This is a genomic window from uncultured Stenotrophomonas sp. (assembly GCF_963519125.1).
Lineage (GTDB): Bacteria > Pseudomonadota > Gammaproteobacteria > Xanthomonadales > Xanthomonadaceae > Stenotrophomonas.
On the sequence record NZ_CAUQLJ010000002.1, the window covers coordinates 1 to 57,671 of the forward strand.

The window sequence follows — 57,671 nt, forward strand, 5'->3', positions numbered from 1 at the left end:
CCCCGGCCGGCATCGAGAAGGGCGCCTTCCTGGCGATGTACTTCGCCGACCGCGCGGTGGTGGTGGTGAACCCGGAAGTGTCCTCGGTGCGCGACTCGGACCGCATCATCGGCCTGCTCGATTCGAAGACCCACAAGGCCGAGTCCGGCCAGAACGTGCCGGCCTTCCTGCTGCTGACCCGTTACAGCCCGGCCCGGGTGGAAACCGGCGAGATGCTCAGCATCACCGACGTGGAAGAAGTGCTTGGGCTGAAGGCGATCGGCGTGATCCCGGAATCGGGCGACGTGCTGAACGCCTCCAACAAGGGCGAGCCGGTGATCCTGGATCCGGAATCGGCCGCTGGCCAGGCCTACGGTGATGCGGTCGCCCGCATCCTCGGCGAAGAGCGCCCGATGCGCTTCACCTCGGTGGAGAAGAAGGGCTTCTTCAGCAAGCTGTTCGGAGGGTAAGCATGGGCCTGTTCGATTTCCTCAAGACCAAGAAGACCACCGCCGAAACGGCCAAGAACCGCCTGCAGATCATCATCGCGCAGGAACGCAGCCACCGTGGCGGCCCGGATTACCTGCCGCTGCTGCAGCGCGAGCTGCTGGAAGTGATCAAGAAGTACGTGAACATCGACGCCGACGCGGTCAAGGTCGACCTGGTCAAGGACGGTGAGCACGACGTGCTGGACATTTCCGTGGCCCTGCCGGAAGGCCCGCAGCAGTAATTCATCCCAGGGCCCCTTCCCTGCCGGGAAGGGGCGCACGACGCCCACGCCATGACCGCCACCGCCGAAGCAGAACCGCAGGTCACCCGCGTGGGCGACATCGATTTCAACGACGCCGTGGCGTTGCTGGGCCGGCATGCGCTGCAGCTGCACCGCGTGGCCGACGGCGCGCCGATTCCGGGCAGTTACTGGGGCGAGCCCGAGGCGGGCATCATCGCCAGCGATGTGTACGTGCGCAACGACACCCCCGTGCACTCGATGCTGCACGAAGCCTGCCACCTGATCGTATTGCCGCCGGAGCGGCGTGCGCTGGTCCACACCGACGCCACCGATTCGGTGCCGGAAGAAGACGCCACCTGTTACCTGCAGATCGTGCTGGCCGGGCAGCTGCCAGGCGTGGGCAGCGCACAGTTGATGGCCGACATGGATGCGTGGGGGTACACGTATCGGTTGGGGTCGACCCAGGCGTGGTTTGAGCAGGACGCTGAAGATGCCAAGGCGTGGCTGGTTGAACGTGGGCTGTTGGACGCCTAGAACGATCAGGCACCGCGCGGGACACGCATGGCGTGTCGCTACGCTTCGGCGAATCACCCCGCTCCGGCCAACGCCCGCAACGTGATGCCCACGATGTACGCCAGGTACGTCCCGGTCGCATAGCCCATGGTCCCCAGCAGCACCCCCACCGGCGCCAGCGACGGATGGAACGCCGCCGCCACCACCGGTGCCGACGCGGGTCCACCAATGTTCGACTGCGACCCGATCGCGAAATAGAAGAACGGCACCTTCAACGCCATCGCCAATGCCAGCAGCAGCGCGATGTGCACCGCGATCCAGATCAGGCCCAGCGCGAACAGCCACGGACGTTCCAGCAGCGCCAGCAGGTCCATCTGCATGCCGATGCAGGCGATCAGGAAATACAGCAGCAGCGAGCCCAGCTTGGAGGCGCCCGCCCCTTCCAGGTTGCGCGCCCGGGTGAAACTCAACGCCAGGCCACAGGTCGTGGAGATCACCACCACCCACACAAACGGCGCGTCCAGGCTGAACTGCGACGCCCAGGCCACGTGCCCCTTGAACCAGGCCGAAACCGGCCCTGCAATCGCATGCGACAGACCCACGGTGCCGAACGCCACCGCAATGATCAGCATCAGGTCGGTCAGGCTGGCCACGCGCTCGTGTTCGGCCTGGAACTTCTCGATACGCAACTTCAGCTCGTCGATGGCCGACGTATCGGCCCCGGTGCGCGCGTCGATCTTCGCCGCGCGCCCGGCCATGAAGATCAGCACCGCCATCCATACATAGCCCACGCCCACGTCGACCACCGCGAACTGGCCGAAGGTGGTCGCGTTGACGTCGAACACTTCGCGCATCGCCAGCATGTTGGCGCCGCCGCCGATCCAGCTGCCGGCCAGCGCCGCCATGCCCGACCAGGTATCGCCGGCCACGGTCTCCGGGTGCACCCACTTCATCAGCATGAAGGCCACCACCGCACCGATCATGATGCTGAGCGAGGCGCCCAGATACATCACGATCAGCTTGGGCCCGAGTCGCAGGATGCCTTTGATGTCCACCGCCAGGGTCAACAGGACCAGTGCGGCGGGCAGCAGGATGTCACGCGCGATGGGGTTGTACAGGCGGGTGTTCTGCCCGTCGATGAGCCCGATCGTGTTGTAGACGCCGGGAATCATGTAGCACAGCAGCAGCGCCGGCACGAAGGTGTAGAAACGCTTCCACAGCCCCTGCTCACGCGAGGCGGTCCAGAACACGGCGCCGAGGGTGGCGGCGATCAAACCGAAGACGACGATGTCGTTCTGGATCAGGGGCATGCGGAGGTCCTTATTCGCCGATGTGCTGCTTCAGCCAGCCGTTCACCGTGTCATGCCACTGCACGCTGTTCTGCGGCTTCAGCACCCAGTGGTTTTCGTCCGGGAAATACAGGAACTTGGACTCGATGCCCTGGCGCTGCGCGGCGGTGAACGCGCCCAGGCCCTGTTCGACCGGAATGCGGAAGTCGAGCTGGCCGTGGATGATCAGGATCGGCTTCTTCCAGTCGGCGACGTGGTTGACCGGGTTGAAGCGCTCGTAGTTCTCCGGCTTGGCGAACGGCGTGCCGCCCTGCTCCCACTCGGTGAACCACAGCTCTTCGGTGGCGTAACCCATCATGCGCTGGTCGAACACGCCGTCATGGTTGACCAGGCACTTCCACGGCTCGTTCCAGTTGCCGGCGATCCAGTTGACCATGAAGCCGCCGTAGCTCGCGCCCAGCGCACAGGCCTTGTCGCCGTTGAGGAACGGGTACTGCTTCTGCGCGGCTGCCCAGCCCTTCTGCAGGTCTTCCAGCGGGCGGTCGCCCCAGTGCTGGCTGATCGCATCGGTGAAGGCCTGGCCATAGCCGGTGGAACCGTGGAAATCGATCATCACCACCGCGTAGCCCTGGCCCGCGTAGGTCTGCGGGTTCCAGCGGTAGCTCCAGCCGTTGCCGAAGCTGCCCTGCGGGCCACCGTGGATCAGGAACGCCACCGGGTAGCTCTTGCCTTCCTGGTAGTTGTACGGCTTGACCACGTAACCGTGCACGGTTTCGTTGTTCCAGCCCTTGAACTGGAACTGCTCGTAGTCGCCGAAGGCCACGTCCGGGAGCATCTGGCCGGCGCTCGGGGTGATCTCGCGCGGGCTGCTGCCGTCGACGCCGGCCACCACGATCTGGTCGCCGCTCTTGAGGCTGTTCTTCGTGTACGCCAGCGTGCCTCCAGCGATCACCGGCGAACCAATGCTGCCGCCCTCGGCCACCACGGTGGCCTTGCCGGAAGCGATGTCGATGTTGAACAGGCGGTGTTCGCCCAGGTCATCGGCCGCGGTGTAGAAGCTCTTGCCATCTTCGGACAGCACCACCTCACCGGCCGAACGGTCCCAGCCCGGCGCGATCTCGCGGGTCTTGCCCGAGGCCAGGTCCATCGCCATCACGCCGAAGCGGTCGGCTTCGAAGCCCGGGCGCTTCATGGCGCGGTAGTACAGGGTGTTGCCGTCTGCACTGAACACCGGGCCGGCGTCCCACGCCGGGTTGGCGGCGGTCAGGTTGACCGGCGCCTGCTTGCCGTCGGCGTCCAGGCGGTACAGGTCGAAGTTGGTCGACCAGGCCTCTTCGCGGCCGGCCACGCGGATGCTGGCCACGACGGACTTGCCGTCCGGCGCCCAGGTGAAATCGTCATTGCCGCCGAACGGCTTGGACGGCGCATCGCCGGCCAGGGTGGCGCTGATCGCAGAGGCGCCCTTCACCGCGGCCGCCTTGCCGGTCGGCAGCGGGGCCACGAACAGGGTGTTGCGGCGGCCGTCGTTCCAGGTGTCCCAATGGCGCACGAACAGGCTGTCGAACACCTCGCCGGAATTCTTGCGCGCCTTGTGCGCGTCGAGCTTCTTGCTGGTGCAGGCCAGGTCCGAACCGCAGTCCTGGAACACGCCGGCGCTGAACGCCACGCGGTCGCCCTGCGGCGCGATCTGGAAGCTGTCCACGTCCACCGCGAAGTCGGTCAGCTGGCGCGGGGCGCCACCGGCCAGCGGCATGGCGTACAGCTGCTGGCTGCCGCCCTTGGCGCTGAGGAAGTACACGGTCTGGCCGTCGGCCGAGAGGGCGGCCGAATTGACGTTCCAGCCGGCCGGGGTCAGCGGCTTCGGCGGCGCCGCATCGCGGGTGCGCAGGTTGCGGATGAACAGGCCGGTGCTGGCCTTGCTGTCGCTGCCCATCACGCGCTTGGCGAACACCACGTTGCCGCCATCGGCGGTCAGCAGCGGGGCCGAAACCCGATCCAGCGCGATCATGTCGCGCACATCCAGGCCACGCGTAGCGGCCAGCGACGGCAGCGCGGTCAGCAGGCACAACGGCAACAGGGCGTAACGAAGCTTCATCGGGTTCTCCGCGGAACGGCAAAACGCCGATGGTAATGGCGCAAATGCCCGGGGTGCAAAGGCCACAGGTAATGGGCAAAACAAACCCCGCCGGAGCGGGGTTTGTGGGGTTCAATCGGGGGTCAGATCAGACCGAATGGGCTTTTTTGCCGGTCCGGTAGATCAGCCAACCCACCAGGAACAGCACGGCCAGGCCGATCCACTGCGCGGCCGGCAGGCTGAACGGCACTGCCAGCACGTCGGCGCGGCCACTGGCCACGATCGGAACCGCAATGGCGATCCCCATCAGCGCCTCGCCGGTGATCAGGCCGGCGGCGAACAGCACGCCCGGCTTGTGCACGCGGTCGCGGCCTTCTTCGTCGTCGGCACGGACCTTGTGGAAGCGCTCGACCAGGTAGGAGATCAGGCCGCCCAGGAAGATCGGCACCATCAGTTCCAGCGGCAGGTAGATACCGATGGCGGCGGCCAGCACCGGCACGCGGAAGCGTGCGTTGCGCGACTTCAACCAGCTGTCGAAGGCGATGATGGCGGCGCCGACCACGGCACCGATGCCGATGAAGGTCCACGGCAGTTCGCCACCGAACAGGCCCTTGGCCACCGAGGCCATCAGGTTGGCCTGCGGTGCAGCCAGCGCGTTCGGGTGCAGCTCGGACTTCACGCCGATGCCGTAGGCGGTAGCCAGCAGGTTCAGCACCGGGGCCATGATCAGTGCGCACGAGAACGCACCGATGCCCAGCATCAACTGCTGCTTCCACGGGGTGGCGCCGACGATGTAGCCGGCCTTGAGGTCCTGCAGGTTGTCACCGCCGACCGCCGCAGCACAGCACACCACCGCGCCGATCATGATCGCAGCCACCGCACCCAGCGGCGCACCGCCGGCACCGACCGGCTTGAGGCCATCGGCGCCCAGCAGCACGACCAGCACGGCCGAGGCGAACAGGATGGTGGAGATGGTGATGCCCGAGACCGGGTTGTTGGACGAACCGATCAGGCCGGCCAGGTAGGCCGAGACCGACACGAACAGGAAGCCGGCGACGATCATGATGAGGGTCATCGGGATCGACACGTGCCACTGGCCGACGATGGCCTGGTACAGGGCCAGCAGCGGCAGCACGAAGACCACCAGGGCCACCAGCATCCACTTCATCGGCAGGTCGCGCTCGGTGTGCGCCAGCACCGGGCCACCGCTCTTGCGGGCGGCGGCAAAGCCGCTCTTGACGCCGTTGAGCAGCGACTTGCGCAGCGAGATCAGGGTCCAGATGCCGCCGATCAGCATCGCGCCGACACCCAGGTAGCGCATCTTCGCGCCCCAGATGGCAAACGCGGCTTCGGTGGACGAAGCGGTGGCGACCGACGCGGCCAGTGCCGGATCGGTGTTCATGAAGAACGCCTGGTAGATCGGGATGGCGATGTGCCAGGTCAGGATCGAGCCGGACACCACCACGATGCCGACGTTGAGGCCGACGATGTAGCCCACGCCCAGCAGTGCCGGCGACAGGTTGGTGCCGATGAAGGCGGTAACCTTGGAGCTGCCGACGTAGGCCGAGGTGGCCCAGGCATCGGGAATCAGGCGCATGCCGCTTTCCGCGGCCAGCTTGACGAAGGCACCGATCACCGCCGACAGGCCGAGGATCTTCAGGCCCGGGCCCGGGTTCTCACCGGCCTTGAGCACTTCGGCCGCAGCCTTGCCTTCCGGGAACGGAAGCGGGTCTTCGACGATCATCGAACGGCGCAGCGGCACCGAGAACAGAACGCCCAGCAGGCCGCCAAGGCCGGCGATGCCCAGCACCCACCAGTACTTGAAGTCCGGCCAGTAGCCCATGATCACCAACGCCGGGATGGTGAAGATCACACCGGCGGCGATTGACGAGCCGGCCGAGGCGCCGGTCTGCACGATGTTGTTCTCGAGGATGGAGCCACCGCCCAGCAGGCGCAGCACGCCCATGGAAATCACCGCGGCGGGAATGGCGGTGGCGATGGTCAGGCCTGCGAACAGACCGAGGTAGGCGTTTGCGGCCGACAGCACCACCGCCAGCACGATGGCCAGGGCCACTGCGCGGAAGGTGAGCTGCTTGGGCGCAGCGTCGTGGTTCATGGAAGCCCCTGCTGGCAAAAAATCCCGATCACGCTAGCGTTCAGGGGGCGGCAAGTCCAGTGCGCATGGTCACCGCCGGACATGGCCCAACGCCCTCCCCGACCCGCTCGGCAACGCCAACCGACCGATCCGGCAAGGCCCGGCAACACCTGCCGCAAAAAGGGGACGGAGGGGATTAAGTCGCATTTGTCATAAGCGCCGTGATCCGGCCCATCCCCTTCTATAATCGCGCCCTTTCCGCTGTCCCCGCCGTCGATGACCGTTGCCGCTCCTGCTTCCGACGATTTCCTGGGCCATCCCAAGGGCGTCTATGTCTGCTTCTTCACCGAAATGTGGGAGCGCTTCTCCTTCTACGGCATGAAGGCGCTGCTGCTGTTGTACCTGACCAAGTACCACCTGTTCGGCGACAAGGCCGGGCTCGACCTGCTCGGCGCGTATGGCGGCCTGGTCTATTGCATCCCCGTGTTCGGTGGCCTGCTCGCCGACCGCTGGCTGGGCATGCGCAAGGCCGTGGTGTTCGGTGGCGTGCTGCTGGTACTGGGACACCTGGGCATGGCCTTCGAAGGCCACGCCGCCACGCGCGTCAACGGCGAAGTGGTGCGCGACACCGCAGCGCTGGGGGTGACCTACCTGTCGCTCGCGCTGATCATCATGGGCGTGGGCTTCCTCAAGCCGAACATCTCCACCATCGTCGGCAAGCTCTACCCTGAAAACGATCCCCGCCGCGATTCGGGCTTTTCGCTGTTCTACGCCGGCATCAACCTGGGCGCCCTGTTCGCTTCGCTGGTATGCGGCTTCCTTGGCGAAGCCTATGGCTGGAAGTATGGCTTCGGCGCCGCCGGCATCGGCATGGTGGTCGGCCTGGTGATGTTCCTGTGGGGCCAGAAGTACCTGCAGGGCCATGCCGAACCTACCGACCCGGTGGCGCTGCGCAAGCCGGTGTTCGGCCTGCGCCGCGAATGGCTGATCTACGTTGCCGCCGTGCTCGGCGTGGTGCCCGTGGCCGCCCTGATGTGGGCCGCGGCCAACGGCGCCTTCGCGCTCGGTGGCGAAATCAGCCTGGCACTGATGCTGATGATCGTCGTGCTCGGCGCGGTGCTGGTCTGGTTCGCCTGGTTCACCGGCACCCGCTGCACGCCGGTGCAGCGCCAGCAGATGATCGCGCTGATGGCCCTGATCTTCATGGCACTGGTGTTCTTCACCCTGTACGAGCAGACCTACGGCTCCTGGGTGACCTTCACCGACCGCATGCTGACCAAGGACCTGGTGCCCGCACTGGTGATCCAGGGCGGCACGCCGCTGCCGTGGTCGATCGCCTCGCTGCTGCTGGCCCCGCTCGGCTTCGTGGTGGCCGCGCGCCTGTCCGAGCGCAACCCCGGCTCGACCGCGCCGCGCAATCTGTTCATCGCCATCGTCGCGTTGATGTTGGTGATGCTGATCCGCGACTGCCTGGTGATTCCGCAGACCGCCGGTTCGCTGACCTACCTGGGCGGCCTGTTCCTGGTGGTGCTGGCACCGTTGTTCGCCACGCTGTGGGCGTGGCTGGACAAGCGCCGCCTGGATCCTTCCAAGCCGGTCAAATCGTCACTGGGCCTGGTGTTCGGTGCGCTTTCCTTCATTCCGTTGGCGTTGGCCGCGCAGCAGGTCGGTGCCACCGGGCAGATGGCCAGTGTGTGGTGGCTCGTGCTGGCGTACCTGGTGCTGGAGATCGGCGAGATGTGCCTGTCGCCGGTGGGTCTGTCAGCGGTCACCCAGCTGGCCGCACCGCGCGTGGTCAGCCTGATGATGGGCACCTGGTTCCTGGCCACCGCGTTCTCCGAAACGTTGGCCGCGTTGTTCGGCAAGCTCGCCGCGATCGAAGTGCCCGAAGGCGAAACCATGAACATCGCCAGCGCCGCCGCCAGCTACGAACACCTGTTCTGGCTGCTGATGTGGATCGGACTGGGGTGCGCCGCCGTGGCACTGGCGGGGTCGCCGGTGTTGAAGCGGATGATGCACGGGGTGAAGTGACACGGGTGACGCACCCCTGCACATAAACAGTTCTTAACACCATCCGACCCAGTCACAGTTCCTGGGCGTTGAAACAAGTTGTAGATACAGCCACACCGCGGCTGACCACCATGGCGCTCCCACGTGCAGACCTGCCCGACGCAGCTGCACGTCTTTCCCGATGCGTCCATGGAGTTTCCAATGTCCCCCGCTGTTCCCACCCGTCGGCCGTTGGCCGTCTTTGTCGCACTTGCCCTGTGCAGTTCCCTTGTCGCCCCCGCCTACGCCGACGAGGACGTCGACTGCGAGACCACGCCCGACCACCTTCAGTGCGACGACAGCGAGGACAGTGAAGGCGAATCGCGCGGCATGAGCGCGTGGTTGCTGGGAGGGCTGGCCCTGGCCGGCGGCGCTGCTGCGGCAGCCGGCGGTGGCGGTGGCGGGGGTAGCGATGGCGGCGGCGGTGGGGGCGGCGGTGGCGGCCTGCCACCCGGGAGCGAAGGCGGCCAGTACGGCGGCAACCAGCACCTGGCGGCACCCGGCAGCGACGTCACCTGGGACCGCAACGTGGAAACCCGCGTGGTCGGCAACGCACGCAACGAAGGCACCCTGCACATCAGCGCCGGCACCCTGGCGGTGCGCAACGACGGCGAGCTGCGCAACACCGGCACCCTGCGCATCGGCCAGGCCGCGCGCCTGCTGCTGGAGAACGACGGCGAGCTGGACAACCATGGACGGCTGGAACTGCAGGGGCAGCTGCACCTGCAGCGCGACGGCAGTCTGGAAAACCACGGTACGCTGATCGCGCAGGGCGCCAGCATCCGCGTCGATGGCGACTCGGATATCGAAAACCTGGGCAGCATGGAGCTGCGCGACACCGTGGTGACCCTGACCGGTGAAAGCGAATTCGACAACGGCGAGCGCCGCCGCAACGCCAGCCTGGTCGTCGACGGCGGCGGCTTCGCGCTGGGCGGCATGGCGGAGTTCGACAACCATGGCACCGTCACCGCGCGTGGCACGCTCAACCAGGGCGCATTGGTGCATGCGGTGACTGCGCGGGTGGGCAACGAGCGTGATCCGATCAAGGCCTTCGACAACCATGGCCAGATCACGCTGGACGGCAACGCCCGCGTGCTGTCCCTGGTCGCCGACAGCCACGCCAGCAGCGGCGTCAACCGCGTCGGTGGACGGATCACCAGCAACGCGCGCAACCAGTCGGCAATGCATGCCGAAGGCAGCCACGCCACCCTGCTCAACCAGGGCACCCTCACCGTCACCGGCGACGGCGCGGTGGCGATGTCCGGCGCGCGCGGCGCCACCCTGATCAACGACGGCGTGATCAACCTGGGCGTGGCCGGCGGCCAGAATGGCCAGAACATGGTCGCGATGCAGTCCGACGGCTCGGCCACGCTCAACAACCGCCGCGGCGGCGTGATCAACATCCATGCCGACCACTCGCACGCCTTCCGCATGGGCCCGAGCGGCGGCGGCCGCCTGATCAACAACGGCCAGGTCAACGTGTTCGGCGCTGGCAGCGGCGTCCACGCCGACCTGCCCACCCAGGACGCCGACCGCCCTGCTCCGGACCTGGGCTGGCAGGCGCCGCGCGGCATCAGCGGCTACACCGTGGGCACCAATGCGGATGGCAGCGCCGGGCAGATGGTGCTGCATGAAGGCGGCGAACTGTCCGACGTCCACGTCGATACCGGCTTCACCCGCGGTACCGATGCCTCACAGATCCGCCTGGACAAGGTGTTCGCGGGCGCCGACGGCGGCGAGCAGAACATCCGCAGCGCCACCGTGGTCTGGCAGGCCCAGGCCGAGCGCGACGCCGCCGGCAACGTCGACGTGGTAATGACCCGCAACGACTACCGCGAACTGGCCGATGCCAGCGGCCACGGCATTGCCGCTGCACTGGAAGCAGGCTACGCCAGCAACGCGCTGTACCACAGCCTGGAAGTGGCCAGCGGCGCCGAGTTCAACCACGCGCTCAAGCAGCTGTCCGGCGCCGGCCTGGCCATGGCCGGCCTGCGCCTGACCGCCAACGGCGATGCGTTCTGGTCGAGCCTGGCCCGCGCCACGCCGGCCAGCGGTTACCGCGTGGTGGCATTCGGCCCGGGTTCGGCCAGCGATTTCGGCGTGCAGGGCGTAGGCACCGGCATGCAGATGGCGATGTCGCTGGGCGGTGGCCGGCAGCTGCAGCTGAGCACCGGCCTGCTCGGCTCGGACTTCTCGACCGACGGCGGCCAGACCCGCTCGCAGTCGCGCTTTGCCGGGATCGGCATGGCCCAGTCGCTGGGTGCGTTCACCCTGCAGCACACGCTCGGCAACGAATGGCACCAGACCGACGGCCAGCGCCAGCTGCACTGGGGCAGCACGCGCATGCGCGCACACAGCCAGCGTGCCCTGTCGCGCGTGCGGCTGGGCAGCACGCTCAGCACCGAGGTGGTGGCTGCGGGGCTGCAGTGGCAGCCGCGGTTCGGCGCGTCGGCCTACCATGCGCGCGAAGGCGCGTTCCATGAAGTGGGTGCCGACGCACTGGGCCTGTCGGTAGGTGCCGGTACCCGCAGCGGCATGCAGCTGGAACTGGGCAGCGCGATGAGCGGCCGGCTGGGCCACCGCTGGACACTGCGTGGCGACGCAGCCCTGTACGGGTCCACGGCGCATCGCGCCAGCGCGCGCAGCGCCACGCTGCACGGCGCAGGCGACCATGCCTTCGCGGTACCCGGCCTGGCCCCCTCCGGCATCGACTACCGGGTGATGCTGGGCGCGGACTACCGCTACCGCCGCGCCAACCTGGGCGGCGCGGTCATGGCCGAGCGCCTGCTCGGGGTCCCCGATGTGCAGGCGCAGATGCAGCTGCAGATGGCGTTCTGATCGCTATCGCATGACCTGTAAAGCGCCCGCGCAGCCGGTCACGGTTGCGCGGGCGTTGCCGTTGTGGCGGTTTCCCCGCCCAGGCTGCGCGACAGGAACGCGAGCAGTTTCGTGTAGTACTCGCGCTGGTGCGCCGGCATGTAGAAGCCGTGCCCCTCGGTCTTGTAATACAGGCTTTCCACCGGCGTGCCCGCACGCCGAAGCGCGGCTTCCATCTTCTTTGTGTGCTGGATCGGCGCGCGCTTGTCTTCGCCACCGGCCGCCAGGAACACGGGAACCCGTACCTGTGCCGCCAGATTCACCGGCGACTGGGCTCCCAGCCCTTCCACCGGCCCCAACCACTCGCGCAGGTAATTCACGCCCGACCGATCGTCCTGGATGTCGCCGCGCTCGTACATCATCGGCAGGTCGTAGATGCCCACGTAACCGGCTGCGCACTGGTACAGCCCCGGTTCGCGCACCGTGCCCATCATCGCCGCGTACGCGCCGTAGCTGGCGCCGTAGATACAGATGCGCTTTTCGTCGGCAATGCCTTCGGCGATGGCCCAGCGCGTTGCGTCGGTCACATCGTCCTGCATCCGCAGCCCCCATTGCCGGGCGCCCGCTGCGGTATGTGCGCGCCCGTAGTTGGACGATCCCCTGAAATTGACCTGCAGCACCGCATAACCCGCTGCCGCCAGCAGTTGGGTTTCGTGCTCGTAGCCACCGTCATCGAACACGCCGATCGGTCCACCGTGCGGCATCACCACCAGCGGCAACCTGCTGGCCTGGCGGCCGTTGGGCACCGTCAGGAAGCCGTGCAGCTTCAGGCCGTCGCGTGCGGTCAAGGCAATGGGGCGCACCTGCGCGCTCCGCGACGGGTCTATCCAGCTGTTGCGGCTGGCGAGCAGCGACGCCTTCTTGTCCACCGTGTCATAGCGGTAGAAGTCGCCCGGGTTGCTGCCCGACCAGGTCTGGACCAGCACGGTGCGCCCGTCGCGGGTGCTGGAGGTAACGTAGACCGGGCTGCGCAGGGCGGCCTTCAGGCTGCGGTACAGGCGCGCGGTGCTTGTGGTGTCGTCGAAGAAGCGCGCGCGCGGCTCGTCGCCGAAGTACAGCGCGCCCACCGGCACGCGGGTGCCGGGCTGGTAGATCACCCGGCCCGGGTCCACGGTTTCATCGCGCAGCAGCATGCGCCGTTCGTTGGTCTGTGGATTCCAGCTCAGGATCGCATCCGGCCCTTCAGGCTGCTCCACCCACAGGTAGGCGAGGCTGCCGTCGGCGGAAAACCCCAGCGGAATTTCAAGCCGGTTGCTGAGCGATTCGTCGTTGATCAGCACCCAGTCGTCGCCCTTCTGCGCGCGGTAGTACAGTTTGCGCACGTTGTCGGAGCTGGCGCCGTGCGCGAAACGCACTTCACCGGTGTTGTCGGTAGTGAAGTTGGCGCGCTGCACCGGCGAGCGCGCGACGATCAGTCGGCGTCCGGTCACCGCATCCATGCGCTCGATCCGGGTGTAGGGGTTCTCGGCGAACGGCCACACTGCGATCAGCACATTGCGGTCGTCCGTTGCGAGCTCGTCGGTGAGAAACGCCGAGATCTGGCTTTCGTTGAACCCGCCGACCCGATAGCCCACCAGCAGATCGCCGCCCCTGCCGTCGGCATTGATGCCGTACAGCTCGCCGGTCGGCTGCGGACGGTCGAGCCGGCCCAGCTTCTGCGCCAGGCCGATCACCACGCGCTGGTCGCTCACCCAGTCGAAGGTGTCGGCATGGTTCTTCGGCGGTGGCCGGAACGAGCCGACCAGGCTCATGTCCGCGCTGCGCAGGATCGCCACGGCGGTAGCATCTTCCAGCGGCACGGTGGCGGCCACATAGGTGCCGTCCGGCGAAATCTTGAGCGTGGTGAACGCGTCCTCGCGCAGGAACCGGTCCAGATCCACTGCGCCGGCGCTGGCCGACAGCACTGCCGCAGCGACGCCCAGCAGCGTCGCCATCGTTGTCTTGCGCATCCCTTCCCCCCTTGGTCCGGCCCCCGGCCGGGTCATGCTCGAAAAGCGGCACCCGAAGGTGCCGCCCTGCCTACTGCCATGCCGCCCCGGTCAGGGCGACGCCGCCGCTGCGGCGGCGGTGCTGCCCCCCAGGCTGCGCGACAGGAATGCCAGCAGCTTGCCGTAGTACTCGCGGCGGTGCGGGTCGGTGTAGAAGCCGTGCCCTTCGGTGCTGTAGTAGAGCGACTCCACCGGCACGCCCGCCTTCTGCAGTGCCGCTTCCATGCGCCTGGTGTGCTGGATGGGGGCACGCTCGTCTTCGCCACCGGCGGCGAGGAACACCGGCACCTTGATGCGGTCTGCGATGTTCACCGGGGAGACCTCGACCAGGTCCTTCGGGTTGCCCAGCCATTCCTTCAGGTAGTTGCTGCCCGAAGCCCTGCGCTGGACATCTCCGCTGGTATGCATCATCGGCAGGTCGTATACGCCCACGTAACCGGCGGCGCAGCGGTACATCCCGGGTTCGCGTGCCGCTCCCATCATCGCTGCGTACGCGCCGTAGCTGGCGCCGTAGATGCAGACCTTGCCGGCATCGGCGTGACCCTGCGCGATGGCCCAGCGGGTGGCGTCGGTGACGTCGTCCTGCATCGCCGCGCCCCACTGCTTCGCGCCCCCCTGCTCATAGGCGCGGCCATAGTTGCCGGATCCACGGAAGTTGACCTGCAACACCGTGTACCCGGCGCCGGCCAGCATCTGCGCTTCGCTGTTGTAATTGCCATCGTCGAACACCCCGAACGGGCCACCGTGCGGCATCACCACCATCGGCGGCTTGGCACCCGCCGCGGAGGCCGGCAGGGTCAGATAGCCATGCAGCTGCATGCCGTCGCGCGCCTTGAAGGCGAACGGCTGGACCTTGGCACTCTTTTCCGGGTCGATCCAGTCGCTGCGACTGATCAGGTGCTCGGCCTTCTTCTCCACGGTGTCGAAGATGTAGAAGTCGCCCGGATTGCGCCCCGACCATGCCTCGACCAGCACGTGGCGACCGTCGCGGGTGCTGGAACTGATGAACACCGCATCGCCACCAAACGCGGCTTCCATGCTGCGGTACAGACGGGCATCGGCCGACGTTTCGTCGAAGAAGCGGGTACGCGGGGTATCGCCGAAGTACAGCGCGCCGACCGGCACGCGGGTGCCGGGCCGGTAGATCAGGCGGTCCGGGTCAACCACCGGGTCGCGAAGCAACGGCGTGCGGGTGCCGGTGGCCGGGTCCCAGCTGACGATGGCGTCGGGACCGTCGGCCTGCTGCACGCGCAGGTAGGCCGTCTTCGCATCTTCGGAGAAGCCCATTGCGGTTTCAATCCGCCCCGTGTCGGCCTCATCGTTGACCAGTTTCCAGCTGTCACCGATGGCATCGCGGTAGTACAGCTTGTTGACGTTGTCGGCGCCGGCCCCGTGCGCGAACCGGATCTGGCCGTTCGGGTCGCTGGTGAAATCCGCACGCCGCACCGGCGAGCGCGCAACGGTCTGGCGACGACCGGTGGCGACATCCAGCCGGTCCACGCGGGTGTAGGGGTCATCGGAGAACGGCCATACGGCCACCAGGACGTTGCGCTCGTCCTGCGGCATCGAGTCGATCAGGAACGCGGCCACCGCCTCGACCTTCTTGGGCTGGATCCGGGTGCCGGGGCCATTGCCTTCCACGCGGTAGCCGACCAGCAGTTCGCCGCCGCCCCCATTGGCGTTCATGGCGTAAAGCTCGCCGGTCAGGCGCGGCGTGTCCAGGCTGCCCGACTTCTCTGCCAGGCCGACCAGCACGCGCTTGTCGCTGACCCAGTAGAAGTCGGTGGCGTGGTTGTTGGCCGGGGGCACGAACGAGCCGGTGACCTTTCCGGTGGCGCGGCTCAGGATCGCCAGCGCGGTGCGGTCCTCCATCGGCACGGTGGCGGCGTAGTAGTCGCCCCCCGGCGACAGCTGGATGTCAGTGAACGTATCCCGCTTGAGATAGTGCTCCAGGTCCAGCCCGGCCGCGGCCACCTGGGTGACCGGTCCGCACAGCAGGGCCATGGCGGCCAGGGCCACCCACTTCGAGTACTTCATCCTTCCCCTCCCTCCGGACACCCTGTCCGTGAAGGGGGAGTGTAGACAAAAGAAAATGGCACCGCGAACGGTGCCATTTAGACGTGCATTGACGGAGAGAGAGAGAGATCAATGCACGCCGCGGAACGCCAGGCTCAGGGCCAGGATTGAGAGGATCACGGCGATGGTGCCGTCCAGGATCCGCCAGGTTTTCGGCTTGGTGAACAACGGCGCCAGCATGCGCGCGCCCAGGCCCTGTGCGGTCAGCCACAGGCAGCTGGCGGTGACCACGCCGGCGGCGAAGGCCATGCGCGCGTTGCCGAAGTTGTCGGCGATCGAGCCGATCACCATCATGTCCAGCCAGAAGTGCGGGTTGATCAGCGAGAAGCCGACCGCGGCCATCAGCACCGCGCGGCGGCTGCCGTCGTCACTGTCAGCCTCGCCCATGCCACCGCCACCGGCGATCGCACGGCGTGCCGACTTCATTGCGTACCAGGCCAGGAACGCGACGCCGGTCCACAGCACGGCGGTGGTCAGCCACGGCAGTGCCGACGTGAGCGTGCGCAGGCCGGCCACGCTGGCGAAGATGAAGATCGCATCGATGGCCGCACAGGTGGCAACCACCGGCACGATGTGCTTGCGCAGGATGCCCTGGCGCAGGATGAAGGCGCTCTGGGCCCCGACCACGGCGAACAGGCCGATGCCGGTAGCTGCACCAGAGAACCAGGCACCGAGGCCGGTGCTGGCGGAGATGACCGAGAACATGGGATTCACTGCCTTTACTTGCTTGGGGGGACGGTGCCTCGCGAAGGCGGACAGCACCGGAACGGGCGCCATTGTCGCGCCGCAACATGGAAAAGACGAGCTAAACTTCCTAAACCAACATTAGCGGAACTTAATTCGATGCGTATCGACCATGCCCAGCTGCGCGCCCTGGCCGCGGTGATCCGCGAAGGCAGCTTCGACCGCGCCGCACAGTCGTTGAATGTCACGCCCTCGGCCATCTCGCAGCGGGTCAAGGCGCTGGAGGACCGGGTCGGCCGCCTGCTGGTCATGCGCGGCACTCCGGCCACCGCCACCGCCGAGGGCCAGGTGCTGGTGCAGCTGGCCGAGCAGACCGCCCTGCTCGAACACGATGCCCTGCACCGTATGGGCCTGGCCGACGAGGACCTGCCCCAGGCAAGCATCCCGGTGGCGGTGAACCACGACAGCCTGGAGACCTGGTTCCCGCAGGCCGCCTCGCAGTTCGCGCAAAGCACCGGCACCACGCTGGACCTGCGCGTGGAAGACCAGGACCACACCGTCGAACTACTGCGCCAGGGCACCGTGCTGGGCGCGGTGACCACCCTGGATGAGCCGGTGCAGGGCTGCCAGATCCACGCGCTGGGCAGCATCCGCTACGCAGCGACCTGTACCCCCGAGTTCCGCGAGCGCCATTTCGCCAAGGGCGTAACCGCGCAGGCGCTGGCGCAGGCCCCGGTGCTGGTATTCAACCGCAAGGACGAAATGCAGTCGCGCTTCGCCCGGCGCATGGCCGGCGACGACCTGCCCAGCACCGCGCCGACCTGGTGGATTCCGTCCACCCGCGCCTTCGTGCAGGCCAACCTGGGCGGCATGGGCTGGACCATGAACCCCCTGCCGCTGGTGAAGCGCCATCTGGACGCCGGGCGCCTGGTCTACGTGCGCCAGCGCGCGTGGGAAGACGTGCCGCTGTACTGGCAGCACTGGAAGGGCGACGTGCAGACCATGGCGCTGCTGACCAGGGCGGTGCTGGCGGCGTCGGCGACGCTGGTGCGGCGCAAGCGGTGACGATGCCGTGACACGGCGTCGTGCAGGCTGACGCCATTCCCGGCGGGGGCGTGGCGATGGAATCGGATCCGGTCTATCTGCATATCCGGGTGGTGCTCAGCATCATCCTCGGGCTGTCCATCACCACGCTGGTCAAAGGTCTGGCCTCGGTCATCGAGCATCCGGCCCGACGCGGCGGCTGGTCGGGCATCCACCTGTGCTGGGTGCTGTGGACGCTGGTGTCGGTGGTGACCTTCTGGTGGTGGGAGTTCCGCCTCGCCAGCGTGCGCGAATGGACCTTCGGCCTGTACCTGTTCGTGATCGGCTACGCCGCCAGCTGGTACATGTTGTGCGTGCTGCTGTTCCCCGACGACCTGCGCGAGTACGGCAGCTACGAGCAGTACCTGCTGCAACGGCGCGCCGGCTTTTTCGGCATGCTGGCGCTGGTGACCCTGCTCGACCTGGGCGACACCGCGATCAAGGGCCACAGCCGCTGGCAGATGCTGGGCGAGGCCTATCCGCTGCACACCGGAATCATGCTGGTGATCGCAGGACTCGGCATTGCGAGCCGATCACGACATTGGCACCTGGGACTCGCGGCATTCGCCCTGCTCTACCAGAGCGGGTACTTCCTGGCTGAATACTTCACGATGGGAACCGACTGACCGGGCTTGGCACAGCGACCGGATGCTGCGTTGCACCAAATTCGTACCGGAAAGGGCTAAAATCGACGTCTGGATGCGCTCAAGTGCTTGTTTCTTCACGCTTCGTCCGCGCGGCGTCGTCATCCTGCCCCCATCTCCCCACTGAAGAGAATTCCCATGACGAAATCGTCTGGAACGCCTTCGAACGGCGCATCGCCGCGTTCCGAAGGGCGCCCGGCCAAGCATGCCGGTCGCAGGAAATTCGCGAAGCTCGTCCTCGCCCTGTTCGCCCTGCTGCTGATCGCCGCCGCCGTCTTCCTGTACTGGCCGCTGACCCAGCGCTCGGTCCCGGCCGCCGGCAACGACAAGCCGGTCGACGTCGTGCTGGTTGGCGGCGGCATCATGAGCATCACCCTGGCCACCTTCCTGCAGGAACTGCAGCCGGACTGGAACATCCAGGTGTTCGAGCGCCTCGACGGCGTCGCCCTGGAAAGTTCTGACGGCTGGAACAATGCCGGTACCGGCCACTCGGCGTTCGCCGAACTGAACTACACCCCGGAACTGCCCGATGGCAGCATCGAGACCAAGCGCGCGGTCGGCATTGCCGAACAGTTCGAGATCTCGCGCCAGTTCTGGTCGCACCAGGTCAAGGAAGGCCGCCTCAGCCAGCCGTCGGACTTCATCAACCCCACCCCGCACATGAGCTTCGTGTGGGGCGATGAGAACATCGCCTACCTGCACAAGCGCCAGCAGGCGTTGGTCAAGAACCCGCTGTTCTACGGCATGCAGTACTCCGAAGACCCCGCCCAGATCAAGGCGTGGGCCCCGTTGATGATGGAAGGCCGCGACCCCAACCAGAAGATCGCCGCCACCTGGATGCCGCTCGGTACCGACGTCAACTTCGGCGTCATCACCCGCCAGCTCACCGCCGGCCTGCAGCGCAACCCCAACTTCAGCCTGCACCTCGAGCATGAAGTGCGTGCGCTGCGCCAGAACGACGACAAGACCTGGAACGTCACCGTCAAGGATCTCAACGCCGGTACCGAGTCCACCCTCAAGTCGCGCTTCGTCTTCATCGGCGCCGGTGGTGCCGCGCTCAAGCTGCTGCAGCTCTCGGGCATTCCGGAATCGAAGAACTACGCCGGCTTCCCGGTCGGTGGCCAGTTCCTCGCCTTCCAGTCGCCGGAGATCGCCGGGCGCCACAGCGTCAAGGCCTACGGCATGGCCGAAACCGGCTCCCCGCCGATGTCCGTCCCACACCTGGACGCGCGCAAGCTCGACGGCAAGCCGGTGGTCCTGTTCGGCCCGTTCGCCCTCTACAGCACCAAGTTCCTGAAGCACGGCTCCTGGTTCGACCTGTACTCCTCGGTCAACCACAACAACGTCGCCGGCATGCTTGACGTCGGCATGGAGAACCTGGACCTGGTCAAGTACCTGATGGGCCAGGCCCGCCTCAACGACGACGACCGCCAGGCCGAACTGGTCAAGTACTTCCCCAACGCCAAGCGCGAAGACTGGAAGCTGGTGACCGCCGGCCAGCGCGTGCAGATCATCAAGCGCGACCCGGAGAAGGGTTCGGTCCTGCAGTTCGGCACCGAGATCGTCACCGACCAGGACCACACCCTGGCCGCCCTGCTCGGCGCGTCGCCGGGCGCGTCGACCTCGCCGCCGATCATGCTCGACCTGCTCAAGAAGGCCTTCCCCGAGCAGATGGCCGCCGGCTGGGAAGCCCGACTGCGCGAGATCGTGCCGTCCTATGGGCGCAAGCTCAATGACAGCGCCGCGCTGACCAACGAAGTGCGCCGCCAGACCAGCGAGGCGCTGAAGCTGCCCTACCTGGACGTGCCGGTGGAAACCAGCCCAGCGGTGATGCTGACCCCGCCCCCGGCCGCGCCGGTGAAGGAAAAGCGCAACGCCAACGAAGAGATGCAGGCGTTGTAAGCCAGCAGATGTGCGATAGCAGCGGGGCAGAGCCCCGCTCTACGAAGAAAAACCGGCCACTGGCCGGTTTTTTTTGCCTGCCCGGCTGCCCGGGGGACGTATGCCAACGTTAAATTATTGTAATTCGAATGAGAACGATTTACATTTGCGTCCCGTTGTGCACCGCCTCCCGCCGCTGAGACCCCCACATGTCCTTCCGTTCGCCCCTGTCCCGCCCCGTCCGCCGCGCTCCGCTCGGCCTGGCCGTCCTCGCCGTCCTCTCGCTTGCCTCGCCGTTGGCCCTGGCCGAGACCGCTGACGCCGCCAGCGATGCCAAGACCCTGGACAAGGTGAACGTGGTCAGCACCCAGCGTGCGCCATCCAGCACGACCCGCCTGCCGATCAGCCTGCAGGAAACCCCGCAGTCCTCCACCGTGCTCGGCCTGCAGCGCATCCAGGACGAAGCGCTGTTCAGCATCAATGACGTGCTGCGCAACGTCACCGGCGTCAGCGTGTCGTTCTACGACACCCAGCGCCCGCTGTACTACGCACGTGGCTTTGCGATCACCGACTTCCAGGTCGACGGCATTCCCACCTACAGCGGCTCGACCAACCAGGAATACGACACCGCCTTCTACGACCGCATCGAGGTCATCCGCGGCGCCAACGGCCTGCTCAGCGGTGCCGGCATTCCCTCGGCCACGGTCAACCTGCTGCGCAAGCGCCCGGGCAAGGAGTTCGACGCGTCGTTCGCGGTCAGCGCCGGCAGCTGGGACTTCCGCCGCATGGAAGCCGACGTCAACGCACCGCTCACCAGCGACGGTCGCTTCCGCAGCCGAGTGGTCGCCGCCTACACCGACCGTGGGCTGTATTACGACCGCTATGACGAAAACAAGATGGCCGGCATGGCCGTCCTCGAAGGCGACCTGACCGACAGCACCACCGTCACCGTCGGCTACCAGACCCAGGACAACAACCCGTACGGCTCCACCTGGGGCACCGTGCCGTTCTTCGACAGCGAGGGCAACTTCGCCCACCTCCCGCGCGAAACCAACCTGTCGCCGAAGTGGAGCTACTGGAAGCGCGAAACCAGCACCGCCTTCGCCAACCTCGAGCAGCGTTTCGGCGAGAACTGGCTGCTGAAGATCAATACCGCCTACACCCGCGGCAACGTGCAGAACGTGCGCCTGTATGGCACCGGCAACCCGAACCCGGCCACCGGCGCCGGCATCTTCCTGCGCGCCGCCGCCGGCGACTCCGAAGATACCCGCCGCAACGTCGACGCCTACCTCAGCGGTACCTTCCCGCTGTTCGGCCGCGAGCACGACCTCACCGTCGGCGCGCAGTGGTCCGACCTCGAAGGCACCACCAACACCATCGCGCTGCGTTACCCGACCGACTGGGCACGCTGCGGCACCGAACGCTGCTACTACATCCCGAACGTGTACACCTGGAACGGCGACATTTCCGAAGTCACCTACAGCCGTACCGGCGCGCGTCGCGTTGCCCACACCACCCAGAGCGGCTTCTACCTGGCCACCCGCCTGCGCCTGGCCGACCCGCTGTCGCTGATCGCCGGTGCGCGCCTGAGCCGGTGGGAGACCCTGACCCGCGCCTACAACGCCGCCGGTGCGTATACCGCCACCAGTGGTGCGTACAAGGTCAGCGATGAGGTCACCCCGTACGTGGGCCTGGTGTACGACATCAACCCGAACGTTTCGGTCTACGGCAGCTACACCGAGATCTTCAACCCGCAGAACTACAAGGACCGCAACGAGAACCTGCTGGCCCCGGTGCAGGGTTCCAACCTCGAAGCCGGCCTGAAGACCCAGTGGTTCGACGGCCGCCTGACCGCCAATGCGGCGGTGTTCGAAGCCAAGCAGGACAACTACGCGGTGCGCGACATGAGCGTGCCCGACGGCAGCCTCAGCGACGGCAGCTCGGCCTACATCGGTGTGAACGGCACCAAGGCGCGCGGCTGGGAAATGGACATCAACGGCGAAGTGATGCCGGGCTGGACGGTCAATGCCGGCTTCACCCACGTCAAGGTGACCCGCGCCGCCACCGACATGCTGTACGCGAACCCGCCGGAAGACCTGCTGCAGCTCAACACCAGCGTGCGCCTGCCCGGCGTGCTGGACCGGCTGACCGTGGGCGGTGGTTTCTCCTGGCAGAGCGAAGTCGAGGGTTACAACATCCCCTACCCGCTGGGCGGCACGCGCACGGTGAAGCAGCCGGCGTACATGCTGGTGAACCTGCACGCCAACTACGCGATCAACGACAGCTGGACCGCGTCGCTCAACGTGCGCAACGCGCTGGACAAGACCTACTGGGCGAACCTGGATTACAACAACTACGGCGAGCCGCGCTTCATTTCGGCCAGCCTGCGCTGGAAATTCTGATCCCATGTGGCATGGCAGCCAGGCAGGGCCTGGTTCTACCCCCCACTCAAAATGAACAGGGCCGCCTTTGGGCGGCCCTTTCATTTTTGCTGCGCTGCGGGTTGCAGGCCCCTCCATAATTATGGCGTAATTACCAAAACGCCATCCGGATGCCTGTCGATGAACACCAGTTGGGACACCTTGGAGCGCGGCCGCCTGGCCCGGCTTGAACGCGCCGCCCCATGGGTGCGCGGCCATGAGGTCGCCGCCGGCGATGTCGTCGACGTGCTGCACGCGTTGCTCGAACCCGGCGACAAGGTCTGCCTGGAAGGCAACAACCAGAAGCAGGCCGACTTCCTTGCCCAGTGCCTGGCCGACCTCGACCCGGCCCGCGTGCACGACCTGCACATGGTGCAGTCGGTGCTGTCGCTGCCCTCGCACCTGGATGTGTTCGAGCGCGGCATCGCCTCGAAGCTCGACTTCTCCTTCTCCGGCCCGCAGTCGGTGCGGCTGGCCAACCTGGTCGCCGAAGGGCGCATCCAGATCGGCGCCATCCATACCTACCTGGAACTGTTCGGCCGCTACTTCATCGACCTTACCCCGCGCGTGGCGCTGGTCGCGGCCCAGGCCGCCGACCGCCATGGCAACCTCTACACCGGTCCGAACACCGAAGACACCCCGGTGATCGTCGAAGCGACCGCGTTCGGCGGCGGCATCGTCATCGCCCAGGTCAACGAGATCGTCGACACCCTGCCCCGCGTCGACATCCCGGCCGATTGGGTCAACGTCGTGGTGCAGGCGCCGCGCCCGAACCATATCGAGCCGTTGTTCACCCGCGACCCCGCGCAGATCTCCGAGATCCAGGTGCTGATGGCGATGATGGCCATCAAGGGCATCTATGCCGAATACGGGGTCAACCGGCTCAATCACGGCATCGGCTTCGACACCGCCGCGATCGAACTGCTGCTGCCGACCTATGCCGAATCGCTCGGGCTGAAAGGAAAGATCTGCCAGCACTGGGCGCTCAACCCGCACCCGGCACTGATCCCCGCGATCGAATCGGGCTTCGTCAAGTCGGTGCATTCGTTCGGCTCCGAACTGGGCATGGAGAAGTACATCGCGGCACGCGGCGATGTGTTCTTTACCGGTGCCGACGGCTCGATGCGCTCCAACCGTGCGTTCTCCCAGACCGCCGGCCTGTATGCCTGCGACATGTTCATCGGCTCCACCCTGCAGATCGACCTGCAGGGCAACAGCTCCACCGCCACCCGTGACCGCATCGCCGGTTTCGGTGGGGCGCCCAACATGGGTTCTGACGCACGCGGCCGCCGGCACGCCAGTGACGCCTGGCTCAAAGCTGGCCAGCAGGCCGCGCGGCCCGGCGAAATGCCACGCGGACGCAAGCTGGTGGTGCAGATGGTGGAAACCTTCCGCGAGCACATGGCCCCGGCCTTCGTCGACCGCCTGGACGCCTGGGACCTGGCCGAACGCGCCGCCATGCCGTTGCCGCCGGTGATGATCTACGGCGACGACGTCAGTCACGTGCTGACCGAAGAAGGCATCGCCAACCTGCTGCTGTGCCGCACCCCCGAAGAGCGCGAGCAGGCGATCCGTGGCGTGGCCGGTTACACCGCCGTCGGCCAGGGCCGCGACCGCGCCATCGTGGAGAACCTGCGCGACCGCGGCGTGATCCAGCGCCCGGACGATCTCGGCATCCATGTGCGTGACGCCAGCCGTGACCTGCTGGCGGCGCGTTCGGTCAAAGACCTGGTGCGCTGGTCCGGCGGTCTGTACGACCCGCCCAAGCGCTTCCGCAACTGGTAAGGGAACCTGCCATGGAAACCCTCGAATATCGCTTCAACGGCACCCGTGCCGCGCGTTTTGCGGACCCCGCCGTACTGGTGGGCGTCCTGGGCTCGGGCAACCTGGAAATCCTGCTGGAACCGGCTGCACTGGACGGTGCGATGACGGTACGCATCGTCACCGCCGCGCGCGGCTTTGGCAGCATCTGGGAAGCGGTGATCGCCGATTTCGCACGTCGCCATCCGCTGCGCGATGTGCAGGTGTCGATCAACGATGCCGGCGCGACGCCGGCCGTGGTCAGCCTGCGCCTCGACCAGGCGGTGGAAACGCTGCTCGCCGGAGACCGCGCATGAGCCTCGCCCACCGCCACAGCTACTACGAAGCCGACGCGCGCGAGCGCATTGCCGGCGTGCTCGACACGGGCAGCTTCCGCGAACTGCTCGGTCCCGCACAGCGCGCGATCAGCCCGCACCTGGCGCAGCTGGACCAGCCGGCCGCCTTCGATGATGGCATCGTCGTGGGAGAAGGCCGGTTGCGCGGCAAGCGCGTGCTGGTTGCCGCACAGCAGGGCCAGTTCATGGGCGGCGGCGTGGGCGAAGTCCATGGCGCCAAACTCACCGGCCTGCTGCAGCGCGCCGCGCAGACCCGTCCCGACGGCGTGCTGCTGCTGCTCGACACCGGTGGCGTGCGCCTGCATGAAGCCAACGCAGGGCTGATCGCCATTTCAGAAATCATGCGTGCCACCCTGGCCGTGCGCGCCGCCGGGGTGCCGGTCATTGCACTGATCGGCAGCGGCAACGGGGCCTTCGGTGGCATGGGCATCGTGGCGCGCTGCTGCACCACGGTGATCATGTCCGAGGAGGGACGCCTGTCGCTGTCCGGGCCGGAAGTGATCGAGACCGTGCGCGGCGTGGAAGAATTCGATGCGCGCGACCGCGCATTGGTCTGGCGGGTCACCGGCGGCAAGCACCGCTATCTGATCGACCAGGCCCAGGTGCTGGTACCGGATGCGATCGATGCCTTTGCCGACGCGGCATTCGCGGCGCTGCGCCCGGATACCGACAGCGTGGACACCGACGCGGCACTCGTGGCATTGCAGGCGCGCCATGCCGCGCTGAAGGCGCGCGCGCAGGCGTGGAGTGATTGCCGCGACGGCCTGGAGATCTGGGCACGGCTCGGCATTGGCGATCCGCAGCAGCTTCCCTTGCTGGACACCGACGCCTTCCTCGCCGCCACCGCGCACCGGAGCCTGCCATGAGTGCCGCGCTGCAATCCCTGTTCGATGCGCTGTTCCCGCGCGGTCATGCCATCACCGTCCACGACTCGGTACTGACCGGCACCGCCAGCACCGCCGACGGCGAGGTGACCGTGATCGGCACCACCGACAAGATTGAAGTCGGCGTGGACCATGCGCTGGTGCTGGCCGACACCGTGCTGGCGAGTACCGCCGCGCATCCGCAGCGCCCGATCGTGATGCTGGTCGACACTGCCGGCCAGCGCCTGGCGCGCCGTGACGAACTGCTGGGCATCAATGGCTACTTCGCCCACCTGGCACAGACCCTGGACCTGGCCCGGCGCCGCGGCGCGCGGCTGGTGACGCTGGTATACGGTGAATCGGTCAGCGGCGGCTTCCTGTCGTTCGGGCTGATGGCCGACCATATCCACGCCCTGCCCGATGCGCAGGTGCGGGTGATGGACCTGCGCGCGATGGCGCGGGTGACCAAGCAGCCGCTGGAAAAGCTGCAGGCGCTGAGCCAGAGCTCGCCGGTGTTCGCACCCGGCGTGGAGAACTACGTCGCCATGGGCGCGGTGGAGTCGCTGTGGCAGGGCGACCTTGCACAGGACCTGCTGGATGCGTTGCGCCGTCCTTCCGAGGGCGATGTGCGCGCACGTAGTGGTGCCGAGCGTGGTGGTCGTACGCTCGCGGCGCGCGTTGCTGCACAGGTGGCCGCCGGCGATGCCTGACCGGCCCGCCCGCCACACGCTGGTCTGGCTGTCGGCACACGCCGATTGGCGGGCCGACGTGCCCGCGCACGACGCGCGGCTGGCGGCGTGGTTTGCGGGCGGCTTTCCTGCGGTGGTGGCGCGCCGCGCCGCCGATGATCCCGATCCCCGCGTGCGTCTCGGCGTTCCCCTCCCCCCCGCCGAGGGCAAGCTGCGATTGGGGTTGCGGGTGTCATTGAACGACATCGCGCGGCAGGCGCCGCCACTGGCGCTGGGCGAGGTGGCAGTGCATGCCGGAGTGCCTGAAGCATGGCGCGTTCCGTTGTCGACGCTTGATGCGCTGGCGCCGGCGCGGGTATTTGGCGCGTTCGCGTGGCAGGTGCTGACCGGGCTGGACTATGTGCATGCGCGGTCGGATGTCGATCTGTTGTGGTCGGTGCGCGATGCGCGCGGTGCGGACGTGCTGGTGCGGGCCTTGCAGGACTGGGAAGCGCGGTTCGGGCTGCGGGTGGATGGTGAATTCTGTCTACCGGGTGGGGCCGCGGTGAACTGGCGGGAAATCGCGGGTGGGTCGCGGCAGGTGCTGGTGAAGCGGGTGGAGGGAGCCGGGTTGGAGTTGCGGTCCGCGCTTTTCGGACGGGCTGTCGGGGACACGCATGGCGTTTCGCTACCGGGACGCGTCGGAGTGGCTTCGTGAGCGCGGTGATGCTGGGCCAGGGACGTGCAGTGCCTGCGGCTGCGTGCGCGCGGCTGGGGCGGTTGGGGGTGGCGAGCCTGCATGCGGAGTTGGCGCTGGCGCCCAAGCCGGGGCTGGTGACGCCGTTCGACACCGGCAGCCACACCGACATGGACGCGGGCACGTTCCTGCGCAGCCTGTTCGGTTTGCGGCACTATTTCCGCGCTGTCGCGCTGGCCGGTGGCAGCGATGCACCGTTCGCGACGCTGCGCACACTTGGCATTGCGGCGGAGGCGGCAATGCTGCGCGCTACCGGTGGCGTCAATACGCACCGGGGCGCGATCTTCAACCTGGGCCTTTTGGTGGCGGCCGCTGCGGCGTGTCGGCGCGATGGGCTGCCAGTGTCCGGTGAACAGGTCTGCCTTGCCGTGCGGCGCTGGTCGCCCGCGCTGCTCGATGCACCGCTGGACCCGAACAGCCCCGGCCAGCGCGCACGTGCGCGGCATGGCATCGCCGGCGTACGTGAGCAGGCCGCCGCGGGTTTCCCAGTACTGCGCGTGCTGGCCCTGCCGACCCTGCGCGATGCGCTGGCGGCGGGATTGACGCGTGAGGCAGCGGCCTGCCACACCTTGATGACGCTGGTGGCCGAACTGGACGATCTGAATCTGCTGCACCGGGGCGGCGCCGAAGGCCTGCACTGGGCACGGACACAGGCCGCGGCGTTCCTGGCCGACGGCGGTGCGTTCGCGCCGGACTGGCGGTCGCGCCTTCAGCAGTTGGGCGATGCCTTCGCGGTGCGCCGGCTCAGCCCGGGCGGCAGTGCCGACCTGCTGGCATCCGCCGGCTTCCTGCTGCAACAGGAGGCGGTATGAGCCTGGCCCTGCTCTGCCCGGGCCAGGGTGCGCAGCATGCGGCGATGTTCGACCGGGTGCGCGACTCTGTCGCGGCGCGCCACGTACTGGAAGCCGCCGGCGAGATCCTGGGCCGGGACGTAGTTGCCGCGGCCGCGGCCGAGCAGCGATTCGACAATGCGTACGCGCAGCCGTTGCTGTGTGCTGCGAGCCTGGCGCACTGGGAGGCACTTCGCAACGCGCTCCCCGCGCCTGCGGTGGTGGCGGGCTACAGCATTGGCGAGCTGGCGGCGCATGCCGTTGCCGGGAGTTTCGAGGCGCCGGCCTGCCTGGCGTTGGCCGCGCAGCGTGCAGCGTGCATGGACAGGGCCAGCCCAGCCGATGCCGGCATGCTGGCAGTGCTGGGAATGGATCGCGGCCGCCTGCAGGCGTTGTGCCAGGCCTACGGAACGTACGTGGCCATCGCCAATGGGCAGGACCATTTCATCGTGGGCGGTACACGGCCCGCGCTGCAGGCGCTGGGCGTGGAGGCGCGCGCAACCGGCGCGGAGATCCGCACCTTGGCGGTGCATGTGCCGGCGCACACCCCGCTGCTGCAGAGCGCAGTGCCTGATTTCGTGGACGCGCTTGAGGCAGTGGATTGGCAGCGCCCCCGGGTGCCGGTATTGGCCGGGATCGACGCGCAGCCGGTGCGCGATCGCGCGGCAATGGTGCGCACGCTGTCGGCGCAACTGGTGCAGACCATCGAATGGACGCAGGTGATGCGCCAGCTGTTCGAACGCGGCGCGCGGGTGTTCCTGCAACTGGGCCCGGGCACGGCGCTGGCGCGCATGGTGGCCAGCAGCTACCCGTGCTGCGAAGTGCGCGCGGTTGAAGAATTCCAGCACCTGGAGGGTGCGGCGGACTGGGTGCACGGCGCACTCGGGCGGATGTAGTACGTCACACCCCGTGGATGGCGGGTTCCCATCCGTGCGGTACGCGAATCAGGTGTCTGGGAGGGCGCATGAGTCCAGAAATTGCAACGATCATCGGTCTGGTGATCATGTTCATCATCGCCACGGCCCTGCCGATCAACATGGGTGCGGTGGCGTTCGCGCTGGCCTTCATCATCGGCGGCATCTTCGTCGGGATGGAGGGCAAGGAGGTGCTGGGCGGCTTCCCGGGCGATCTGTTCCTGACCCTGGTCGGCATCACCTATCTGTTCGCGATCGCACAGAAGAACGGGACGATCGACCTGCTGGTGCATTGGGCGGTACGTGCGGTGCGTGGGCGGATCGTGGCGATTCCGTGGGTGATGTTCGTGGTGACGGCGGTGCTGACGGCCTTCGGTGCGTTGGGGCCGGCAGCGGTGGCGATCATCGGCCCGGTCGCCCTGCGTTTTGCCAAGCAGTACAAGATCAATCCACTGTTGATGGGCCTGCTGGTGATCCATGGCGCACAGGCCGGTGGGTTCTCGCCGATCAGTGTGTACGGCAGCATCACCAACGGGGTGGTGCAGAAGGCGGGGTTGGAAGTCACGGAGATGGCGGTGTTCCTGACCAGCCTGGGCTTCAACTTCATGATGGCGATGATCTGCTTCTTCGCGTTCGGCGGCATTGCGCTGATGCGCCGGGGCGCGGTGGCGGTGGGTGGTGCGGAGCTGGCCCTGGCGGGTGGACCGCAGGCGTCGTCGCGGCAGTTTGCGATCGAGGGCCATGGGGCGCTGGTGTCGGCCGGTGGCGGCACGTTGTCGAATGATCCTGATGCGCTGGAGGCGGTCGGCATGACCCGCGAGCGGCTGTTCACGCTGGTGGGACTGATCGGGCTGGGCGTGGCGGCGCTGATCTACAACCTCAACGTGGGGCTGGTGTCGATCACGGTGGCGGTGGTTCTGGCGCTGTTGTCGCCGTCGAGCCAGAAGGGTGCGGTGGACGGGATCAGCTGGTCGACGGTGCTGCTGATCTGCGGCGTGGTCACCTATGTAGGCGTGCTGGAGAAGGCGGGGTCGGTGGACTTCATCGGCAATGGGGTGTCGAACATCGGCATTCCGCTGCTGGGCGCGCTGCTGGTCTGTTACGTGGGCGGGATCGTGTCGGCGTTTGCGTCGTCGGCGGCGGTGCTGGGTGCGACCATTCCGTTGGCGGTGCCGTTCCTGCTGCAGGGCCACCTGGGCGCGGCGGGGGTGATCTGTGCGCTGGCGGTGTCGTCGACGATCGTGGACGTGAGCCCGTTCTCGACCAACGGTGCGCTGGTGGTTGCGTCGGCGGCGAAGGAAGAGCGTGAGTCGCTGTTCCGCCGGTTCCTGGTGTACAGCGGGCTGGTGGTGGTGTTTGGCCCGTTGCTGGCGTGGTTGCTGTTCGTGGTTCCCGGCTGGATGTAAGCAACGGCAACAGCAACAGCAACAGCATCGGTACTGTACTGCTGCCTGGTTAGGCGGGTCGGTATGGGTTCGTGGGGTCGCCGTAAATACGTCCTTGTAGCCTTAGTCGCCGCATCCATGCGGCTCATACCCCCACAAACCCACACCGACCCACCTTTGAGACTGCAACGGGGCTCATGGAAGAAGCGGTAATGCCGGGCGTCGGCCGGCTGCTCCGAATGCCCCGGTTGCCCGTAACGACTACAATCTCCTCATGGCCATTGCTCCCGCCCCACGTTCATCGAAGAAGCGTGCACCTCTGTATGAAGAGGTGGCCGAACGCGTGCGTGAGCAGATCTACGACTACCGGCTGCCGCCGGGGGAGTGGATCGATGAACCGGCGTTGTGCGAGGAGCTGGGGATCAGCCGGACGCCGTTGCGCGAGGCGCTGAAGCTGCTGGCGGCCGAGGGGCTGGTGCAGATCGATGCGGGGCGTGGGGCGCGGGTGACGCGGCTTACGCTGGAGGATCTCAACCAGTTGTTCCCGGTGATGGCGATGCTGGAAGGCCGCTGTGCGCATGAGGCGGTGAAGCATATCGACGATGCCGGGGTGCAACGGCTTGAAGAGCTGCATGCGGCGATGGAGGCGGCGGCGGCGGACGGCAACATTGCCGACTATTACCGCAACAATTACCTGATCCATGAGACGGTGCAGCACTACGCGGGCAATCCGTGGTTGATCCGGATCACGCATGACCTGCACCGGATCCTGAAGATGCACCGGGGCCGGCAGTTGCTGACGCCGGGACGCACGGCGCAGTCGCTGGGCGAGCATCGGGAGTTGATGGAGTGTTTCCGCCGGCGCGATGCGGAAGGTGCCGAACGCACGATGGAGCGGCATCTGTTGAGCCAGGGCCAGGCGTTGGCGGCGTATGTGGCGGCGGGTGGATTGTTGAACGTGCCCGCGCCCTTGCCGACCGAAGGCGGAACCTGACTGCGGGACACGGCTTGATGCCGATGCTTGCCGGGCAGAGCCCGGCACTACCTCGGGCGGGTTTCGCGCAGACCCCACACCACCGGCAACACCAGCAGCGCCACCGCAGCGATCATCGCGCCCGGTGCTGCCGCCCAACCGGTGTGGCGAACCAGCAGCTCGGCAATCAGCGGCGTGGCGCCGCCGAAGAAGGCGGTGGCCATGGTTACGCCCAGGGCCAGCCCGCTGAGCCGGCCTTCGCCGGGAAACTGCTCGGCGGTGGCGGGTGCGGCCACGGCACTGACGCCGCCGGCCAGGCAGGCCAGCACAACGGCGGCCAGGCCGATCTGTACGGCGGTTCCGCTGGCCATGACGCCGAACATCGTCAACGGCAGCAACGCCGACAGCAGCGCCAGCCCGATCAGTACCGGTCGCCGCCCGACCCGGTCCGACAGCGCACCGGCTATTGGAGTGACCAGGATCACCGCCACGGCTGCACCGGTCGACAGCCACAGCGCCTGGGATTCGCCGATGTCGCTGGCCGAGCCGAGGAACGCGGGCACGTAGGTGATGCCCACGTAGTAGGTGATCGAGCCCAGCGCGGAAATGGCGAAGGTGCGGGCGACCGCGCCACGGTGGAAGCGCCAGGTGTCGCGGATCGGCGAGGTCGGCACGGTACCGGCGGCCACCTGGCGTTCGAACTCGGGCGATTCGTGCATGGTCGAGCGCGCGAGCAGGATGCCGCCGGCCAGCGCGGCGCCGATGAAGAACGGAATGCGCCAGCCCCAACCGTCCAGCTGGGCGGTGCTGAGCAGCGCAACAGTCAGCGCGGAGAGTGCAACGGCCAGCAGGGCGCCGACCTCGCTCGCGGCAGAGGCCAACGAGGTGACCAGCCCGCGCCTGCGCAGCGGTGCCGATTCCAGCAGGTAGGCCACCACGCCGGTGTATTCGCCGCCCACCGAAAACGCCATGACACAACGGAGCAGCAGCAACAGCACGCCGGCGGTCGTGCCGATGCTGTCGAAGGTGGGCAGCAGCGCGGTAGCCAGCATGGCTATGGTCATCAATGCCATGGAGGCGAGCAGCATGTAGCGTCGCCCGAAGCGATCGCCCAGGTGGCCGAAGCACAGCGCGCCCAGCGGGCGCATCAGGTAAGACACTGCAAACCCGGCGAGGGTCGCCAGCAGTGCGTTCTCGCCACCGCCGAAGAACACCCGCGACAGCACCGTGGCCAGGTACAGGTAAAGGGTGAAGTCGTACCACTCCACCACCGTGGAAAGGCCGGCCACGATCATCGAGCGGGTCGGTGCCGGGGCCGTGGTGGGCGCGTTCGCTGTGGCTGCGCGCGCGGGCGCGGCGGGGGCAGTAGGGGTCATGGGCCGCAGCCTACGTCATTCCGCCTCCACGCCGTGTCGTCAAGGCGTAACCGGCAGGCCGATCAGTATCTAACCTGGCAGTTCGGGCAGAAGAAGGTGCGCCGTTTTGTCTTGCCGGGATACGTCTTCGATACCGGGCCACCGCAGCTGGGACAGGTGCGTCGGGTGTGGATCTGCCAGTGCTTGCGCAGCTCGAAGGCGCGCTTCCACTCAAGGAACCTGAAACTGTACTCGCGGGCATCGGCGATGACCCTGCCCAACACCCGCGGAGGCAGGTCGCCGATCGTCGACTCAGGGTGCACGCGCTGGCGGAACAGCACTTCGTTCTTGATGATGTTGCCCACCCCGGCGAAGAGGTCCTGGTCGAGCAGCGCATCGCAGACCAGCGTCTCCGGCTGCAGCTTGAGCCGACGCCGGGCCAGGCGCGGATCCCAGGCGTCGTTCATCACGTCGGTACGCCAGTCGTAGGTGTCGTCGAGTGATCCTTCGATGTATTTCAGCGAGGAGGCGTAGATGTTGAGCTCGCCGTTGTCGAACTGCAGCGATACGCGCGGCGGCGAAGGCTTGCGTTCGTCGATGCGGTAGCTGCCGAACATCAGCATATGAACGCGCAGGCTGAAGCCGCTGAACTCGATCAGGAAGTGTTTGCCCCAGCTGCGCAGCGACAGCACCCGCCGGCCTTCCATGCGGGTGAGGTCCAGGCTGCTGTTGCCGATCGCGCGACGCACGGTCTTGCGGCGAAACTTCGCTGCCGCCTCGCGCAGGATGACGATGGAAGGACCTTCAGGCATCGGCGGTGAGCTCCTGCAGGCGCGCGGCGTTGGCCACGGCGAAGCCGTGTGCAGTGTTGTCGAAGATGATCCACGGCGACGACGCCGCGCCCTGCCCTGCCTGTCCGGCCAGATCGGCGAGCGCTGTCTCGTCGTACTCGCTGTAGTACATGCGTGGCGAGCCATGCCAGCGCCAGTAGCGCCAGTGTTGCGCGCCGCCCGGATGCGCGGCGGCCGGAACACGCGCCGGGTCAACGCCCGCCCGCGCAACGTCGTGGCGGGCAAGCAGCGCATCGGCCGACGCTGAAAACCAGCTTGGATGCCGGGGCTCGCAGACCAGGGGCGCGTGCGTGCGGCGGCGCAGTGCGCGGAAGAAGCTGGCGGCTCGGCGCGCATCCAGGGCCAGCGAGGGAGGCAGCTGCAGCAGCAGGCCGCCGAGCTTGGGGCCAAGCGCGCGGGTCTCGTCGAGGAAGCGGTCCAGGAGAGCGCCTACGCCGACCAGTCCGGAATCGTGGGAGATGGTGCGCGGCAGCTTCACCGAGAAACGGAAAGTGGGCGGCACCGTAGCGGCCCAGCGTTCGTAGGTGACCGGTCTATGCGGTCGATAAAAAGAAGAATTGATTTCCACCACCGGAAACCGGGTCGCGTAGCGGGCCAGCATGCTCTCGCCCGGCCCGAACAGATCGGCGTACCGGTTGGGGATGGACCAGCCGGCACAGCCGATCAGCGGGCGGACGATGCCGGGCATGGCCTCAGACGCGGATCTCGCCCTGGTCTTCGCCGTCCCAGTAATGGATGCGGTGGGCGTGGACGTGGATCAGGACCAGGCCGGGCGTGTCGATGCCCTGTTCGAACCAACGTTCCAGGTCCTTCTGCCAATGTTCGCGCATGACCTCCTTGTCCCGCACGAGCCTGGCCTTGCCCTGCACGAACACAAACAGCGGCGGCTTGCCGAGCAGGCCCTTGCTGCCGGTAAAGCTGAGCGCCACTTTCGGTTCGGCCTGCAGTTCGCGGACCATGTCGGTGCTGTCGAGGGCGAAGAACCAGCTGTCGCCGTCGTAGTCGACATCGCCGTTGTTGCTCATCGGTCGACCGGCGATCTCGCCGTTGTCGGCGAAGGTCTGCAGCATCGTGAAGTCGATACCGGCCATCTTCTTGGCCAGGTCATGCAGGGTCAGGGTGGTCATGGGCGGCTCCCGGAGGTGATGCCTCCAAGAGTCAGCGCGCCGCCGTGACCACCTCGTGCAGGCATGCTGGCGCGGCCTTCACCGCGTGATGAACACCGGGTTCGAATAGAACCAGAGGTCCTGCCAGGGATCCTCGCCCTTGATATCCGCCAACGGCGTGGGCTCATCGGTATTGCTGCCGCGTGCGCGTACGAAGCCGCCACCCGCCGGTGCGGGCAACTCCCAGGAGACCCGGTACCACGCCCCTTCCCGCTTCCACTCCTTCGCGGTGAACCGGCGGGCCTGCATCTGCGGCGCCTGCTTGCCACCGCCACTGCCGACGATCAGCTGGATCTGCTCCAGCGCCGGGTGCTGGCCCATCGCGTTGGCCGCTTCCGGCCGGCGCACGCGCAGCTGGATCCGCATCGGTGCGCCCGCCGGGATCACCAGCGCATCGCCCATCCGCGCCACCACACCGCCTTCTGCGGCCTGCACGCTGAACTCCATCGCGTCGATGAGATCGCCGGTGACGGCGAACATGCGACCGCCTCGAACGCCCTCGAGAATATCGTCAGCGTCAGGCCGCGCCCACACGTAGGTCTTGCTGTACTCACCCGGGTCGAAATCGCTTCCCCCATCGCGCTGGTTCACGTGCGAATCGGAACTGGCGGTGATCCAGAACCGGGTGCCAGCGGCCAGCATCTGGTCCCACACGCCGCCCACCTGGGTGGTGATCTGGTCGAAGCCACCAAAGGTCGGCGCCGGCTCATTGCGGTAGAGGCCGCGCTCGGTGCGGGTGGCCTGGTGGCCGGGTGCGCCTTCCATTCCCACCAGAACCTGCGGCGCGGCCGCGTGCCACGCGATCAGTTCGGCCGGTTCGACTTCACCCCACTGGCCCACGCCGGTTGCGGTGCGCGACGGATGGTTGATCAGCATGAGCGGCAATGGCTGCAACCCGCGCATGTGCGCCAGCGCATCCATCATGTGCCGGTGGGTATCGCGGGTGCCCTCCTGCAACGGTTCGCCCCGGCTGTAGTCGCGTTCGATGGCGAACAGCTGCTCGCCTTCCTGCGGACCGGGCGCAATGATCAGCGAGGCATGCTCGCCGGCCGGTACGTCGAATTCCATGCCGTTGAACTGGATCAGGTCGGGCACGTCGCGGCGCGCCTGCAGCAACGCGGGGTAAGCGTGGTCGCGGGTCACCGCCGAGTGGCCGGGGCCGCCGTGGTCGGTATGCACCATCCAGCGCAGGCCGAAATGGCGGGCCTGCTGGGCATTGCGGGTGCGGGTGTAGGACGAGTCGCCGCCCCGGATCGGGGTAGGCGGCGTGGTGCTGCGGTCCCAGTCCACGCTCCACTCGCTGTGGACGTGATGGTCGCCGGGCTGCCAGTCGCGGCCAGCGTCGGTACGGGTGTCGGCCGCAGTGGCCAGGGCCGGCGCGAGCAGCGCCAGCAGAAGGAGGTTGCGCATGAAGGTTCCTTGCAGGCCCCCTGCCGGTCGCACGGACGACAGGCAGGGGGGAACAACGGGCGGATCAACCGCTGGCGGAATCAGAAGTCGGCACGCAGGCCAAGGCTGATGCGGCGTCCCGACGCCTCGTACATGGTCGGGAACGACGGGTCCATGGTGTAGCCGCTGGTGATCTCGTTGGTCAGGTTGATGCCCTTCAGGCTGATCTTGATGTTGTCGGTGATCCGGTAGCCGATCGAGACGTCCATCTGGCCGTAGGCATCGCGCCAGATCGGATACATGTCATAGCCGATCGACTCCACATACTCGTCCTTGTGGTTGTAGGACACGCGCGCGTCGAACCGGTCGTTCTCGTAGTAGGCGGTGAAGTTCCAGGTCTTCTCGGACAGGCCCGGCATCGGGGTGCGGATGCCCAGGCCGGACTCACCGGCCAGCGAGCTGTCCAGCATGGTGTAGTTGGCATTCACGCCGAACCCTTCCAGCACCGGGGTGAACATGCCCAGCGGCAGCTGCGCGACCAGCTCCACGCCGTCCACCTGGTAGGAACCCTTGGCGTTGACTGGCTGGTACACATCGAAATCGAAGATACCGTTCAGGGTACCGTTGGCGTTGTACACCGCCACGTCTTCGACCACGCCGGTCAGCGAGTTGATCACCACGCCGTCGATGTTCTTGCGGAAGTACGAGGCGGCAAACAGTGCACCGTTGTCCAGGTACTTTTCCAGGCCCACTTCCCACTGCTTGGCGTAGGTCGGCTTCAGCTCCGGGTTGCCGTCGGTGAAGCGGTACGAGCCCCAGCTGGCAGTACGCTTGTAGGCAATGTCGGTCAGCGCCGGGCGCATCATTACCTTGGACGCCGCCGCGCGCAGCAGCAGGCCCTGCGACAGTTCAGCCGTCATGTTGAAGCTGGGCAGCAGGTCGTCGTAGCTGCCGTCCTTTGACACCGGGGTGTCGGTGTAGCCGGTGCTGCCGTCCGGGCGCTGTATCGGGTGGTAGCCGAACGAGTTGACCTTGGTGTCCACGTAACGCGCACCGGCGTTGATGGTCACCGGCACCTGGCCGATGTCGAAGGCGAAGTCGGTCATCGCGTACAGGCTCATGACCTTCTCGTCGACCTGGTAGAACTGGCCGGCGTCGAACGGGGTGTAGAAGCCGTCGTAGCGGAACGCGCTGCGCGCGTACTCGTTGGACACCTGTTGCCAATCGAGGTCCTTGATGGAGTAGCCGCCACCGGGGACGATGTCGCCGATCGACTGCAACGGGCTGTCGGCCATCGTGCGGGTGTTGACCCACGCGCTGCTGCCCGGACCCGGCCCGGTGATCTTGAGTTCGCCGTACTGGCGCTGCTTGGAACGGTCGGTGTAGCGCGCGCCGAACTTGATATCGCGCAGCGCCGGCAGGAACGCCAGGTCCAGCATGCGGGTCACGTTGACCTGGGCCGCGTACTTGTCGTCGTCCACCTTCTCCAGCGTGGTTTCATAGGCTTCGAACAGGTACTTGTCCGAGGCGTTGTACATGTCGAAGCCGCCGGGGGTGCTGGGAATGGTCTCGCCGCTGCGCCCGGTCCAGCGGGTGCGCGACGGCGCATAGGCCACATGCTTGAGATTGGAGTAATCCGAGGTCTTCTCCGCGCCCGAGTAGCCGGCCATGGCGTCCACGTACCAGTCCTGGCCCTTCCAGTCCATCGCAACGCTGAACTGGCTGTAGTCGGTCTTGTTGATCCGCTCCTTGCTCAGCATTTCGTGCTGGGTGGCGGTGTAGGACACGTCGCGCAGGACGACCATGCCGTATTCGGACAGCGTGGTGGCGTCGTATTCGTGGATGGTGTCCAGGGTGCTGCGGCTGGAGGCGGAGTACGCGGCCGCGTCGTACTCGTCTTCGGTCGAATCGTAGCCGCCCAGCATCGCGTCGAAGGTCAGGCTGAAGCTGCTGCTCGGCTTGTACTGCAGCGACGCGGTGGCGCCCCACTTGTCCTGCTCGTTGAGGTAGACACGGTCGCCCACCTTGTCCTGGAACACGACCAGGTTGGTTTCGTCGGTGTTGTTGCGGTTGACGATGTTGACCCCGGCGTCGCGCGCCAGTACTGCCTGCGCCTGCGTGCCGCGGGTGCCGGAGGCGCTCAGGAAACGCGACATCGGGCGGAAGTTGATGCCCGAGGTGGAATCGGTGCGGTTGGTACGCTTGGACTGCGAGTACGAGACCAGGCCACCCCAGTCGCCCCAGGTGTCGGCGGCCAGGAAGGCGAAACGCGGATCGACCTTTTCGGAGATGCTGTTGTGCGCGGCCTCGGCCGACACCACCAGCTTGCGCTCGTTGTAGTCGAACGGGCGCGCGGTGCTGATCTTCACCGAACCGGCAATGCCGCCCTCCTCGTCGGCCGCGGTCGGCGACTTCTGCACCGTGACCTGCTGGATGATCTCGGAGGCGAACATGTCGAATTCCACGTCGCGTCCTCCGCTGCCCGACGCAGTGGCCAGGTCGTTGATCGAGACCATCGTGTACTCGGACGGCAGGCCGCGCACGTTGACCTTGGTACCCAGCCCCTTGCTGCGCTCGATGGTCACGCCCGGCACGCGCTGCAGGGCTTCGGCCAGGTTCTGCTCTGGAAAGTCAGCCACGTCGGTGGCGACGATCGAATCGGAGAAACCGATGTTGTGGCGTTTGAGGTCGACCGCCTGTTCCAGGCTGCGGCTGTAGCTGCCGGTGACCTGGATGGTTTCCAGGTTCTGCGGGTTGACGCCTTCGCCGGCGGCGGCGGCCTGCAGCGATGCGCCTTCGGTTGCTGCCAGGGCCATCGGCGTGACCATTCCCGAGCTCGGCTCGGTGCCCGCCACGTCCGATTCGATGGTCACCGTGGTGGCGTTGAGATAGCGGTAGCGCAGCCCGGTGCCGGCCAGCAGGCGGCCCAGTGCCGCATCGGCGGAGAGCCCGGCCGGCACCGCCGGCGTGCGCGGATTGCCGGCGGTCTGCGTGTTGTAGACGAACTGCAGGCCGGTCTGGCGCGACAGTGCGTTGAGCGCCCTGTCCAGCGGCTGCGAGGCGATGGCCTCGGCGGACACACGGGTGGGTTCGGCGGCAGCGGTGGTCGCGGCGACCTGCAGGGCAAGGGCGATCGAAAGGAACAGAGTGCGGCGCATCGTGGGATCCAGTGAGGGAATGGCGGTGGCTTTCCCCAACTACGAGGCCGCAGCGCGCGGATCGGGCACCGCTATTTCGATGAATTTTTTTTGACAGCGTCGGTCGTGGTCGCGGCCACGCGCATGCGTACATCGATGAGGCCGCCCTGCTGCGAGGTCTGCAACGAAGGCTGCTGGTCGAGGAACGCGCGCAGCGAGCCGAGGTCGTCGGCACGCAGGTTGCCGGTGATGCGCAGCGTGCCGGCGTCGTCGCTGACCCGCAGGCGCTGTGTGTTGCGTCGGTTGAAGCGGTCGGCGACGTCACGCAGCGGTTCGTCGCGGAACACCACGCGCCCCTGCCACCAGGCGGTCATGCTGGCCGCGTCTTCATCGCGGATCTGCACGCGCTGGTCGCGGTAGTCCACCTGCGCGACCTTCCCCGCCCAGAGGTCGGCCAGCAGGCGGCCACGGCCGCCGTCGCCACGCACCAACACCCGGCCTTCGCTGACCGCGATGCGGGCCTGCTCGCGCAGCAGCGAGACGTCGAAGGTGGTACCGATGTCGGTGACCTTGAGTCCACCGGCATGCACCGCAAACGGGCGGCGGCCCGGCGCGACCACGAAGCTGGCCTGGCCACGCTCCAGTTCCATGCGGCGCGCGAACAGGCTCATGCGCACCGACAGTTCACTGTCTGCATCGAGATGCACCACGCTGTCGTCGCTGAGCCGGATCTGTTGCGGGTGGCCGTGTGCGGCGACGTAATGACTGGTGCGCGGCCAGGCCAGTGGCGTGCCGACGCCTACCGCCAGCACCAAGGCTGCGGCAGCGGCCAGACCCGGCAGGCGGCGCCGCCGCGGCGGTGTCGTCATGGACGTGGGCGCGCCGCGCAGCGGCAGCTGCACCACGTTGTCGTCCGCACTGCGCGGCGCCGGCGCAGCCAGCAGCAGGTCCAGGTCGTCCGGCATCGCGCGCAGTGCATCGCCCAACGCGCCGGCGGTCTCGCTGACGGCGAGGTATTCGCGCAGGTGTTCGGGCGAGACCAACAGCCAGTCCAGGAAGGCGCGCTGCTGTGCGGGCGATACGTCGCCCTGGCGCTGTAGTGCGTGCCAGTGGGCAGCCGCCTGGGTCAGTGCCGATGGATGCAGGGTCGGCTCGTTCATCGCAGCCCCTCCGCATCGCCCATCGCGCGGCGGCACACCGACAATCCGCGCACCACGTGCTTCTTCACCATGTGCGCGGAGACACCCATGCGCTCGGCGATCTGCTTGTAGCTCAGCCCGTCGCGGTACTGCATCACCAGCACCGCGCGGGTGTGTTCGGGCAGCGTTCCCAGCAGTGCCTGCAGGCGCTGGCGGCGCTGTTCGCGTTCGGCGGCGTCTTCCACGCATTCCCCGCTGGCCAGGCCCTGGCCCAGCTGTGCGATATCCTCGATCGGCAAGGTGGCCCAGCGCCTGCGGCTGGCCTGCTCACGCGCCAGGTTCAGCGCGACGGTGAACAGATACGCCTCGGGGTTGGCGATCGATTCGCCAGGCCCCGCATGCGCACGCAGCAGACGCAGATACGTCTCCTGCACCAGGTCTTCGGCGTCCTGTCGCGCCCCCCGGCGCACGAAGAACCCCCGAAGCACCGGCGCATGCTCTTCGAACATGCGCGCCAGCCGCCCTCTTGCCTGCTCGGCCACTGTGCCGCCCCACCCCTGAAGTGCGGCGCAAGGTAAGCGGTCAGTGTTACGGGGTGGTGACGGCCGTGCATCGCAGCCTGCGCTTGACAGCGGCGCAGTACCGGGCGCAGCATTGGTTAACGAATTAATTAATTAACCGAATGGACCGTATCTTCGAGGCCCTGGCCTCCCCCGCCCGCCGCCAGATACTGGCCTACCTCAATGGCGGCGAGTTGAGCGCCGGCGAGCTGGGTGACCGTTTCGACTTCAGCAAGCCGGCACTGTCGAGCCACCTGCGCATCCTTGAGGACGCAGGGCTGATCGAACGCGAAAAGCGCGGCCAGTTCGTGTACTTCCGCCAAGTGCCCGCGCGTCTCGCAAATACCCTGTTCGCATGGGCCGCCGAAGTGTGCCCGGTGGGCGGACCGCTGCAACGCGAAAGCCGCGCCAAGGCGCGCGCCCGCAAGAATTCCGATCCCGCCCAGGACTGAGGAGCCCGCCATGCCCGGAGTGACCCGCACGGACCGTTCATTCCCAAGCATCAACCTCCCCTCCTTCAGCGGCGGCAGCCCAGTCGAGGTGACCCTCATCACCCAGCTGGGCATCGGCGCCGGCGACCAGCTGGTGCGCGACGCCGGCATCCGCCAGGCGGCGCATCCGCGCTTCGTCGATGCACTGGACGAGCCTTCGGCGCGTCTTGGCGGCATGCACGTTGAACACCAGGATCCATCGTCGCTTTACTCGTTTGCGGTGGGTCCGCACGGCCACCCCTTCCATCGCCATGCTGGCACGCGCATGTTCACGGCGGTGTCTGGCAGTGGCGGCGCGCAGCTTCGTTTTTCCACGGCTTCGGATGCCCAGCTGGACCACGACCCGGCAGCTTTCGTGCAGGCGCTCCGCTTCGTGGAGATCCCACCCGACTGCCTGTTTACCGTGCGCTTCGGCAGTGGCACCTGGCACCAGTTCGTATCGCAGCGCGCGCCGCACGCGGCCCTGTTCGCGTTGTCCTGCCATGCCAACGACCAGCACGGCCCCCTCAGTGACGCGCAACGCGCGCGCGTGGCCGACAACAGTGCCGACCTTCCCAGCCTCACCGATACCTTGCCGCCCGCCCTGCAATCGCTGCTCAACCAGACCGACCCACAGCGCGTGCCATGCGTGAGTCTCTCGCTGCATGCGCCATCGCGCTCGTGGGCGGGGCGATTGTGCGCGTACAGTCGCGACCACGTAGGCCGACTGCGTGCGGCGCTGCATCGGCTGCGCCCGATCCGCAGCTACGTCAGCCGTCTTCCGAACGCGTATCCAGTGCACCAGCAGCGTGCCGCGCCGGACGACTCCCTGCTGCAGGCGGCGCTGCCGGAAGGCAGCCACCACCAGGACTATGGTTCGCTGCTGCTGCCCGCGCATGCGGTGCCTGGCCACTCGGCCCGGGAACTGCTTGAAACGGTGCTGGAAGGTTTCATCCTCAACCCACCGGCCAATGTGGGGCGACTGATGGCGGCGCGCAACGTGCTGGTGGCGCCACTGCGGCTGCGCACCTCACCGTTGGGTTGCCCGGTCTCCTCGCTGTTGTCCGAAGACCGCAGTCAGCTGTTCGCCGGTCGCTTTCCGGTACTGGCGCAGCGGGTGGACCGCGAAGACAGGAGTGCCGAAGTCCTGCTCGGCGCGGATGACCGGCACCTGCGGTTCCGCTCCTGCGTGCGGGTGGAGCGGCTGGACGATGGCCAGGCGCGCATTTCGCTGGGCACGCGCGTGCGTACCCACAACGCATTCGGCCGCCTCTACATGGCCGCAATCGACCGCACCCATCGCCGCTACATCAGCCCAACGATGCTGCGCATGGCGGTCGCCCATGCCGTGGCGCCGGAGCTCAGCCCGAGCCTGCCACTGCAGTTCGCCGCAGGGTAAACACGGTAATTTCCGACGGCACGCCGATGCGCGCCGCGAAGCCGGGCCACAAGCCGGCGCCGTTGCTCACGTACAAGGTCATCCCGTTCACTGCATAGCGGCCCGAAACGTAGCCGCCGTTGGCGCGCTTCACCAGCTGGTCCATGCCGACGATGTGCCCGCCATGCGTGTGCCCGGACAGCTGCAGCTTCACGCCCTGTGCGGCGTTGGCAGCGGCCTGGTTCGGTCGATGATCCAGCAGGATCACCGGATCCTTGGGATCTGCCCCGGCCAGCGCGGCTTTCAGGTCCGGCATCGGCAGGCCGTAGCGTGCGGCCACCGGGTCGGTGACACCGGCGATGGTGAGCGAGCTGCCGTTACGGGTGACCTGGGTATGGCTGTTTTCCAGCACCTGCATGCCGAGACCGCGGAAGGCCTGCATCCACTGTGCGTACTGACCGTAGTACTCATGGTTGCCGGTGATGGCGATCACGCCGTCGGGCGCCTGCAGCTGGCCCAGCGAGCGCACGTCGTTGGCGCGGGCGCGCACGCTGCCGTCGACCAGATCGCCGGTAATCACCACCAGGTCCGGTTTCTGCGCGTTGCTTTCGGCGACCACCTGGGTGACCCAGTCACCGGTGAGCAGGCGGCTGGCGTGGATGTCGGTGAGCTGCAGTACCCGGTAACCGTCGAATGCGGTCGGCAGCCCGGCGATGGCGACATCGACCTGCCGTACCTTCGGCACCGCCATGCCCTGCTGCACACCGTAGATGCCCAGCACCAGGGCCAACACGCCGGCGACCGGACGCAGCCAGCTGCGACGCAATGCGTCGGCAATGCGCGGCTGGCGCAGCAGGCGCGCAAGCAACAGCAGGATATCCAGCACCAGCAGGAACACGGCGACCAGCAACAGCGCGGTGAAGCCACTGGCCAGGATGGCGATGGCGGCCTTCGGAATTTCGGGTGACGCCATGGTGCCGGCGAACCGGGCCACGATCCGGTGGTGCAATGCCAACGCCAGCACCAGCAGGCCCAGCGGGCCGCGTACCGAAACCGGCACCCGCAACGGCCAGATCAGCCGCCACACCACGTACAACGCAAGCACCACTCCAACAACACTCAGCACAGGCAGTTCCAGTTTCAATGGGGGGACGCACGGTCGCCAGTGGCGATCATGCAGCGCACCATCTTTGCCCAAGTTGATTGCCGCTGCCACCGCAGGCGAGTGGAAAGGTGGGTTGCGGGAGCGCTACATGCGCTCGCCGGGAAGCCGGCTGGCCTGCTTCACCCAACGGGTGAACTGGGCGGTATCCAGCGGGATGTCCTCGAACACATGCAGGTAGCGGGTGTCCTGGCTTTTGGAGGATTCCGGTGGCATCGGATTGAGCGACGCGCCACGGAAGAAGGCCACTTTGATGTAGCGCGCGTAGCAGTGCATGCTCAGGAACCACCCGTCCGTGCCTTCGACGGCGTACAGCGGCGAGTTCCATTTGACTGCTTTGCGCAGGTTGGGAACCGCCGCTGCGACCAGGGCGTCGAGTTGGCGGGCGGCTTCCTGCTTCCAGCCGGGTACCGCTGCGATCCAAGCCTGCACCGGGGCGTCGCCCTCGCCCTTGGGGATCTGGGGGTTGCCGCCGGCGAGCAGGCGTGGGGATGCGGGTTTGGAGGTGGCCACGGGTTTCCCTCAGCCGGGCAGAGCCCAGCTCTACGCGGCCTATAGTGCCTGAACGGATGCCGTTGTCGGGTGGGGCCGGGCTTGATCTTCATCTGGATGGGGCCTATAAATGAGCAACCACTCAACTAACAATCTCCATGGCCCGCCCGCTCAGCGACGCAAAACGTACCGCCATCCTTGATGCCGCTGCCCGACAGGTGGCCGCGCAGGGCGTGGGTGCGTCGACCGCGCAGATCGCCAAGGCGGCCAAAGTGGCCGAGGGCACGGTATTCACCTACTTCGAGACCAAGGACGTGCTGCTCAACGCCCTGTTCGTGCGGCTGGAAGAGCGCTTGGCATTGGCGGTGGGCGGCAGCTTCCCGGCCGACGCCGGGGTCCGCGAGCAGCTCCTGCACGTGTGGAACGCGCTGCTGGTCTGGGGCGCGGCGCATCCTGTAGACCGCATGGCACTGCGCCAGCTCAAGGTGTCCGAGCGAATTACCGAGTGCACCCGTACGCATTGCGCAGGCTTGTTCGGCACCACGCTTCACACGCTCGAAGCGAGCCTGGCGCGTCACGTCGACCCCGAGCGCCTGTCGTTCTACCTGGGCCGGGTCCTGATCACCCTGCTGGAAACCACGCTGGAGGCCATGGCGGCCCAGCCCGAACAACGCGATGTCCTGCAGCAGGCCGGGTTCGACCTGTTCTGGAAGGGCATCCAGCGCTGATATTTTTCGCCCATTACTTGAGTGCCTACACACTCACCCATTATTTCCCGGAGACGCATGCGCATCCTGCCTGTCCTCGCTGTCGCCTTCACCCTCACCGTTCTGATCGGGATGATGTTCACCGTGCCTATCGACTCTTACGACACCTCACCGCAGCGCACCGACGACGGCTTCACCAATGTCGCGCCCAAACCCAAAGAATCGCTGGGGAGCACCCTCAAGCTGTTCTGGGAGTTCTTCTTCAACCGCCCGACCGGCACCGTGCCCGACGTCGCCACGCCGGTGCGTGCGCTCACCGCACAGGCATTGGCCGAAGCCCCGGACCGCAGCGTGTACCGGCTCGGCCACTCGACCCTGCTGATCAAGCTGCGTGGCGGCTGGTGGCTCACCGACCCGGTGTTTTCCGAACGCGCCTCGCCGTTCCAGTGGATCGGACCGAAGCGCTTCCACGCCCCGCCGATTGCGCTGGAAGACCTGCCGCCGATCCGCGGCGTGCTGCTCTCGCACGACCACTACGATCACCTGGACCGCGCCACGGTGAAGTTCCTGGCCATCCGCGTGGGGGTGTTTCTCACCCCGTTGGGCGTGGGCGACCGCCTGGTCGACTGGGGCGTGCCGCCTGGGAAGGTGCGCCAGCTCGACTGGTGGCAGGAGTCCGAGGTCGACGGCCTGCGCTTCGCGCTGACCCCTACCCAGCATTTCTCCGGTCGGGGGCTGCGCGACAGCAACAAGACGCTGTGGGGCTCGTGGGTCATCATCGACAACGACCTGCGCGTGTTCTTCAGCGGTGACTCCGGCTACTTCAACGGCTTCAGGCAGATCGGCGAGCGCTACGGACCCTTCGATGTCGCGTTCGTGGAAACCGGCGCCTACGACGCCAAGTGGCCGTATGTGCACATGCAGCCCGAACAGACGGTGCAGGCCCACCAGGACCTGCGCGGGAAGTGGCTGGTGCCGATCCACAACGGTACGTTCGACCTGGCCATGCACCGCTGGGAAGAACCGTTCGAGCGCGTCAGCGCGCTGGCGGCGCAACGCGGCATCGCCCTGTCCACCCCGGAAATGGGCGAACGCCTGGACCTGTCGGCGCCGCACGCGGGTACCCCGTGGTGGCGGACCATGACGGCAGAGGCGGAGGCGCGCCGGAACACGCCGGTGGCCAGCGCGCAGTAGCTGGTCGGGCAGGAGCAGGTCGGGGCCGCACGGTATCATCGTGGCCCAGACCTCTCCGCTGCCCGAAGGATTCCCTGCGTGCCGACGTTTCCCCGCCTGACCTGCCTGGTGCTGATGACCGCGCTTTCCGCTGCCGCCGGGGCCGCCGAGCCCACGCCCGTGGCCGACCCGCGCGCCAAGGCCATCGCCGACGCCAACGAGATGGCGCAGGCCCTGCTGGAGGTACAGAAGTACCCGGCCGAGCTGGACTGCGCAAAGGCGGTGGAGAATGCGCGCTACGGGGTGGAAACCATGCTTGAAGTGGGCGCGAAGAACGTCAAGGGCGGCTATATGCCGGCCGAACAGTTCAACAAGGCGGCAGCGCCGTTGCGCGCGCTGCTGCCGCAGCTGACCCAGGCCGACTGCAGCGCGGCCGAGGGCAACAAACGCGCCTTCTACCAGTGCATGTCCAGCGACTACAACCACGTGCTGGCCTGTGGCAAGGCGCATCCGTACTGAGCATGCTGCTGTGACCTCGCCTGCCTATGCCCTGCCACTGACGGAAGCGGACCTGAGCGCATTCCTGGACTCTGGCGCCGTTCCCGCAACGGCACTGGAACGCGCCGGCCTGTTCGCCGCTGCGCTGTGCCAGCAGCGCCCGCACCATCCCGCCGCCCTGACCCGGCTGGTCGATGAGGCGTGCGCGCTGTTCGTGGCACAGCCGGACGCAGCTTCCGCTCAGTTCCAGGCGCTGCGCAGTGCGTTGCCTCCCGCTGCAGACGCCTGGCTGCACGGCCTGGCCGCGCAGGGCGTGGTGCTGGGCCCGGATGCGGTAGTGGCGCGCTACGCACAGGCCTCGCCCGACGCCTACCCGGTGGATGCGTTCCAGGCCGACTGCCAGGTGACCCTGGAACCGCACACCCTGCGTTTTGCCACCGAAGCGGCGTACGCCGAAGAAGGCCATGTAGCCGACGACAGCCTGCGCGCACCGGCATTCGTCGAGCGCACGCATTCCTACACCCACGAACAGGCCCGTGCGCTGCGCGCGATCATCGCCAACGACGACGAGCACATCGACCTGGACGCCTACGCCGGCGCCGGCAAAACCCACCTGATCCTGCAGCTGCTGGACAGCGGCGCGCGCCGCTACACCTACATCGCCCCGCGTGCCGGCCAGGTGCAGGCGTTCCGGCAGCGCCTCAGCGCCGCGCTGCCGGTGCAGGTGATCTCGCAGATCGCGTTCGCCAACCACGTGGCCGGTGACGCGTTCCGCCGCGGGCTGCTGCGCACGACCTGGCGGCCGGTGTTCCAGATCAGCAAACAGTCGCTGCGCGACATCGCCGCCCGCATCGAGCTGCAGCCCATCGGCACGTTTGCACCGGCCAGCGTGCTGCGCATCGCGCTGGAAGGGATTGCCACGTGGTGTCGTTCAACCTCGTTGCAGCTGGTACCCCGCCACTTCGCGCGCGCCGTGCCGTGGACGGTGATCGACAGCGCTGCGTTGATGGCCGCCGCCGAGCACGTGTGGCGCAGCATGTTCGACCCGCAGCTGCAGCGCCATGCGCTGCTCAGCGTCAACGTGGATCACATCGGCAAATGGTTGGCCCTGCATCAGGTCAGCGTGCCAGCGACCTGGGGCACCCTGCTCATCGATGAGGGGCACGATCTGAGCCCGGCGTGGAAAGCCCTGCTTTCCAGCTACGAGGGCGCCGTGATCAGCCTGGGCGACCCCAACCAGCGGTTGGTTGGCCATGCGCCCCGCTTTGCCACCGGCATGACCTTGGAGATCGACCAGTCGGTCCGCCAGGGCCGGCTGGTGGAACAGCTGGTCAATGACACGCTGGCGCTGGATGCCAGCAGCCGCTTCGAGGCGCCGTTCAGCGGATCGGCGGACCGACCCACGCTGTCCAGCACCTATGCCGCGTGGAGCGACGTACCCGTCTCCGGCGCACGCATTTACGGCAGCCCGTGGCGGTTGCTGGAAGAAGCCCAGCGCCTGGCCGCCGCCGGCGCCCCATTCTCGATCCACCCCGATTCGCTGGCGACGCTTGGCCGTGAGGTGACCCGTGGCGCGGAAGCCTATCGCGAGCTCACCGCGCACGGCGGCAGCAGCCAGCGTTGGGAAGACCTGCTGGCCGAATGCACCGAACAGGACCTGGCGCAGATCCCGCGCATGTTCATGCGGGGCTACAACCGCGAACGGTTCGTGGAGCTCACCGGGCGCCTGCTGCCTTTCCACGACGCGGCGCTGCAGCTGATGCTGGTGGAGCACGCCAAGAATGCCGAGTTCGCCAGCGTGGCGATGTCGCGCTGCTGCTTCCGTACCGGCTTCACCCGGCAGTACGCACACAATCCGGTGCGCGCGGCCTATACCGCGATGACCCGCGGCACCCGCCAGCTGTGGTTGCCGGACGGTGCCCTGGAAGAACTCCAGCTCAGCATGCAGCGCTACCAGGAGCGGCGCACCGAACAGCGCCGCGGCAAGGCGGCGCTGCCGGGCCGACCGTACAGGGGCGGCTGAGCCTGTCAGAAGCTGTACGTCAGTCGCGCCAGCCCGGTGTTGGCATCGAAGCCCTGGCCCACTTCCTTTACGTACTGCAGCGACAGGTTGAGATGGCTGGAGCCATACAGGTCGGCCCCTACCGCAAAGCGTCCGATCGTGCCCGGGCCCGCCGTGGTGACATCGAAGGTCTGGCTCTGCGGCTGGTCGGCAAAGCGCGCGGTGGTGGTCCAGTCGCGGTTGTTGCTGAACTCCGCCGCAGCGCTGGCGAACGGGCGCAGCGTCATGCCGTTGTTGAAGTGCATGCTGTTGCCGAGCTCGACGCCCACCACGCCGATCAGCGCGGTGTCCGCGTTGCCCTTTACGGCCAGGCGGAACGGCGAGTCGCCGTCCTCGGTAAATGACTTGTTCTCCACGCGGATCGCATGGCCTTCCACGAACGGACGCACGAAGCCTTCCCGGCCCACCGGCACGCCGTAGGCCGCACGCAGGTGCGCACCGGCCTGCCACTGCTTCGGGCTGGCCTTGGCTTCATCATCGACGCCAGCCACCGACACGTCGCGGGTGGAGCGGTACTTGCCCGATGCCGCATCCAGCCCGCCCGACAGTTCCATCCTGCCTGCGTCATACAGCAGACCCACGCCGCCCAACACCGCGTCGCCATTCACCCGTGCGCTGCCGTCGGCATCGCGCAGGCGGCTGTTCTCGTAGGCCAGCGAACCGGTCAAGGCCAGGTCGGGCGACAGCTGCAGCTGGCCGCCGGCCTGGAACGCCGACGCGTCGACCTTGTAACCCAGGGCATCGTTGGTTTCCTTCTGCTCCGAGCCATTGGCGATCACCCGGCCCCAACCACAGCTGTCGGTGCTCTTGCTGGCCACCGGCGCGCTGGAGCAGCCGCCATACAGGTTCACGGCGAAGTCGCGGCTGCTGTTGATCCGGTATGCCCCGAACGCACCGAGGGCCTTGCCCGACATCGCCGCGAGGCTGCGTTCGTACTCGGCGCCGTCGGCGACGGTGCTCAACCGGGTGAAGCCGGTGTCCATTGCCGCGCCACTGTCGAAGATCGACTGCAGGTTGTTGCCGACCGCGCGCTTGTTGGCCCCCATGCCCGCCGCCTGCGCACTGAACAGGGCGCTCGGGGTGACCCGCAGGTTCTGCCCATCGGTATCGAAGCGGTAGTCGAACAGATGGTCGTTGCGCACCGCCGCCAGGGTCGGATCCAGTTGCAGGGTGCCGGTGGCGCTGGCCAGGGTCACCGTGTTCCGGCGCATCAGCGTGGGGCGTACCTCGACCGTGCCGGCAATAGTGGCGTCGCCGTCCACGTGCAGCGGTGTGGCCGCCTTGCCGGAGAAGTCGGCTGCCACCACGATGCGCCCCCCGGCTGTGTTGAGCAGGTTGCCCTGCACCGCCAGTGGCGTGGCACGGATGTCCATCACGCCGTTGTTGGTCACCCCGCACTTGCCCACGGTGACGCTGTCGCCGGCGTTGAAGGTGCCATTGTTGGTGAAACAGCCGGTGCCGCCGCCATTGGTGAGCAGGACGTCGCCGCCCATCGTGCCGTTGTTGATCACCTGGGTGTCGCCCGCAGTGCTGTACACCGCCACCGCATTGACCTGCGAACCGTAGGTATACAGCGTGCCGTTGTTGGTGACGGTGTTGACGACCGGATTGCCATTGCTGTCGTTCTTGCCGGTGCCGCCATGGTCGATGTAGATCCCGGCCGAGCCGCCGTTGGGCGAGGTGGCCACCGATTGCTGGCCGGCGGTGACCTTGCCGGTGGACGCGATGGTGATGCTGATCGGCGCATTGGAGGCACTGTCGCCCATGCTCTGCGCGACGATGCCGGCCGAACCGGAGCCGGTGGCTGACACCGTGCCATTGATGGTGGCGGTGATCGCCGCACCGGTGCCGCTGCCGCCGGCGCTGCCCATGTAGATCGCGTTGTCGGTGATCACGCGGCCACCGCCGCCGCCCAGCGACTGCAGCAGCATGGCCGGTGCATTGTTGCCGGTGGTGCTGATCGACCCACCCGCGTCCACGGTCGCGTTGATCACGCCGCCGTTGCCGTCCGCGCTGCGGCTGCCACTGAAGTACAGCGGTGCTGCGGCCAGGCTGGTCTGCGCGGTAATGCCACCGGCCAGGCCGCCGCCTCCGCCGATCGACTGGGCCAGCACGCCGACCGCGTTGGCGCCTGCGGTGCTGATCGCATCGCCCACGGTCACAGAGATCCCGCTGTTGCCGGCGGTGGGGCTGTTGACCCCATCGTTGTTGACGTTGCCGGTGCTCTTTCCCGAGCCGAAGAAGTCGCCCACGGTGCTGCCGCTGACCGTGCCGCCCAGCTGCAGGCCACCGCCGCCGCTGATCGACTGCGCCAGGATGCCGTAACTGTTGTCACCCTTGGTGGTGATGGTACCCCCGGTGGCGGTGGTGACATTGACCAGTCCGCTGCCGCCCGAAGTTTCACCGCTGCTGCCGCCAAACTTGAACATCACGTCGTAGTCGCCCCCCTTGGCACTCGCGCTGCCGCCGGCGCCCTCCAGGTCGCTGGCCAGGGTCTTGGCAATACCGCCACCGCCGGTGATGGACTGCGCGATGATGCCGCTGGCGTCGTGCGCGGCAGTGGAGATCGCGCCGCTGCTGGTGACCCGCGCCTGCCCCGAGTCATAACTGCTGCCGCCGTTGCCGCCGACCGACAGCGAGATCGATTTGAATGCACCATCATCGGCGTCGTCGTCGCCGGCATCCTTGCTGCTCGACTTCACGGACGACGCCGACACGCCGCCGATGCCACCGCCACCGGCGATCGACTCGGCCACGATGCCCGCCGCCAGCGCGCCCTTGGTGTAGATCGTTCCGGTGTTGTTGACGACCACCTGGCCGCCATAACCACCGCCACCGCCCGAACCACCCACCGACAGGTTGCCGCTGTAATCGTTGGTCGATGCGGTACTGGCTGCGCCGGCCTTGCCACCGCCGCCCCCTACAGCCTGGGCCAGGATGGCGTCCGAGTGGTTGCCGAGCGTGGCGATCCCGCCGTCATTGGTCACAGTGACAAGCCCTGCAGACCCGCCGCTGCCGCCCGATGCGCCCAGCGCGACGGAGAGCTGGATGCTGGTGGACTCGTTGTCGTCGTCGGTCTCGCCCTTGGACTCGGCGGCGTCGTTGAGGTCGTCGTCCAGGTCGCCGTCGCCCACGGCCGCCAGCGTCGCGCGCGACGCAACCTGCGAGGTGCTGTCGGCGAGCAGGCTGTTGGTGAAGGCCACCGCGTTGTTCAGACCCAGGTAGCTGTTGAGCGCCGCGCTGCCGTTCGCGTCGTAAGCGGCTGTCAGCGTGCCGGTCGCGGCCGCGGCATTGCTGCCCTTGTTGCCACCGGCGCCGTCGGACTTCTTGCTGGCAATGTTGGAGCCGGCCTTGCCGCCGATGCCACCGCCGCCACCAATGGACTGCGCGACGATGCCATTGGCGTCCGCACCAAAGGTCACCACCGTGGAGGTGGCGTCGTTGTGCACCGACACACCGTCGGTCTCATTGCCATTGCCGTCGATATGGTACGTGTTGCCGCCCTTGCCGCCGTTGGCCCCCATGGTCACGGTGGCCACGTACTCGCCCTTGGCCGAGCCGGCCGCACCGCCGCCTGCGCCACCACCGCCGCCAATCGACTGCGCGCCCATGCCGAACGCACCGTCGCCCAGGGTGATGATGGAACCGTTGATGTTGTTGGCGGTGGCCGCGTAGCCATCGCCACCCGCACCACCGGTGCCGCCCATGCTCAACGTGGTGGAGATCTTCGTCTCACCCCCCGTCGCCGAGGCCTGGCCGTCGCCGGTGCCACCGGCACCACCGCCGCCACCGACCGACTGCACCAGCAGGCCCGCCGCCGATTCGCCGCTGGTCAGCACCAGGCCGCTGTTGGTGCCGGTTGCCGCACCACCGTCACCGGCGGTGCCGCCCTTGCCACCCAACGCCATTGACGCGCTGATATCGAACTCGCCACCGGTGGCGGTCGAGGCGGACGAGGAGTCGCCGCCGGCACCACCGCCGCCGCCAATCGACTGCGCGAGCATGCCGACCGCGCCCTGCCCGCCCGTGGTGACCAGGCCGGTGTTGGCGGCGGTCAGCAGGCCGCCACTGCCGGCCTGGCCACCCGAGCCGCCCAGCGAGGCGCTCAGCGAAATGCTCACGTCTTCAGCGGCGTAGACCTGCGACTTCGCTGTGGACGCACCACCGGCGCCGCCGCCACCGCCGATGGACTGCGCCAGGATGCCGTAACTGTCCGAACTGTCGGTGCCGATCCGGCCATCGTTCTGCGCGAGGGTGCCGGTGCACCCGCTGCCGCATGCATCGCCGCCCGCGCCACCGCTGCCGCCAACCGCCATCGAGGCGCCGAAGCCGGCCGACTTGGACTTGCTGTACGCCGATCCGCCCTGCCCGCCACCGCCGCCGATCGATTGCGACAGCAGACCCGGCGCGTGGACGCCGTGGGTCAGCACGGTGCTGCCGGCCTGGCTGGTCAGCGACGCGCTGTCGCCGTCGCCACCGCCACCGGCCGAACCGCCGATGACGTATTGCAGGCCGACACTGTCGCCGCTGGCGTCGCCGCCCTTGCCGCCACCGCCGCCGATCGACTGTACGGCAAGACCATCCGAACCGAACCCGAAGGTTTCCACTTTCGACTGCACGCCGACCGTGGCCGTGTTGCCGTTCACACCGTTGGCACCTTCGCCACCGACCGCGAACACGCCCTTGGACACGCCACCGGAGCCACCGCCGCCGCCGATCGACTGGGCAAGCACGCCCGGCGAACCTTCAAAGTTGGTCGGATCGACGTTCAGGCCGGTACGCACCACCAGGCCGCTGCCGGTCACCGACACCGTACCGGCGGTGCCGCCGTTCGAGCCGGAACCGCCATTGGGTCCGATCACGAACTCAGATGGCGTGCCACCATCGCCCCCATTGCCACCGAGCGACTGCACCAGCACCCCGGGCGAGTAGGTTCCGTTGGCCGCTATCTCGCCGCCTGCGCCGGCGCTGCCGTCGATGACCAGACTGGCGTTGCCCGCATTGCCACCGGCGCCGGCGTTGCCGCCCGATCCACCGGAACTGTTTCCCTGCCCGCCTGCGCCACCCTGCGAGAGCACATGCAGCGCGGCATCGTTGTTGCCGCCGGCCACCATGATCACGTTGGACCCCACGCTGACGGCGACGTTGCCGCCGTTGCCGGCCAGCCCACCGCTGCCGCCCTGCGAGCCATCCACGTCCTCTGCCGAGCCGCCGTTGCCGCCGTCTCCGCCAACGCTCTGCACCAGCACACCCGCATTACCGACAAACCCGTTGTTGGCATTGTTGCTGGCGTTGACGAAGGTCGCGTTGACCGTGCCGCCGTTGCCCCCGATGCCATCGGTTGCGTCCGCACCCTGCGAATTGAGGCCGGTGCCGTAATCCCGACCGCGACCACCGGCACCGCCCTGGCTGGAAACCAGCACGCTGCGGTTGCGCGAGCTGGTGTAGCCATCGAGCGTGGCGGTGATGCTGCCGCCGACGCCGCCCACACCGGAGGTGCCATCCTCGCCGCTCATGTTGCCCTTGCCGGCGGCGCCGCCTTCACCGCCCAGCGAGATCAGGGTGATGCCGCTGATGCCGTTCACGGTGTCCTGCGACAGCGAGGTCACCTGCGGCCCCACCGAAACGGTCAGATCGCCACCGCTGTTGCCCAGTCCACCATTGCCGCCCACTTTGTCGAACCCACCGGCTGTGGCATCCGAGCCCTGCGCACCTGCGCCGCCGACGCTGACCGCGTTGATCGGCGAGGAGGCGATCTGCAGGTTTCCCTTGCTGTCGTACTGGGAGTAGTCGTACAGCGTGGGGCTCAGGCCTACCACCAGGTTGATGTCCGCTGCCGGGCCACCGGGGCCGCCGGTGTATCCGTTCTTGTCGTCGAAAATCGGGTCCGAGCCGGAACTGCCCGCGGGCGATCCGGCGGCACCATTGGTGTTGAGATAGCACGAGATATGGCCGTTGACGCTGTACAGCTGACAGCCGTCGGCCAGCGCCACGCCTGGGGCGGCGAAGGTCGCCAGGCCGGTGGCGGCGAGCGCATTCATCAGCGCCAAGGTCAGCGCGCGGCGGTTGGGACGGGCGGTTCGATACGAGTTCATGACAAGGCTCCGAGGGGGTGAGCAGAGCCTAGGCATTGCGGTCGGGCGCCTCTTGACCTGGATCATGTCCGGGCCTGCGCACCGATTCCGGATGGGATTTATTCAGCTTGATCGCGCGCCTTCTGCCGGGCAGAGCCCGGCGCTGCGGACCTCGTGCGTGAAGGGCTGCGGTGGTGCGCGCCTGCTAGCATCGAAACGGCTCGCAGGTTGTTGTCCGACACCCCCCATGAGGAACCGAACGATGCGCAACGGTGCTGCCCTGTTGGTTGAAGCGCTCGAAAACGAGGGCGTGGACCGCATTTTCGGTGTTCCCGGCGAGGAAAACCTCGACTTCCTGGAGGCGCTGCGAACTTCCAGTATCGAACTGGTACTTACACGGCACGAACAGGCTGCCGCATTCATGGCGGCAACCCACGGGCGGCTCACCGGCAGGCCTGGTGTCTGCCTGGCCACGCTCGGCCCCGGTGCCCTCAATTTTTCGACCGGCGCGGCGTACGCCCATCTTGGCGCCATGCCGATGATCCTCATCACGGGCCAGAAAGCCGTAATGAGCGCCAAACAGGCGCGCTTCCAGATCGTGGACATCGTTGCGTCGATGAAGCCGCTGACCAAGATGACCCGGCAGATCGTCAACGCCGAAGCCATTCCCACCATGGTGCGCGATGCCTTCCGCGTCGCGATGGAAGACAGGCCCGGGCCGGTCCACCTGGAGCTGCCCGAAGACATCGCCGGCGAAGAAGTGAAGGAGGTCGCGATTGTTCCGGTGCATCCGCTGGAGCGCCCGCTCGCCCATCCTGCGGCGCTCGACCGGGCGGCCGCCGCGCTGCTGGCTGCACAACGTCCACTGGTGATGATCGGTGCGGCATGCAGCCGGCCGCACCTGGCAGACGCGCTGTCCAGCTTCGTGGCGCGCACGCGCCTGCCCTTCTTCAACACGCAGATGGGCAAGGGCGCCGTCACCGGCGGCTCCAACCTGTACATGGGTACCGCCGCGCTGTCCGAAGGCGACTACGTGCACGAAGCCATTGCACGCGCGGACGTGATCCTGGCCATCGGCCACGACACGATCGAGAAGCCACCGTTCCTGATGAAGGACGCCGGAGGACCCAAGGTCATCCATCTCAGCTTCCAGTCGGCCACGGTCGAACAGGTGTACCACCCCGACATCGAAGTGATCGGTGACATTGGCAGTGCGGTGGAAGCGCTGGCCGGGCGCCTGGAAGGCAAACTCTCGCCCGATGCAGGCATGACGGCGCTGCGCCAGAAGATTCTCACCCGTCTCAACGACCGCGCCGAGGAAGACCGCTTCCCGGTCACGCCGCAGCGCCTGGTCCACGACGTACGCGCGGTGATGCCCGACGACGGCATCGTCTGTCTCGACAATGGCATGTACAAGATCTGGTTCGCGCGCAACTACCGCACCCACGTGGCCAACACGCTGCTGCTGGACAACGCGCTGGCCACCATGGGCGCCGGCCTGCCCTCGGCGATGATGGCGGCCATCCTGTACCCACAGCGCCGGGTCATGGCGGTCTGCGGCGACGGCGGTTTCATGATGAACTCGCAGGAACTGGAGACTGCGGTGCGCCTGAGTCTGAACCTGGTGGTGGTGATCCTCAACGACAGCGCGTACGGCATGATCCGCTGGAAGCAGGCGGTGGATGGGTTCGAGGATTTCGGCATGCGCTTTGGCAATCCCGATTTCGTTCGCTATGCCGAGGCTTATGGCGCGAAGGGCTCGCGGGTGAGCTCGGCCGAAACACTGGTGCCGACGATTGAGGCGGCTTTCGCCGGCGGCGGCGTGCATCTGGTCGACGTGCCCATCGACTATTCCGAAAACACCCGCGTACTGGTCGACGAGCTGCGCAATCGCACTCCCGACGTGGAATGCCGGTAAACCAGGCTGTATCGAGGAGCTTGAACATGCTGAAGGTCGTACAGGCGTTTGATCGCGCGCAGATCGCGGAAGTCCCCACCGACGATGCCGCTGCGCTGGAGCGCAAGCTGCAGGCCGCCGCCCGCGCCTTCAAGGATCGCGACGGCTGGCTGCCGCCGCATCAGCGCATCGCCATCCTGCGTCGCCTGGCCGCATTGATGGATGCGCGGCGCGACCATCTTGCCCTGCAGATCGCACGCGAAGGCGGCAAGCCGCTGCCCGATGCCATCGTGGAAACCACCCGCGCCATCGACGGCGTGAACAACGCCGCTGACGAGCTGCGCAACTTCGCCGGCCGCGAAATCCCCATGGGCCTCTCGGCCGCGGCGGAGAACCGCTGGGCATTCACCACCAGGGAACCCATCGGGGTAGTCGCGGCCATCTCCGCGTTCAATCATCCGCTGAACCTGATCGTGCACCAGGTCGCGCCCGCCATCGCGGTCGGCTGCCCGGTCATCATCAAGCCGGCCAGTGCGACGCCCCTGTCCTGCCTGGAATTCGTGGCGCTGGCGCATGAAGCCGGCCTGCCGGAGCCGTGGTGCCAGACCTTCCTGCCCGAAGGCAACGAACTGGCCGAAGCGTTGGCTACGGACAAACGCGTCGCCTTCCTGAGCTTCATCGGTTCGGCTCGGGTCGGCTGGTCGCTGCATGCCAAGCTGGCCCATGGCGCACGGTCGGCGCTGGAGCACGGTGGCGTGGCGCCGGCCATCGTCGACCGCAGTGCGGACCTCGGCAAGATCATCGAGCCCATCGTGAAGGGCGGCTACTACCATGCCGGCCAGGTCTGCGTGTCCACGCAGCGCATCTTCGTGCACGACACCATCGCCGAGGACTTCACCGAACGGCTGATCGCCCGCGTCGAAAAGCTGCGTACCGCCGACCCGACGTTGAAGGACACTGAAGTAGGCCCGCTGATCCAGCCCCGCGAAGTGGATCGGGTCGCGGAGTGGATCGACGAGGCGATCAAGGGCGGTGCCAAGCTCGCCGCTGGTGGCAAGCGTCTGTCGGAGACCAGCTATCAACCCACGGTGCTGCTTGATCCAGCCGCCGATGCACGCATCTCCACGCTGGAAGTGTTTGGGCCGGTGGTTGCGGTGTACCGCTACGGCGACCTGGACGACGCCATCGCGCGCGCCAATGCCCTGCCAGTCGCCTTCCAGGCCAGCATCTTCG

General features: G+C 67.3%; 42 protein-coding genes and 1 pseudogene (1 of these 43 running past the window's edge). 26 read left to right on the forward strand and 17 right to left on the reverse strand.

Annotation, left to right across the window (positions count from 1 at the left end; genetic code table 11):
• The 3 genes and pseudogenes from RYM47_RS01460 to RYM47_RS01470 form a co-directional block, all read left to right on the forward strand.
• A pseudogene (locus RYM47_RS01460) lies at nucleotides 1-449 on the forward strand (septum site-determining protein MinD); the annotation flags it as partial.
• A gap of 2 nt (nucleotides 450-451) precedes the next feature.
• Nucleotides 452-709, forward strand: a complete 258-nt coding sequence (gene minE / locus RYM47_RS01465) for a cell division topological specificity factor MinE (RefSeq protein ID WP_070206828.1) — start codon at nucleotides 452-454, stop codon at nucleotides 707-709.
• Nucleotides 710-760: 51 nt separating this feature from the next.
• Complete coding sequence (locus tag RYM47_RS01470; RefSeq protein ID WP_315385600.1) at nucleotides 761-1,243, forward strand: hypothetical protein; 483 nt, start codon at nucleotides 761-763, stop codon at nucleotides 1,241-1,243.
• 53 nt (nucleotides 1,244-1,296) lie between these two features.
• Here RYM47_RS01470 and RYM47_RS01475 read toward each other — a convergent pair whose 3' ends face one another.
• The 3 genes from RYM47_RS01475 to RYM47_RS01485 all read right to left on the reverse strand — a co-directional run bounded on the left by RYM47_RS01475 (nucleotide 1,297) and on the right by RYM47_RS01485 (nucleotide 6,701).
• A complete protein-coding gene (locus RYM47_RS01475; RefSeq protein ID WP_315385601.1) occupies nucleotides 1,297-2,532 on the reverse strand; it encodes a DUF819 family protein in 1,236 nt (411 codons plus the stop codon).
• 10 nt (nucleotides 2,533-2,542) lie between these two features.
• Nucleotides 2,543-4,606, reverse strand: a complete 2,064-nt coding sequence (locus RYM47_RS01480) for a S9 family peptidase (RefSeq protein ID WP_315385602.1) — start codon at nucleotides 4,604-4,606, stop codon at nucleotides 2,543-2,545.
• Between the two features lie 127 nt (nucleotides 4,607-4,733).
• The gene (locus RYM47_RS01485; protein WP_315385603.1) at nucleotides 4,734-6,701 is read right to left on the reverse strand and encodes an oligopeptide transporter, OPT family; all 1,968 of its coding nucleotides are present in this window, start codon (nucleotides 6,699-6,701) and stop codon (nucleotides 4,734-4,736) included.
• 255 nt (nucleotides 6,702-6,956) lie between these two features.
• Here RYM47_RS01485 and RYM47_RS01490 point away from each other — a divergent pair, with 255 nt between their 5' ends.
• On the forward strand, nucleotides 6,957-8,711 hold the full coding sequence (locus tag RYM47_RS01490; RefSeq protein ID WP_315385604.1) for an oligopeptide:H+ symporter: 1,755 nt from the start codon (nucleotides 6,957-6,959) through the stop codon (nucleotides 8,709-8,711).
• 180 nt (nucleotides 8,712-8,891) lie between these two features.
• Nucleotides 8,892-11,567: a hypothetical protein gene (locus RYM47_RS01495; protein WP_315385605.1), complete on the forward strand. Its 2,676-nt coding sequence runs from the start codon at nucleotides 8,892-8,894 to the stop codon at nucleotides 11,565-11,567.
• Nucleotides 11,568-11,605: 38 nt separating this feature from the next.
• On the opposite strand, the gene RYM47_RS01500 is transcribed toward RYM47_RS01495, so the two are convergent.
• The 3 genes from RYM47_RS01500 to RYM47_RS01510 form a co-directional block, all read right to left on the reverse strand.
• Nucleotides 11,606-13,555, reverse strand: coding sequence for a S9 family peptidase (locus RYM47_RS01500; RefSeq protein ID WP_315385607.1), 1,950 nt, complete (start codon nucleotides 13,553-13,555; stop codon nucleotides 11,606-11,608).
• A gap of 90 nt (nucleotides 13,556-13,645) precedes the next feature.
• Nucleotides 13,646-15,631, reverse strand: a complete 1,986-nt coding sequence (locus RYM47_RS01505) for a prolyl oligopeptidase family serine peptidase (RefSeq protein WP_315385608.1) — start codon at nucleotides 15,629-15,631, stop codon at nucleotides 13,646-13,648.
• 108 nt (nucleotides 15,632-15,739) lie between these two features.
• Nucleotides 15,740-16,375, reverse strand: coding sequence for a LysE family transporter (locus tag RYM47_RS01510; RefSeq protein WP_315385609.1), 636 nt, complete (start codon nucleotides 16,373-16,375; stop codon nucleotides 15,740-15,742).
• 138 nt (nucleotides 16,376-16,513) lie between these two features.
• Here RYM47_RS01510 and RYM47_RS01515 point away from each other — a divergent pair, with 138 nt between their 5' ends.
• The 13 genes from RYM47_RS01515 to RYM47_RS01575 all read left to right on the forward strand — a co-directional run bounded on the left by RYM47_RS01515 (nucleotide 16,514) and on the right by RYM47_RS01575 (nucleotide 30,949).
• The gene (locus RYM47_RS01515; protein WP_315385611.1) at nucleotides 16,514-17,419 is read left to right on the forward strand and encodes a LysR family transcriptional regulator ArgP; all 906 of its coding nucleotides are present in this window, start codon (nucleotides 16,514-16,516) and stop codon (nucleotides 17,417-17,419) included.
• Between the two features lie 20 nt (nucleotides 17,420-17,439).
• Nucleotides 17,440-18,063, forward strand: a complete 624-nt coding sequence (locus RYM47_RS01520; protein WP_315385612.1) for a hypothetical protein — start codon at nucleotides 17,440-17,442, stop codon at nucleotides 18,061-18,063.
• Between the two features lie 156 nt (nucleotides 18,064-18,219).
• On the forward strand, nucleotides 18,220-19,983 hold the full coding sequence (gene mqo / locus RYM47_RS01525; protein WP_315385613.1) for a malate dehydrogenase (quinone): 1,764 nt from the start codon (nucleotides 18,220-18,222) through the stop codon (nucleotides 19,981-19,983).
• A 188-nt stretch (nucleotides 19,984-20,171) separates the two neighbouring features.
• Nucleotides 20,172-22,364 (forward strand): TonB-dependent siderophore receptor, encoded by a 2,193-nt coding sequence (locus RYM47_RS01530; RefSeq protein WP_315385614.1) that lies wholly within the window; start codon nucleotides 20,172-20,174, stop codon nucleotides 22,362-22,364.
• A gap of 159 nt (nucleotides 22,365-22,523) precedes the next feature.
• Entirely contained in the window at nucleotides 22,524-24,167 is a 1,644-nt protein-coding gene (gene mdcA, locus RYM47_RS01535) for a malonate decarboxylase subunit alpha (RefSeq protein WP_315385615.1), read from the forward strand.
• 11 nt (nucleotides 24,168-24,178) lie between these two features.
• Nucleotides 24,179-24,499, forward strand: a complete 321-nt coding sequence (gene mdcC, locus RYM47_RS01540; protein WP_315385616.1) for a malonate decarboxylase acyl carrier protein — start codon at nucleotides 24,179-24,181, stop codon at nucleotides 24,497-24,499.
• A complete protein-coding gene (locus RYM47_RS01545) occupies nucleotides 24,496-25,404 on the forward strand; it encodes a biotin-independent malonate decarboxylase subunit beta (protein WP_315385617.1) in 909 nt (302 codons plus the stop codon). Before mdcC ends, RYM47_RS01545 begins: the two co-directional genes overlap by 4 nt.
• On the forward strand, nucleotides 25,401-26,111 hold the full coding sequence (gene mdcE, locus RYM47_RS01550; RefSeq protein WP_315385618.1) for a biotin-independent malonate decarboxylase subunit gamma: 711 nt from the start codon (nucleotides 25,401-25,403) through the stop codon (nucleotides 26,109-26,111). The genes RYM47_RS01545 and mdcE overlap by 4 nt, the downstream gene beginning before the upstream one ends.
• Nucleotides 26,104-26,787 carry a malonate decarboxylase holo-[acyl-carrier-protein] synthase gene (gene mdcG / locus RYM47_RS01555; protein WP_315385620.1) on the forward strand — a complete coding sequence of 228 codons (684 nt, stop codon included), beginning with the start codon at nucleotides 26,104-26,106 and terminating at the stop codon, nucleotides 26,785-26,787. The genes mdcE and mdcG overlap by 8 nt, the downstream gene beginning before the upstream one ends.
• Nucleotides 26,788-26,795: 8 nt before the next feature.
• On the forward strand, nucleotides 26,796-27,638 hold the full coding sequence (gene mdcB, locus RYM47_RS01560; RefSeq protein WP_315385925.1) for a triphosphoribosyl-dephospho-CoA synthase MdcB: 843 nt from the start codon (nucleotides 26,796-26,798) through the stop codon (nucleotides 27,636-27,638).
• Complete coding sequence (mdcH, locus tag RYM47_RS01565) at nucleotides 27,635-28,552, forward strand: malonate decarboxylase subunit epsilon (RefSeq protein WP_315385622.1); 918 nt, start codon at nucleotides 27,635-27,637, stop codon at nucleotides 28,550-28,552. The genes mdcB and mdcH overlap by 4 nt, the downstream gene beginning before the upstream one ends.
• 68 nt (nucleotides 28,553-28,620) lie before the next feature.
• Nucleotides 28,621-29,976 carry an SLC13 family permease gene (locus RYM47_RS01570; RefSeq protein WP_315385623.1) on the forward strand — a complete coding sequence of 452 codons (1,356 nt, stop codon included), beginning with the start codon at nucleotides 28,621-28,623 and terminating at the stop codon, nucleotides 29,974-29,976.
• Nucleotides 29,977-30,229: 253 nt separating this feature from the next.
• The gene (locus tag RYM47_RS01575) at nucleotides 30,230-30,949 is read left to right on the forward strand and encodes a GntR family transcriptional regulator (protein ID WP_315385624.1); all 720 of its coding nucleotides are present in this window, start codon (nucleotides 30,230-30,232) and stop codon (nucleotides 30,947-30,949) included.
• 47 nt (nucleotides 30,950-30,996) lie between these two features.
• Here the strand turns inward: RYM47_RS01575 and RYM47_RS01580 are convergent, their stop codons facing one another.
• The 8 genes from RYM47_RS01580 to RYM47_RS01615 all read right to left on the reverse strand — a co-directional run bounded on the left by RYM47_RS01580 (nucleotide 30,997) and on the right by RYM47_RS01615 (nucleotide 40,474).
• Nucleotides 30,997-32,223, reverse strand: a complete 1,227-nt coding sequence (locus tag RYM47_RS01580) for an MFS transporter (protein ID WP_315385927.1) — start codon at nucleotides 32,221-32,223, stop codon at nucleotides 30,997-30,999.
• Nucleotides 32,224-32,366: 143 nt separating this feature from the next.
• Complete coding sequence (locus RYM47_RS01585) at nucleotides 32,367-33,095, reverse strand: DNA-formamidopyrimidine glycosylase family protein (protein WP_315385626.1); 729 nt, start codon at nucleotides 33,093-33,095, stop codon at nucleotides 32,367-32,369.
• Entirely contained in the window at nucleotides 33,088-33,822 is a 735-nt protein-coding gene (locus RYM47_RS01590; RefSeq protein ID WP_315385627.1) for a DUF72 domain-containing protein, read from the reverse strand. Before RYM47_RS01590 ends, RYM47_RS01585 begins: the two co-directional genes overlap by 8 nt.
• A 4-nt stretch (nucleotides 33,823-33,826) precedes the next feature.
• Nucleotides 33,827-34,261: a pyridoxamine 5'-phosphate oxidase family protein gene (locus RYM47_RS01595; protein WP_315385630.1), complete on the reverse strand. Its 435-nt coding sequence runs from the start codon at nucleotides 34,259-34,261 to the stop codon at nucleotides 33,827-33,829.
• 78 nt (nucleotides 34,262-34,339) lie between these two features.
• Entirely contained in the window at nucleotides 34,340-35,710 is a 1,371-nt protein-coding gene (locus RYM47_RS01600) for a hypothetical protein (protein ID WP_315385632.1), read from the reverse strand.
• Nucleotides 35,711-35,790: 80 nt separating this feature from the next.
• Nucleotides 35,791-38,847: a TonB-dependent receptor gene (locus RYM47_RS01605; protein ID WP_315385634.1), complete on the reverse strand. Its 3,057-nt coding sequence runs from the start codon at nucleotides 38,845-38,847 to the stop codon at nucleotides 35,791-35,793.
• A 71-nt stretch (nucleotides 38,848-38,918) separates the two neighbouring features.
• Nucleotides 38,919-39,986 carry a FecR domain-containing protein gene (locus tag RYM47_RS01610; RefSeq protein ID WP_315385635.1) on the reverse strand — a complete coding sequence of 356 codons (1,068 nt, stop codon included), beginning with the start codon at nucleotides 39,984-39,986 and terminating at the stop codon, nucleotides 38,919-38,921.
• A complete protein-coding gene (locus tag RYM47_RS01615; RefSeq protein ID WP_315385636.1) occupies nucleotides 39,983-40,474 on the reverse strand; it encodes a sigma-70 family RNA polymerase sigma factor in 492 nt (163 codons plus the stop codon). Before RYM47_RS01615 ends, RYM47_RS01610 begins: the two co-directional genes overlap by 4 nt.
• A 173-nt stretch (nucleotides 40,475-40,647) precedes the next feature.
• Here RYM47_RS01615 and RYM47_RS01620 point away from each other — a divergent pair, with 173 nt between their 5' ends.
• Together RYM47_RS01620 and RYM47_RS01625 are read left to right on the forward strand one after the other, a co-directional pair.
• Nucleotides 40,648-40,977, forward strand: coding sequence for a metalloregulator ArsR/SmtB family transcription factor (locus tag RYM47_RS01620; RefSeq protein WP_315385638.1), 330 nt, complete (start codon nucleotides 40,648-40,650; stop codon nucleotides 40,975-40,977).
• A gap of 10 nt (nucleotides 40,978-40,987) precedes the next feature.
• Nucleotides 40,988-42,394 carry a DUF2867 domain-containing protein gene (locus RYM47_RS01625; protein WP_315385641.1) on the forward strand — a complete coding sequence of 469 codons (1,407 nt, stop codon included), beginning with the start codon at nucleotides 40,988-40,990 and terminating at the stop codon, nucleotides 42,392-42,394.
• Here the strand turns inward: RYM47_RS01625 and RYM47_RS01630 are convergent.
• Together RYM47_RS01630 and RYM47_RS01635 are read right to left on the reverse strand one after the other, a co-directional pair.
• Entirely contained in the window at nucleotides 42,357-43,499 is a 1,143-nt protein-coding gene (locus RYM47_RS01630) for a metallophosphoesterase (protein ID WP_315385642.1), read from the reverse strand. The two genes, RYM47_RS01625 and RYM47_RS01630, sit on opposite strands and share 38 nt — an antisense overlap.
• A gap of 123 nt (nucleotides 43,500-43,622) precedes the next feature.
• On the reverse strand, nucleotides 43,623-44,048 hold the full coding sequence (locus tag RYM47_RS01635) for a DUF1801 domain-containing protein (RefSeq protein WP_315385644.1): 426 nt from the start codon (nucleotides 44,046-44,048) through the stop codon (nucleotides 43,623-43,625).
• Nucleotides 44,049-44,185: 137 nt separating this feature from the next.
• On the opposite strand from RYM47_RS01635, the gene RYM47_RS01640 reads away from it, so the two are divergent.
• The 4 genes from RYM47_RS01640 (at nucleotide 44,186) to RYM47_RS01655 (ending at nucleotide 48,428) form a co-directional block, all read left to right on the forward strand.
• Nucleotides 44,186-44,755 carry a TetR/AcrR family transcriptional regulator gene (locus RYM47_RS01640; RefSeq protein WP_315385645.1) on the forward strand — a complete coding sequence of 190 codons (570 nt, stop codon included), beginning with the start codon at nucleotides 44,186-44,188 and terminating at the stop codon, nucleotides 44,753-44,755.
• Nucleotides 44,756-44,812: 57 nt separating this feature from the next.
• Nucleotides 44,813-45,928: an MBL fold metallo-hydrolase gene (locus RYM47_RS01645; protein WP_315385646.1), complete on the forward strand. Its 1,116-nt coding sequence runs from the start codon at nucleotides 44,813-44,815 to the stop codon at nucleotides 45,926-45,928.
• Nucleotides 45,929-46,006: 78 nt separating this feature from the next.
• Entirely contained in the window at nucleotides 46,007-46,426 is a 420-nt protein-coding gene (locus tag RYM47_RS01650; protein WP_315385647.1) for a hypothetical protein, read from the forward strand.
• A gap of 10 nt (nucleotides 46,427-46,436) precedes the next feature.
• Nucleotides 46,437-48,428, forward strand: a complete 1,992-nt coding sequence (locus RYM47_RS01655; protein ID WP_315385648.1) for a hypothetical protein — start codon at nucleotides 46,437-46,439, stop codon at nucleotides 48,426-48,428.
• Nucleotides 48,429-48,433: 5 nt separating this feature from the next.
• Here the strand turns inward: RYM47_RS01655 and RYM47_RS01660 are convergent, their stop codons facing one another.
• Complete coding sequence (locus RYM47_RS01660; protein ID WP_315385649.1) at nucleotides 48,434-54,562, reverse strand: hypothetical protein; 6,129 nt, start codon at nucleotides 54,560-54,562, stop codon at nucleotides 48,434-48,436.
• A gap of 241 nt (nucleotides 54,563-54,803) precedes the next feature.
• On the opposite strand from RYM47_RS01660, the gene RYM47_RS01665 reads away from it, so the two are divergent.
• Nucleotides 54,804-56,459 carry an acetolactate synthase large subunit gene (locus RYM47_RS01665; protein ID WP_315385651.1) on the forward strand — a complete coding sequence of 552 codons (1,656 nt, stop codon included), beginning with the start codon at nucleotides 54,804-54,806 and terminating at the stop codon, nucleotides 56,457-56,459.
• Nucleotides 56,460-56,485: 26 nt separating this feature from the next.
• A protein-coding gene (locus RYM47_RS01670; protein WP_315385653.1) for an aldehyde dehydrogenase family protein crosses the window boundary here: on the forward strand, nucleotides 56,486-57,671 show its 5' portion. 197 nt of this gene lie beyond the right edge of the window; 1,186 of the gene's 1,383 nt are visible here — the first part of the coding sequence; it begins with the start codon at nucleotides 56,486-56,488; the stop codon falls past the right edge of the window.

Bases quoted from the DNA above. Each gene is read 5' to 3' on its own strand.
- minE (WP_070206828.1), top strand. From the start codon at position 452: ATGGGCCTGTTCGATTTCCTCAAGACCAAGAAGACCACCGCCGAAACG.
- RYM47_RS01470 (WP_315385600.1), top strand. From the start codon at position 761: ATGACCGCCACCGCCGAAGCAGAACCGCAGGTCACCCGCGTGGGCGAC.
- RYM47_RS01475 (WP_315385601.1), bottom strand. From the start codon at position 2,532: ATGCCCCTGATCCAGAACGACATCGTCGTCTTCGGTTTGATCGCCGCC.
- RYM47_RS01480 (WP_315385602.1), bottom strand. From the start codon at position 4,606: ATGAAGCTTCGTTACGCCCTGTTGCCGTTGTGCCTGCTGACCGCGCTG.
- RYM47_RS01485 (WP_315385603.1), bottom strand. From the start codon at position 6,701: ATGAACCACGACGCTGCGCCCAAGCAGCTCACCTTCCGCGCAGTGGCC.
- RYM47_RS01490 (WP_315385604.1), top strand. From the start codon at position 6,957: ATGACCGTTGCCGCTCCTGCTTCCGACGATTTCCTGGGCCATCCCAAG.
- RYM47_RS01495 (WP_315385605.1), top strand. From the start codon at position 8,892: ATGTCCCCCGCTGTTCCCACCCGTCGGCCGTTGGCCGTCTTTGTCGCA.
- RYM47_RS01500 (WP_315385607.1), bottom strand. From the start codon at position 13,555: ATGCGCAAGACAACGATGGCGACGCTGCTGGGCGTCGCTGCGGCAGTG.
- RYM47_RS01505 (WP_315385608.1), bottom strand. From the start codon at position 15,631: ATGAAGTACTCGAAGTGGGTGGCCCTGGCCGCCATGGCCCTGCTGTGC.
- RYM47_RS01510 (WP_315385609.1), bottom strand. From the start codon at position 16,375: ATGTTCTCGGTCATCTCCGCCAGCACCGGCCTCGGTGCCTGGTTCTCT.
- RYM47_RS01515 (WP_315385611.1), top strand. From the start codon at position 16,514: ATGCGTATCGACCATGCCCAGCTGCGCGCCCTGGCCGCGGTGATCCGC.
- mqo (WP_315385613.1), top strand. From the start codon at position 18,220: ATGACGAAATCGTCTGGAACGCCTTCGAACGGCGCATCGCCGCGTTCC.
- RYM47_RS01530 (WP_315385614.1), top strand. From the start codon at position 20,172: ATGTCCTTCCGTTCGCCCCTGTCCCGCCCCGTCCGCCGCGCTCCGCTC.
- mdcA (WP_315385615.1), top strand. From the start codon at position 22,524: ATGAACACCAGTTGGGACACCTTGGAGCGCGGCCGCCTGGCCCGGCTT.
- mdcC (WP_315385616.1), top strand. From the start codon at position 24,179: ATGGAAACCCTCGAATATCGCTTCAACGGCACCCGTGCCGCGCGTTTT.
- RYM47_RS01545 (WP_315385617.1), top strand. From the start codon at position 24,496: ATGAGCCTCGCCCACCGCCACAGCTACTACGAAGCCGACGCGCGCGAG.
- mdcE (WP_315385618.1), top strand. From the start codon at position 25,401: ATGAGTGCCGCGCTGCAATCCCTGTTCGATGCGCTGTTCCCGCGCGGT.
- mdcG (WP_315385620.1), top strand. From the start codon at position 26,104: ATGCCTGACCGGCCCGCCCGCCACACGCTGGTCTGGCTGTCGGCACAC.
- mdcB (WP_315385925.1), top strand. From the start codon at position 26,796: ATGCTGGGCCAGGGACGTGCAGTGCCTGCGGCTGCGTGCGCGCGGCTG.
- mdcH (WP_315385622.1), top strand. From the start codon at position 27,635: ATGAGCCTGGCCCTGCTCTGCCCGGGCCAGGGTGCGCAGCATGCGGCG.
- RYM47_RS01570 (WP_315385623.1), top strand. From the start codon at position 28,621: ATGAGTCCAGAAATTGCAACGATCATCGGTCTGGTGATCATGTTCATC.
- RYM47_RS01575 (WP_315385624.1), top strand. From the start codon at position 30,230: ATGGCCATTGCTCCCGCCCCACGTTCATCGAAGAAGCGTGCACCTCTG.
- RYM47_RS01580 (WP_315385927.1), bottom strand. From the start codon at position 32,223: ATGATCGTGGCCGGCCTTTCCACGGTGGTGGAGTGGTACGACTTCACC.
- RYM47_RS01585 (WP_315385626.1), bottom strand. From the start codon at position 33,095: ATGCCTGAAGGTCCTTCCATCGTCATCCTGCGCGAGGCGGCAGCGAAG.
- RYM47_RS01590 (WP_315385627.1), bottom strand. From the start codon at position 33,822: ATGCCCGGCATCGTCCGCCCGCTGATCGGCTGTGCCGGCTGGTCCATC.
- RYM47_RS01595 (WP_315385630.1), bottom strand. From the start codon at position 34,261: ATGACCACCCTGACCCTGCATGACCTGGCCAAGAAGATGGCCGGTATC.
- RYM47_RS01600 (WP_315385632.1), bottom strand. From the start codon at position 35,710: ATGCGCAACCTCCTTCTGCTGGCGCTGCTCGCGCCGGCCCTGGCCACT.
- RYM47_RS01605 (WP_315385634.1), bottom strand. From the start codon at position 38,847: ATGCGCCGCACTCTGTTCCTTTCGATCGCCCTTGCCCTGCAGGTCGCC.
- RYM47_RS01610 (WP_315385635.1), bottom strand. From the start codon at position 39,986: ATGAACGAGCCGACCCTGCATCCATCGGCACTGACCCAGGCGGCTGCC.
- RYM47_RS01615 (WP_315385636.1), bottom strand. From the start codon at position 40,474: ATGTTCGAAGAGCATGCGCCGGTGCTTCGGGGGTTCTTCGTGCGCCGG.
- RYM47_RS01620 (WP_315385638.1), top strand. From the start codon at position 40,648: ATGGACCGTATCTTCGAGGCCCTGGCCTCCCCCGCCCGCCGCCAGATA.
- RYM47_RS01625 (WP_315385641.1), top strand. From the start codon at position 40,988: ATGCCCGGAGTGACCCGCACGGACCGTTCATTCCCAAGCATCAACCTC.
- RYM47_RS01640 (WP_315385645.1), top strand. From the start codon at position 44,186: ATGGCCCGCCCGCTCAGCGACGCAAAACGTACCGCCATCCTTGATGCC.
- RYM47_RS01645 (WP_315385646.1), top strand. From the start codon at position 44,813: ATGCGCATCCTGCCTGTCCTCGCTGTCGCCTTCACCCTCACCGTTCTG.
- RYM47_RS01660 (WP_315385649.1), bottom strand. From the start codon at position 54,562: ATGAACTCGTATCGAACCGCCCGTCCCAACCGCCGCGCGCTGACCTTG.
- RYM47_RS01665 (WP_315385651.1), top strand. From the start codon at position 54,804: ATGCGCAACGGTGCTGCCCTGTTGGTTGAAGCGCTCGAAAACGAGGGC.